The sequence below is a fragment of the Streptomyces sp. KLMMK genome (genome assembly GCF_036961605.1).
Classification (GTDB): Bacteria; Actinomycetota; Actinomycetes; order Streptomycetales; family Streptomycetaceae; genus Streptomyces; species Streptomyces telluris.
On the sequence record NZ_JBAMDC010000015.1, the window covers coordinates 1 to 55,493 of the forward strand.

Here is a 55,493-nt window from a genome sequence, read left to right on the forward strand (position 1 = left end):
GCACCCTGCAGACGGACGCCGGGCCCGACGACGTGCGCCGCAAGGCCCGCGTTCCCGCCCAGCCCACCGGCAAGCCGATGCCGGGCCCCTCCGACCCGGTCCTGCTGGCCAAGGCCCTCGCGGAGCTGGAGCGGATGGTCGGCCTGGAGCCCGTCAAACGGCAGGTGCGGGCGCTCTCCGCCCAGCTGCACATGGCCCGGCTGCGGGCCGGTCAGGGGCTGCCGGTGCAGCCCCCCAAGCGCCACTTCGTCTTCTCCGGCCCCTCGGGCACCGGCAAGACCACCGTCGCCCGGATCCTCGGCCGGGTCTTCTACGCCCTCGGGCTGCTCGGCGGCGACCACCTGGTCGAGGCCCAGCGCGCCGACCTGGTCGGCGAGTTCCTGGGCCAGACGGCCGTGAAGGCCAACGAGCTGATCGACTCCGCGCTCGGCGGGGTGCTCTTCGTGGACGAGGCGTACAGCCTCTCCAACTCCGGCTACTCCAAGGGCGACGCCTACGGGGACGAGGCCCTGCAGGTGCTGCTCAAGCGCGCGGAGGACAACCGCGACCGGCTCGTGGTGATCCTCGCCGGGTACCCCGAGGGCATGGACCGGCTGCTGGCCACCAACCCCGGCCTCGGCTCCCGCTTCACCACCCGCGTCGACTTCCCCAGCTACCGCCCCTCCGAACTCACCAGCATCGGCGAGGTGCTGGCCTCCGAGAACGGCGACGGCTGGGACGAGGAGGCCCTGGAGGAGCTGCGCAGCATCAGTGCGCACGTCGTCGCCCAGGGCTGGATCGACGAGCTGGGCAACGGGCGCTTCCTGCGTACCCTGTACGAGAAGAGCTGCGCGTACCGCGACCTGCGGCTGTCCGGCTACCCGGGCACCCCGACCCGCGACGACCTGGCCACGCTGCGCCTGCCGGACCTGATGCAGGCCTACGGGGAGGTGCTGTCGGGGCCCGGCTGGGGCGCCCGGCGCGACGGGTCCCGCGACCCTCAGGACCCGTCACCGTAACGGCTTCGGGCGCCCCGCCTTCCGCCGGACCCTCACCGCTGCGGCCTACCCCGCGTCCTTCTCCCCCGCGGCGGCGGACTCCGCCTGGGCGTCGTAGCTGCTCGTCCCCTCGTCCAGCAGGGGCTCCTGCGTCTTGAGGTGGGCCGGGGCCAGGGCGCGCAGGACGTGGTAGCCGGAGAGGACCACGATCGTGCCCAGGGCGATGCCGCTGAGCTCGAAGTTCTCGCTGATCTTCAGGCTGACGCCGCCGATGCCGATGATGACGCCCGCGGCGACGGGCACCAGGTTCAGCGGGTTGCGCAGGTCGACCTTGTTGTGGACCCAGATCTGCGCGCCGAGCAGGCCGATCATGCCGTAGAGGATGACGGTGATGCCGCCCAGCACGCCGCCGGGGATCGCGGCGACGACGGCACCGAACTTCGGGCAGATGCCGAAGAGGAGGGCGAAGCCGGCCGCGGCCCAGTAGGCGGCGGTGGAGTAGACGCGGGTGGCCGCCATCACGCCGATGTTCTCGGAGTACGTGGTGTTGGCGGGGCCGCCGACGGCGGTGGAGAGCATCGTCGCCACGCCGTCCGCGGAGATCGCGGTGCCCAGCTGGTCGTCCAGCCGGTCGCCGGTCATCTCGCCGACGGCCTTGACGTGGCCGGCGTTCTCGGCGATCAGCGCGATGACGACCGGCAGCGCCACCAGGGCGGCGGACCAGCCGAAGCTCGGGGCGTGCAGCGACGGCAGGCCGATCCAGTCGGCCTTGGAGACCCCGGACAGGTCCAGGCGCCAGTGGTCGACGGCCTCGGGGCCGCCGTTCACCGAGTGGATCCTGCCGAAGAGGCGGTCGAAGAGCCACGAGATCGCGTAGCCGAAGACCAGACCGAGGAAGATCGCGACGCGCGACCAGAAGCCGCGCAGGCACACCACGGCGAGGCCGGTGAAGAGCATCGTCAGCAGCGCCGTCCACTGGTCCTGCGGCCAGTACGTGCGGGCCGTGACCGGCGCCAGGTTGAAGCCGATCAGCATGACCACGGCGCCGGTGACCACCGGCGGCATCGCCGCATGGATGATCTTCGCGCCGAACTTCTGTACGACCAGGCCGCTCAGCAGGAGCGCCGCACCCACCACGAAGATCGCACCGGTGACGGCCGCGCTGCCGCCGCCCTGCGCGCGGATGATCGCGGCGACGCCGACGAAGGAGAGGCTGCATCCCAGGTAGCTGGGCACGCGGCCGCGCGTCGCGAGGAGGAACAGGATGGTGGCGACGCCCGACATCATGATCGCGAGGTTGGGGTCCAGGCCCATGAGGACCGGGGCCACGAATGTGGCTCAGAGCGTACATCATGGGCGATCTTGAGGGGCGTAGACACCCACTCACCTGCGGAAACGTCCCCAAGACGCTCCTGATCGTCGTCCGACAGGTCGTCGAGGAGCTGCACGGAGCGTTGCGAGCCGTCCTCAGCGAGTAGCCGGACGATGTGCTCGAACTCCTGGGGCGTCAGACGCACCGCCACCTCGTCCTGGGCGTCTTCCACGGCCTTCGAGGCCACTTCCGAAGCTCTCCATGAGGCGATGTTGGCCAAAGTGTTGTGCAGGAATGCCTCGGCTGGAGTCCTCTCCGGGATGTCTTGCCGGGGTATTTGCCTGTCACCGATGACTCTGCGCTGACCAAGATCCATGAACGGAACTCTAACCCTTGATGATCTTCAAAAGAAGGGGCCCTTCTAAGGGGCCTCTTCAGTTTGTATCAAGATTTGTATCAGAGTTAGTTCATTCATTCTGGCGCCAAGGTTCATGCCCCCGTGAAGGGGCTGGCGGGCACGTCTCAGTAACCGTTGCTCGATGGCGGAACCTCGGAGTAGGACGACGTTCGCTAGCTCTGGTTCCCGTCTAGGTGGGCTTGCGCGGCGGCCACGAAAGCTGAGCGCTTGTCCTGACAGATTGCTCGGTGAGATCTCAAATCGTTCGGATCCCCGTCGGGCGGTGGAGTCAGGTGCCGAACGGCCGTCCTGATCATTCTGGGGGAGAACAGCCCAGTCGCCTCAAGCATCGTCCGTAGTGTGATTCGGTCACGTTCGATACTTAGAGGTCCTTCCGGGGTGCTCGCTCTGGCGCCCAGCCACTGATAGACGGCCTCCACTTCAGGTGGGGCGGACCCGGTTTGCATGGCATCGGACAAAGCGTGTTGTACGTATTGCGAGCACGCGAACCCATGGCCATACATGCGGTAAGCATTCAGTTGCTGTCGCCATGCATGCGCCGCTGCCGTGACGGGTGGAGGCCCTTCTAGTTCTAGGACGGCAAATCGTGGGGCAACTTCTGTTGACAGAAGCGCTCCGACCTCGTCTATGTGACTAAGTACCTCAGAATCTGTAGGACGTGACCCCTGCAAGTAAGTGGTACGGCTCGTCATTTTCCCTATTGCTTTTTCAACATCGTCGACACAAGCCAGGAATGAGACCCATGCGTCCCGGCGAACCGTTCGCCGCCAGAGGGAATTCTGGTCACGACCCTGCGCGCGAACGGCTTCGATCGTTGCCTCGGCCTGCTGTTGCGCTGCTTGGATCGCAGCTTGAGCCTGCTGTACTGCTGCCCGCACCGCTGCATCGGCCTGTCGGGTCGCGGCGTCGGCTTGCTTCATAGCTGCCTTGTACTGCCACCGGGTTCCCACCAGCGCGATGATGACGCCAACCACGGCTATGCCGGCTGCCCAGAGGGCAGCTATCCCCTGATCCATGCGCTGATCCTGCCAGGCCCGCCTCGACTTCGGGCCTGGTTAGCTCATTCCTTCCAAAGTCATGGCTGATGCCCCGCCCTCCCTTCAAGGGGAGGGGTGGATCTCGGCCTAAAGACCTGACCCTGGCCAGACGTGAGGAGGTATATAACCCTCCTCACTAATAATGTCGGTGTCACCTGAAGGTCTGGGGGACAGAAACCCTTCAAAGAGTGGCCCGGATCACTTCTAAGGGGTGTCCAGGGTCAGCATCGCGAGAACGCCGTCAAGCTCGTACCGAGACCTTTCAGCATCGTCCTTGCTCTCGAAAGGACCCAAGACGGCAACCCTTGCGATGTTCTCTCGCTGAGAGGTCAATGCCTCCTTGGCCTTGTGCGGCGTGTGTTCTTGCTCGGTTTCCACCACATCGCAGCTCAGGTTTCCTTGGCGGCCGACAGAGGCCACAACCCAAAATCGACTCATGCCGCGGAATCTAGCACCGGGGCCGAGGCCGGCAGGCCGAAACGGCGGATCTTGAGGCCCGGAGGCCGGCAGGGGACCAAATCAACGAGACGGAGCGGTTCGTTCATACCCGTACATGATCGAAGGAAGGCACCCCTGGTGGGTCCTTTGAATGAATGCACAGGTATTACCCCCGTCTATGTATCAGGGTTTGTATTAGGGTTAGTTCATTCATGAATGTGTGCGTGAATGAACCCAGGAATCCGCATAGGCATTCTGGCTAGGGCTGAATACCTTCCCGGAATGAATGAACTAACCGTATTCCGGGGGTTATGAGACCCGAGCGTTGCGTTACGGCATACCTATTGCGGTGCGTGCATGGTCATGAGCGCTGGTCATCCCGGTTGGGATGTGACATCAGTCTCACATGGGGGAGGCTACGGGGTGAGTTAAGCGGCCCATAGGTGTGACATGGGGCACAAATAGGGGCTTAGAGGGGTGATGCGTGAGTGGTAAGCGCCACAGCATTCGTGCCCTACTGACCCTTGCCTAATGAGGGTGCTTGTGCATCAAGAGCCCATTTGGGCAGTTGGGATGTGATACATGCAACTCACATCGGTATTGACTGAGTGTGCGTGTTGTGTCATCGCGCGCAGTTCCTTTGAAATCAAAGGGTTGCGTGCTGAGTGGATACCGCTATTGACGTGTCCATGGAGTTGCGAACCAAGTTGGGATGTGACACCTTTAGGTCATCGCAAGGAACGCCCCACCGGGAAGCGCCCCTAGTACCACTCGCCAAGCGAGGATGCGGAACGGGAGATCAGCACACGGGGGATGCGGAAAGCGAGCGGAGCGGCCCTCTAAGGGCCAAACCCAAACCACCTAGGAACTAGTGCTAGGTCTCTGTGTAAGAGCCCATACAGGGCTTACAGGGATACCAGCTAGGGACATCACATAGGCCACACGGAGTGAAGCGAATAGCTCCGGAGTGAGTGCGAACCCGAGCGGGGTGATTCCTGCGATGACCGGCGCGCTACGTGAGCGGATAGCGGGAGATTGACCGGCCCGCAATGGATAGGTCAGACATTCGAGCTAGCGGGGAAGCTACCCCCGCAACCATCTGAGATTGACTCTCACACATCCAACCAACATGACGTGTCCAGCACGTAGCCACTAAGCCATGAGCGACGGGGCTAGGCGTGTCTCTAAGCGTCTGAGACTGGCTGTGTGGGGGTGAGTGTCAGAGAGGTTCTGATACCGCGAGAGAAAGGCGCAGAGATGAACTGTGCAGTCTGTGAGATGTGGGGAATCACCCGCAAAGCAAGGTACGTCGGAACGTGGTCCGACACGGGTAAAGAGCACGGCCGCTGTAAGGCGTGCCTGCCCCTTCTGAAGAGTGAGCGTGACGCGTTCCGGATGATCCCGGATGCGGTCCTGTCTCAGGATGAGGGCGCGAAGAATCAGTATTACGTGACGTTCTCGCACCCGAACAAGGATGAGCGGAACGTCCCCTCCCACGTGTGGGCGCATGACAGTCGTGGCGCACTGGAGTACGCACATGAGGTCATGTTCAAGGCCCCGGATGTGTGGGACGGCTGGGACGTAGAGGTAACGGGCGGAGTGCAGTACGGGGCGGCGTTCTGATGACGCGCGGCTCGTGGCTGCGGAAGGTGAACGCTGATGACCATTGGAGATTAGGGAGGTGGGCGACATGTACCGGCTTAAAAGATCCTGCCACGCGCATAGCTAAGCGGTAGCGCGCTTTACTCATACCCTCAAGTTGGGATGTGACCCTTGGGGGTATGGGTATGGCGCTCTAGCAACAGGCCAGAGTGACAAGGAAAGGCGCGATCATGACTGTGATCCTGGATGTGAAGTTCAACGACTTCGCGAAAGACTACGCGGAGCGTCAGCCGTACTACCGGCACAGCCTCGATGACTTCGCGGAAGAGGCGCGGGAAATGTGCTGGGCAGGCTTCGGCCTGGTGGATGACGGCACGGGCGAACCGCTCGAAACGTGGTCGTCGTACGGCTACTACAACTGCGACTGTCGAGAGAACGTGCTCAGGGTCAACTATGAGGCGACGCTAGAGGCGTTCAAGGCGGCCGGGGTCGAGACTCACGAGGTCAACGGCTGGATCGTGTGGGACGCATCCAATCAGGCCGGGCACGCGATAGCCGAGAGCATCGGTCGCAGCCTTGCGGATTACCCGGTGTTGGATGATGAGCGGCTGTCCGAACTGGAATGGGACAACGCGGTACGGATGATTGATGACCTGTACCGGCTCCCGGACGGCGTGAGTGCAGACGACGTGATCCGGGAAATGCCGGAAGTCCCGCACTGCTCCAACTGCTCATCCTGCGACGTTGAAGACGCGATGGCATCACTCCAGTACAGCCAATGCATGGACTGTGCCGAGTGGATCAAGACGGGCGAGTACCCGTCTGAGCGGGTCTGTTACGACTGCGCGGAGCGCGAGCAAGAGGGCGAGTGCGAGTGCATCCCGCTGTACGTGGACACCATGCGGCACATGTCGCTCTATCCCACGGTCGGCAACCTGCGGGAGATTCAGCGCGGTTGCGAGACCTGTTACCCGATTCGCTGGCCTCACGGTGGGGTCAAGCTCGGCATCTGATGCTCTTTAGGCAGGCTCACAAGTTGGGATGTGAGCTTGTCTATGGACTCTCAGATCAGGCGAGAGTACGAACGAAAGGAAACGCTATGTCGTCGCCACTGTGGGAGCGGACGTACGCGGAGCAGAACGAGGCACGCGCGGAGTGGGCCGCTAAGGCGTGCGAAGCGTTCGGAGAGCAGACCGGACAGCGCGACTACTTCGAGGGACCGGCGCAGATCGCGCCGGACTTGTTGGTGGAGATCGGCGGGGACCTGTTGGCCAACCTCTTCCACCTGGCCGCGCTCAACAACCTTGACCCGTGCGCACTCGTGCGCGCCGGGTTCCTGCACTTCTCGGAGGAGTACCAGGAAGCACAGGAGGAGCAGCGCGAGGAAGAGGCCGTAAGGGAGTTCCACGCTCGCGAGCTGCCCGCCCTTGAAGCCTTCCTGAAGGGTGACCAGTGATGCGGGTCAACGCTCGGGGAATGGTCGAGTGCTCCGACTGTCGGATGGACCTCGGGGCGTACCCGTCGGACTACGACGCGGGGCCGGATGACGACGTGTTCTGCGGTCACTGCGAGAACGAACGGCACGTGTGCCCGGAGCCGGTAGACGAGTCGGCAGCGTCCAAGACGCTCCGCGACGCAATCGCCCGGATCAAGATGCACGAGTGCGAGTGGCGCTTGAAAGGCACAGGCCCCGACTCGCGCGAGCTGCTGCGCTCGCTCCTGGGGGAGTTCCAGGCCCTGACTCAGGCCGGCCGGGGGTGTGACCGGCCGTACACGGTCGTCATGGACTGGGAATCGGACTGGTGGGAGGAAGGCGCGGACGACGTACGCGCAGACGGCCAAGACGAGCCCGTGACGTTCCACGTGTGGGCGCCTAATGCCTCCGATGCCTCCGACGAATCCGACCGCTTGGCGGTCGAGACGTTCGGGGAAGAGGTCGCTTCCTACCTCTCCCACATCGCAGTCATGCACGGACACGCACCCCTTGTACGAGACGGAGAGTAAGAGCGATGGCGGTAACAAACGAGATCACGAGGGTGATCGGTTCCGACGTGGTGAAGATGGGCGAGCGTGCGGCGACGCTCACCGGAGAGATTCACGAGCCGGTCTACGTCTGGACCCGTGAGGACATATCCAACGCAGTCAACAACGGCGTAGACCTGGTGGTCGATGAACTCACCGGAAGCGAACGGGACTCCGACCTGATGAACATGGTCGTAAACGCGGTCATGACCCTTCTGGAGAACCCGCACTACACCTTGGATGAGGTCATTACCGAGTGCTACGACGAGGACCCGGAAGAGGTCCGCTCGTGGTGGTCGGGATGGTGAGCCCGGCCGCAGTCGAGATCGGTATGCGCGTCGAGTACCGCTCGATGTACGGGCACAGGCTCTCGGGAACGATCCGGGGAGTCATCTACGGCGCTCCCAAGATGAAGCGCGACAACATCACGCACGCAGTCATTCAAGGCGCCTACTGCAACAAGGCAGTTGACCGCTCGCACGACATCAACGTGATCCCCCTGAAAGACGTTTGGAAGGTCCGCTAACCATGTCCCGCATCTATGTCGCCTGCCTGGCCTCGTACAACAACGGCATCCTTCACGGTGAGTGGCTGGACGCCACGCAGGACCCGGATGACATCTACGAGGGCATCACGCAGGTACTCAAAAGCTCCCCGATCAAAGGCGCGGAAGAGTTCGCGATTCACGACTATGACGACTTTGGCTCTATCCGGTTGGGCGAGTACGAGTCGATAGAGAACGTGCACGCCATCGCGGCGGCGCTGGACGAGTGGCCTAGCTCCGTGGTCGCGCACTACCACGCGGAAGGTGTGGATGCCGAAGACCTGGACGACCACATTCGGGACCGGTTCATCGGTACGGCGGAAGAGGAGTTGGACGAGGTTTCGGCGCTGGCCTCGTACATCCTCACGGAAGAGGACTGGTTCTGGGATGAACTCCCGGAGCGCTTCCGCACGCACAGCAGCGCCATCGCGCGCAGTGAGGCCAGGGACCGCCTGTTGAGCGGTTCGACGTTCGCCATCTACGCGGGCGCCGGTACCTGGCACTTCATGAGCAACGACTGACTAGCGGTTGGACATCAGGGGCTCAAGTTGGGATGTGAGCCTCTGGTGTCGAGCCTCTAGGACCCACCTAGGCCCGACTGAAAGGAACGCACGATGACCGGCCAGGAACACATCCGGTTCACGCTCGATGACGGATCACGCGAAAGCCTCTACAGCGCGGTTGCAGCCGCTCGCCGCGCCTGCACCTCGGAGCGGGCGGCGGACGGCCTCTGGGACGCATGGAAGGCACTGGAGACGGCCGACCCCGATGGTTCGTTCATTCTCACCGGCCGCGAACTGTATTGGGTCGGCAAGGCGAGCCGGGTCGAGTTCTGGCGCGACGCCGAGACCCTGACGCGGGTCATGGGCGAGATACAGGAGCAGTTCAACGCCTGGAGCATGGGGGCCGACAAGTGAGCCGGATCAAGGACTACATAGAGCTTGAGGACTCCGTGTTGGACGCGGCGGAGGATGCCGCGCACCACGACGACGTGAGGACCCGGATGCGGTCGATACACCACCTGTTCGCCTCGATCGGGGAGCACGTCAGCCGCTCACGCTTCCACGACAAGCCGCGCGTTACGGCTGTCCTCGTGAGGCGGGCCGCCGAGCGGTACGTCAGCACCAGGCGGGCACTCATCGCGGACGCTCGGGCGGTGGCGTGATGTTCGACCCGATGATGTGCGACCGCTGCTGTACGTCGCTCAACCCCACGATGCCGTTCGCCACGGGAGTCGTCACGTACGCGCACCCGGCATGGGTCGGGAAAGAGTGGGACCACGACCCCGAGCCGGTACCCGTGGACCCCGGCCGGCTCCGGGGAGTGTGCGACTTCTGCTCTGCGGACCACCCCTCAACCGCCTTCGAGACGGTCAAAGCGATCGTGATGCTGGACGGGCCTTTCACCCGCGTGTTCTCGGACCCGTGGGCCGCCTGCGAGCGCTGCGCGGTGCACGTACGGAACCGCTCGCCGCATCTGCTGATCGACCGCGCTGTCTCGGTGCTGCCCGGCACCTACAACCGGCCGGACAGGCGAGCAAGGCGCAAAGAGATCAAGGCACTTCACATGAAGTTCTTTGCAGCGCAGCCCTACGAACTGAAAGAGCAGTGATGGAAGGCATCGAGCGTTGGCGCGTCGAGTTCAGGCTCGAAGGGGAGCGCGGGCCGGTGTCCCGGCCGTGTCTCCTTGAGGACGGGCGGAACCCGTTGGAGGACTTCCCCCGGATGCTCGCGATTGCCTACCTGGGCACGGTCGAGCGGGCGGACGAGGTAGAGATCATCGCGATCCGCAAGGACTAACCCCGAACAGCTCTGGTGAGGCCCCGACTTCGGTCGGGGCCTTTGCCATGGCCGGTCGGTCACACCAACCCACCCACGCAGAAGGGCAGTTCAGTCATGGCTACCAAGGTTCTCGTTGTCAACGTTGACGACCTCGACGGCACGGAGAGCACCGAGCCCGGCATCATCCAGACGGTCACGTTCGGGATCGACGGTACCTCGTACGAGATCGACCTCACCGGGGACAACGAGGCGGAGTTGCGCGCGCTCCTGGCCCCGTACATCGAGGCCGGACGGAAGGCCCAGGGGCAGGCCGGCCGGAAGCCGGTCCGGTCAGGTGACCGCTTGGACAAGCACGCGGTGAGGGCCTGGGCACGGGAGAACGGCTACGACGTCAACGCCTATGGCCGCATCCCCGAACACATCCAGGTCGCCTACCGGCAAGCGGTCGGCGGAACCGTCACTCCCGTCACTCCCGCCACGATTTCGCATTCTTCCGTCATCGAGAGCGAGGAAGAGGCGGCCAAGCACTACCAGGCGCTTCCGGTCCCGGAGGGCCGCGAGTCGAACTGGCACAAGCGCGAAGGCTCGGGCTGCGAGCGAACCGCCCGCATCGAGGACATGACGCTCCTTGAGCGCGTGCACTGCCTGACCGGCTTCAACCTCAAGGTGCTGGGCCAGCTCACGGGCGATCTGCCCACGGGCAAGGACGGAAAGGTCAAGGGGCTCGGGACCTCTGGTGCCCGGCTTCGGAACTTCGAGTTCATCGACGACAACGACGAGGTCACTGCGTTCGGCCGCTACGCCTACGCGGTGCGCAGCTAGTACCGATCAGCTCTGTTGAGGGGCCGCTACGGCGGCCCCTTCTTCATGGCTCATCGGACGAAAGGGATCACGATGGCAAGGAAGATGATCGAGCTAATCACCTGTGACGCGTGTGCAGCCAAGGGCGAGAGCACTGAAGGAGTCACAGAGTTGACGGTCGGCCCGGACAGCTACGACCTGTGCCAGGAGCACGCCGACCGCTTCGCCGCGTACTTCGCGGACCTGTTCACCCCCACCTCTGCCGCTGTCGCGGCCTAGTCAGAAGGAGTCCACGCAGTCATGAGCGAGCAGTTCAAGGCGATGCAGTACGGCCCCCTGGGCAAGGCCGTTGCAGCGGCCATGCCGCACACCGAAGCCGACCCGATCGGGGTGTACGCGGCCACGCTGTCTCTGTGGTCGGCAGCTGTGAACGGTCAGGTCCTCCAGCCCAACGGGCGGCCCACCGTGTTCTGGTCGGCGCTGGTCGGCCGGTCCAAGATCGGACGGAAGGGCTTCGCGCTCGCCACCGCGCGAGCCATCGTTGACCCGTCCATCGGAGCGTTCCTGTCCACCAGGAGCCGGAAGGGCATCAGCTCGGGGCCGGCACTGGTGACGACCCTGTTCGAGGTCGAGCAGGAGTCGCTTACCTCCGAGGACGGCCGGGACGGTCGCGTGATGATCGCGGAGGACGAATGGGCGTCCATCCTCAAGCGGGCCAACCGGGATGCCACCTACCACGATCAGTTGATCAACGCCTGGGACGGTGTGGCCGTCGCCAACACCACCAAGGGCAAGGGCGGTAAGCGCGAGGAACAGAGGATCGAGCGCCCGCTGCTCGGGTACCACGCGCACATCCAGCCTGGCCGCTGGTCGCCTCTGGTGAAGCCGGAGGTTGCGCTTGGCGGTGCGTTCAACCGCATCCCGCACTTCATCGTGGAGAAGTCGAAGAACCTGCCCTCCGACGTGAAGCGTCCGCTCGACGCGGTGAAGGAGTCCCCGGCCCTGACCAAGGCGTACCGCTGGGCTCGGGAGAAGGTCAGGGAGATGGAGCTGTCCCCGGAGGCGGCGCAGATGCATGACGCGTACCGCCTGGAGTTCGATGACCGGTGCGCGGCCCTGCCGGAGAACGTGTCGTGCTTCATCGAGCGAGGAGACGAGAACCTGCTCCGCATCGCGTGCTTGCTGACGGCCGCGGAGCGCAAGACCGTGATTTCGCTGCGGGCCTGGAAGGCCGCGCACGCAATGATCGAGTACAGCATGGCGTGCACGGAGAAGCTGATCAACGAGGCCCAGTCCGGGACCGGTCGGCAGATGAAGCCGGTCGAGCAGATCATCCGTGAGTCGCTTCAGCGCTTCGGTGGGGAGGCGACTCGCACGCTCATCCTTCGGTCGCTCGGTACCCGAGGCAACGCCGACTCGCTGACGGCTGCGATCGAGAAGATGCCGGACGTGGTGATGGAGCGGAAGGGCTCGGGCGCGAAGGGCGGAGCGCCCTCGTTCATCATCCGACTCGTGGACCCGGAGAGCAGCAAGAAGCAGGACGAGCCGGAGATGGAGGAGGAGCGACCCAAGCTGTCCGTTGTGCCTGCCCAGGCGGAGAAGAAGCCGGTGCGCAAGAGGACACCGGCCAAGAAGGCAGTGAAGAAGGCCCCTGCGAAGAAGGCGCCGGCCACCAAGCCCGCAGTGGTCCGCGAGCGGCCGGCCAACCCGATGGCCGATCTCCTGTGACGCCGAACGCGATGCCGCAGCGTCGCCCCGCGCGCCTCGTTCGAGGCCGATACACCGAACTCGTCCGACGCTGGTCGGACGGCATCTGGAAGGAGTGACCACGCGTGAAACCCAAAAGTACGTGTAGCGCCCACTTTGTGACTTAAGGCCCCGCTGATGCGGGGCCTTTCGTCTGTCGAAGACGGGACTCCTGCCCGCCAGGAGTCCCTTCGGCATAAGGAAAGGTTAAGGATCATGAACGAGCCGAACCCGCAGCAGTGGACCAACAACAACGGGCAGTGGCAGTCCGAGGCACCTGCACCGCCCCCGCAGAAGAAGGGCAAGGGCGGCAAGATCGCCCTCGCCGCGCTCGGCGCCGTCGTACTGATCGGCATAGGCGCCGCCATCGGCGGAGCCGGGGAGAAGACGCCCAAGGTCGAGGCGAAGCCGTCTCCCACAGTGGACATCTCGAAGCAGGTGAAGCCCTCCAAGAGCGAGGACCCCTGCGACTCGACCGACAGCAAGAAGCTCGACGAGTGCATTGCGCAGGCCGGCGGCGAGACGCCGACCCCGATCGAGGACTTCAAGCAGTACGTGAAGAAGCACGGCACCACGCAGGAGAAGGCGGCCGTCGAGCACGTCACCAAGTTCCGCGGAGTCACCTGGGACCGCGTGAACGGGATGGTGGACATCGCCACCGACTTCACCGGCTCCGGCTACGCCAAGCACGACTCCGGGAAGCTGATCGGCGGCATGTTCGAGGACTGGATCTCCGAGAACTATGACGACGACGGGAACGTGTACTACCAGGTCAACAACGCTGACGGTCAGATCGTCGCGAACGGCAACACCAACGCATAGCCAGGGACGAAAGTCCTGATGACAAAGGACCTTCGCTAGCAAGATCACATCCCAACCGCTGACAGGATCTTTAGGCCCTCCACCCCGAAAGGAGCCTTGTGGACAAGCGCACCCTGCCCTGCCTGCAAAGGCTGGGCATGGTGGTTGCGGTCGCTGGACTCGCGTCTGCACCCTTCATGCCCACCGCGGCCTTCGCGGAGCCGACGAGCGAGCCCTCGACTGGGATCGAGGAGCCGATCACCGAACCGGGGGAGGAGACGGGCGAGCCGAGCCCCGACCCCGAAGGCAACGAGGCCAAGTTCGGCGCGCTGTGGCAGAAGCTGTTCAAGCAGGGTGCGGCCAAGGTGGACGTGTACCGGGGCCTGCCCGTCTTCGCCTACGCCCCCGAGGCCCTGTCGGGATTCACCATCACCAAGGGGCCCATGCCCGGATGGGGCTCGGTCACCTGGACGGACGGGTCCGTGGTCGGCTACATGCTGACTCCGCCGACGCCGCCTCCGCCCCGGCCGGACCCGGAAACGGCCAAGCCGGACCCCGGCAAGGAGACTCCGAAGCCCTCGCCCGATCCCGAGCCGTCGCAGGAACCCTCGAAGAAGTCCGAGGGCGACGACCAGGAGCCCGAGCGGCAGGGCCTCGTCCCGAAGCCGGACGACACCGACCCAGAGGACAAGGCCAGCGAGGCGTCCAAGGAAGAGGACCACAAGCGTGTGGTGGAGGAGCACTACCTCGCTGCCCTCCAACCAGTCGGCGGCGTGCGACCGCTGACCAAGGTGGACCCAGGGGAAGCGACCCACGCGGCTGTAGGGAAGCCGGAGTCACCTGTGGTGAAGATGGCCCAGCAAGGCGTCCATGCCCTCAACTCGACGGCCGGCATCGCCGCCGCGAGCGCCCTGGCCCTCGGGATAGCCGGGACCGTGATCGGATCTCGCCGCCGCACTGGAGCGGGCGGCCTGTACTGAAGCAGAAACACAAAAGGACCGGGCACCCCATGAAGGGGTGCCCGGTCCTTTTTTATTTGCCCAGATCGTACCAACCATTGTGCCACGGTTAGTTCATTCATTCGCGGGCGTTCTCATCTACTCCTCCAAGGTCCCCACCTTGGAAGCGTGCTCTGCCTCGGCAGCCGCAAGCCGTGCCTGCGCTACCTCGGCAGCAAGATCAGGGGAGGGCTCCATCAGGGCCTCCGCAGTCTTCTTGTCCTCCATGCGCTGAGCAGCCTCAGCGCCACCGAGGAGTGCGATGGACAAGGGGATCAGCGTCACCCAGTCCACCTGCGGGAAGCGGGCGACCAGGAGCGGCGTGAACGCCGCGAGGACACCCAGGAAGCGGACGATGTGGTTACGGAGCAAGGGCCACCTCCGAGGCGGGAAGGATCTGCTGAGGGACAACCGGGATGTCGGTCGGCTTGGACTGCTCGGGATGGACCGGCGCCGGAGGTGTCGGGTCCTTGGACGGAGGCTCGGGAGTCGGGTCCTGAGTCGGGGGCGGGGTCGGCTCCGGAGTCGGCTTCGGCTTCACCGCCTCCTTGATCTCCTCCAGCTCCTTCTTGATCCCGTCGAGCTGGCCGCAGCACTCGCAGTGCGTCTCGTGCTTCGACGGCTGCTCGACAACCGGCTTGGTCGGCTTGGGAGTTACCGGGGGAGGGGTCGGCCGCGGAGTGCTCGTCTGCTTGGCCGGCCCCTTCACCGAGACGACATCGCCCACCACGATGTAGTTCGGGTTCGCCTTGTACTTCGGGTTCCATGCGAGGAGCTGCGCGAGCGAGATGCCGTGCCGGTTCGCGATCGACCCAAGGGTGTCGCCCTTCTTCACCTTGTACGTGCCGCTCGAAGGCTTCGACGGCTTGGGCTTCGGCTTGGGCTTCGGCTTGTCGGTCGGAGGCTTCGGCTTCTCCACCTGCTTGGGGACGTTGATCTCCTGGCCGGGCTGGACCACGTTCGGGTTCTTGATCTGCGGATTGAGCGCCAGGAGCGTCGCGAGGCTCACGCCCAGGAGCGCGGCGATACCGGCGAGCGTCTGCCCCTTGCTGATCTTGTACTTGCCGCCCGTGGCAGTACCGCCACCACCGCCACCGCCTGAAGGCTGGTCGCTGGACTGGTACTTGGGCCGGCCGTAGCCGTGAATCTTCGAGCTGGACCGGCTGACCCACTTCTCGTAGACGCCGTTCCCGTTGTAGTACGCCCCATTGATCGAGCCGCCCGTGTTCCCGCCGATGGTCCGGATACGGCCCGGCTCGACGGCCGTCACCATCTCCACGTGCGTGCCACCGTTCGGGCCGTACATCACCATGTCCCCGACGTGCGGCGTGCTCGACCAGCGCCCGTTGCGCTTGAACCATGCGGTCGCGACGGCACAGCCGACCGTGTACGGGTAGTCGATGTCCTTGCGGCCACCGGCATGACGGTGGACGTACGACATGAACGACTGGCACCAGGGGTAGCCGTAGCCGCCCTCCGGATAGCCGGGAATGCGCCCGTACTCGCGATTGAAGATCGTGTCGTTCTCGCCCTTTTCCCGATAACCGAGATGCTTGCGGGCCTGCTTGATTGCTTCGGCCGGTGAATACGTCATGAGGGCTCCCTACTGGCATAAAAAAAAAGACCCACCGAAAGGCAGGCCCCTGCGAGTTGGACTTGTTTAGAGGTCGCGCCTCAGCGCGAGTAGCTTCTCGGGATCAATGATCGAGAGGATTTCCAGGAGACGATTGTTCTCCTTCTCGATCCGCCTCAACCGCTCCTTGATTTCCGTAAGGTCATCCTGGAGTCGGTCACCGCGAGCCTTCTGCGCTTCGGCCTCGGCCTTCCACACTTCCGCGGTCTTGGCTTCCTTCGCCGCCCGGACAACAACAAAGCCACCGATCACGGTGGCCAGGATTCCGACGATTCCGAAGATGTCCAATATGAGAGATGTAGTGCTCATTGCGGCCTCACAAACTGGTCGCGTCAGGGGCTATCAGGACTGCGGAGAAAACGGCAAGGGACTCATCCGGGTTGCTGGACTTCGGCTTCGTCCACGTACCGCCATAGCCCTGGATCGAGGCCCAAAGGGTCTGGCTGCCGTTCAGGTACATCAGGCCGGACGTGCGCGCGGCCTGGTAGCTGCCCTTCACCTTGGTCGAGGTGTAGCCCTTCAAGACGGTCGGGCTCGAAGAGCCCTGCGTGGTGCCGACCTGGAGCAGCAGCGTGCCCGTGTTCGTGGTGCCGTCCCAGTTCGCCGGAGTCGTCATCGACGCCATGCAGTTCACCCAGTAGATGCCGGGCACCGGAGGCTTGAAGTCGATCCGGTCCTTCGAGGTGAACCCGCCCCTGGTGTCGTACGACTTCCAGGTGATCGGTACCTGGCCCGTCACATTGTCGTTGGTGAGGCCGACCGCCCGGAAGGACGGGGGGTTGGCCAGCACTTGAATGGGTGCGTGGGACGCCCGGTTCAGGGTGGCCGCGTCGATCTTCTGCCGACTGCTCCACCTCTCATCCACCGCTGCCATAGGTCCCCCTTCCGAGGTAGGTGATCGCAAAGTTCCACCAGCGAGTTCCGTTCACCGTCCCACTGCCGTCACGGCCCGAGTCCCAGTTCGTTGCCGTGTTGACGCCCCAGAACCGGATGTTGAGCTTGGTGCCGGCCTGGAGGAACACCACGTCACTGATGACCTGACCGGACTCATGGTTCGTTCGCGCGTTACCGCCCTGCGTGAGCAGCATCGGCTTCGCGGTCGCGCCACCACTGCCGTAAAGGCCCAACTGGTAGATGTACTGGACGTTCGCGATGGGCTGCGCACTGTGCCGTGCGTTGCCGAAGGCGGACACCAGGTAGAGGCCGTCCCAGGGGATGTTCACGGCGGTCTTGGCGCCCCAGCCGGGCGCGGCCTCCGCCTCCTGGAACCAGCCGGACACCACACTGTTGCGGTACATGCCCGCCCAGGTGACGGCGTTCTTGTCCTCGCGCTGGCCCTTCCAGTTGAAGGTGACTCCGCGGCCGGTAACCCGAGCCCGGTTCTCCAGCGCGTTGAACTGGTCGGTGGTCTGCTCGTTCATGCGCTTCTCGTCGATGAACTCGTTGTCCGTCCACCGCTTCATGGCGGGTGCCGGCCCAGGGGTGGCGTAGTGCCAGCCCTCCGAACTCGGGGAGACCATGAACGCGTAGAAGGCCGTGTCCACCGCGCCGTCAGCGATGACCCAGTTACCTTCCGCGCCGCCGTCGAGGTACACCTTGGCCTTCAGCTTGGTGCCCTTGGTGAAGAACTCGGTCACCGCTACCGGGGTCGTGTGGTAGAAGTTCGTCGTCAGGTGCTGGTTGATGACGACACCGAGTTCCCCGACTGCACCGTTTCCGGGAGCGTTGTTCTCCGCCTCGATGTAGACGTTGATGTTGTTTCCCGTGATGCGGTTCTTGTTCCCGTAGGTCGAAGCCTGAAAGTGGACGTGATACACGCCGTCCTCGGGGATGATGAAGTATTTGCCGTCGCTGGAAGTCGTGAATCCGAACTTCTTCACCTTCGCTGCCGGCCACAGCACTTCCACGTGCTTCCCCTTGTAGAGGGCCATTCCGGTTCGAGGAGTGCTCGTGTTGCTGGCGCAGCCCTGCGCAGCGAAGTACGGCATCTTGCCGTAATACTTCTGCGGGGCGGTTATGCGATCTGTCATCGCCTTCGGGGTAACCACCTCCCGCTTACCCCACGTGGTCAGTGCGGGCTTGGGCATGTTTCACCTCACAGGAGATAGGTCGTATTGCCGAGAATGGATGCGGCCGGGTCACCGAGGACCCAGACGCCCTGGCCGTTCGGATCGCCGGGGATCTTGATGGTGATGACGGCCGCGGCCGGCACCGTGGTGTCGAAGAGGACGTTGCCGAACGCTTCGCTGCCCGTGCCAGGCATGTCGCCGGAGTGGAGAAGGAGCTGGAACTCCCCGAACTGGCCCTTCACGTCCTTGCGGGCGGTGACGCCCTCGGGGAAGCGGACGTTCGTGAGGTTCTTCGCCTCGGTCAGCGCCAGGTACAACGTGGTGTTCCCGGCAGGGGAGTTGAGGGGGACCTCGCTGACGTTCGCGTACTCCTTCACCTCGTAGAACGGGGTGATCGGGATGTTGCGGGTCTCGGCTCCCCGGTACACGTAGTTCGCGACCGTGGCACCGCCACCGCCCGGAACCTTCCAGCGCACCGAGTCACCGTTGCGGAGGTTCCATTCGCCGTCGTACCGGAACATCACGCAGGACACCCACGTGCCGGAGGCGAGCTGCTTGGTGCCGGTCAGATTCCCGGACGGGTTGAGGAGCTGCGGCATCGAGTTGCGGGACACGCAGACCGTGACCACGAAATCGCCCAGGCGCATCCCCTGGGGGAGCTTGAACGTGCGGTACTCGCCATCCTTGATGGCGCCGTTGGAGTCCACCCAGGCCGGGTAGTACACGGGGTCGGGCCACTTGGTCAGCCACTCCTGACCGTCCCAAATCTGGCCGCGAGGTACAGGCGCCCACTGTTTTCCATCCCAGACACCGCCTGGAAGGCCGTCCACCCACTTGGCCCCATCCCAGCACTGCCAGAGATTAGGCATTGAACTTCACCCACACATCCCCGACCTTGGGCGTGATCCCCATCTGCGTCGGATCGGTCGGGCCGGAGAAGACGCGGGCCGTGCCGATGTTGTCTGCGCGGACCGCTCCGTGTGCGGTGATGTTCCCCCAGGCGATCATGTTTCCGGCGTTGATGTCGCCGCCCGTGGTGACGTTGCCTTCCCAGTCGATCTTGTACGAGCCCTTGCCGTTGGCGAACTCGTTGCCGTTGATGACGAACGCGTTCGCGTTCACCTGGGCACCAGCTGACTTGGAGCCGGCCCGGATCTCCAGCGGGATGTGCTGGTTGGTGTGCTGGTAGAAGGTGGCGGACCCGTTCTGCCGCAGTGCGAAGTTGTACGTCGATCCGCCGTTGCTCTGGTAGATCGTGTCGCCGCCAGGCGTGCTGGTGGAGTTCATCAGCCCGAGCCACCGCTTGTTCGAGGGCAGGCTGACTTCAGCACCTTCCTTCGAGATGAAGTTGTCCAGGCGGCCGTCCGTGTACTGCTTCGAGCCGTGAGGGTCGTACGCATCGGCATGGGACTTCAGCCGGTTACCGACATCGTTCGGGATGAGCATGACGCGGCCGGCATTGAAGTCCACCCACAACTGCTCGACCCCATCCGGACCCTGGAACATCGGGATCATGCCTCGCTCGTCGGTGAGGAGACCGTCCTTCATTTCGTTGCCCGCCATGTCGAGGAGATCCTTCACCTCGTCCGGGGACTCCTCCGAGAGGTAGACGCGCCCCTTCAGGTTGGGGAGGCGGCCACCTGATTCGTTCTCGGCCGCGTCAGCAGCCGTACCACCAAATACGTTGCGTGCCATGAGCCCTCCAGCTACTTGAGGCCCTGCGTCTCGTAGACGCCGGAGAAGAGGATGTAAGACTTGCGGGGGAACACGCGGAGGTAATCAAGGCCCTCGTGCAGGTACTTCGCGTTCTGGTAGAGCATCCGGACGTAATCGCCCTTATGGCCACCCCACGTGTATCCGCGGAGGTCAACAAAGTTCGGCATTCCGGCGTCGTATCCGCCGTTCACCATGACCCCCGAAAACACCTGCCCGTTCGTGCCGTTGAGCTGAGCATCCTTCGGCAGCGTGAACGAGATGCAGTTGTCCTTCGCGTCATTCCAGTAGTCGGTGTTCGTCGGGTTGTTGATGTCGATGGAGTACCAGACGAGGTTCGGAGCGATACGGCGGTAACGGCCCCGAGCCACCAGGCCCTTCGGGGTGACGCGCGTGTACCGGATCTCCGGTGTGTACGTCCTCGTGGCGCCCAGGTCCCGAGTGATCGTGAAGCCGTCCGCGCCCGCGAACGCCTCGTACTGGCCGCCGCCCGCTGACGGGGCGAGGTTGCGGAGGAACGAGCCCTCCGCCTGGTGGGCGGCTACCGACTGTGCCGGGGCCACCGTGGAGATGTCCTCCGGGGCCTTGTACGGGTGCACGGGAGAGATGACCGGCTGGCCCTGCTTCTTCGGCACACGGATCACGTACAGCGGCAGCTCCCAGCGGCCACCGCGCTCCTTGAGAACCTTCGGCACCTGCGGGTTGGCAGTCGCCGCACCCTGGGAGACCTCCAGCTTGGCGTAGCCCTTCGAGAGGTCAGCCCGGATCACCAAGAGGTCCTGGCGGTCGTACTTCTGGTCGAGGTTGTGTTCCACGCGGACGGTCGTCGCCGCGTCGAGCTTGTAGTAGAAGCCGCCGACCATCGCTTCGCCGCGCTGCACCTTGATGGTGTTCACGTCGTACACCTCGGCGTAGAACGGCATCGACTCAGCGACCATGTTTCCGCTGTTCAAGATGTGGTCGATCCGGTCATCAGCGAACTGCGTGGCCATGTTTTGCCAGTCGTTCTGCGTGACGGCCTGCCGGCCTCCGCCCTCTTCGGGCTTGCCGATGTTGGTGTCCTTGTCGAACGGGTAACTGATCTCAGCCATTTACATCCTCGCTTCCAACTTGCGCAGCTTCTCTCGCATTTCAAAGACCTGCTTGTAGAGGTTCAAAGGCTGACCAGTTCCCTGATCGCCAATCTTCGGAGAAACCGTTTCGACTTGGCCTCCGTCATCCACGGTGATGGTTACTTCATTCACCTTGTCCGTGATCATCTGGCCGTCGGCTTCCACGGTCACGATGTCGCCCACGACGTAATCCCGGCCGTACATGCACTGCGGAGTGTCGATGGGATAGACCTGGAAGTGGCCGGACTTTTCGCCCTCTTTGAGGGCGTTCTTCGCGGCCTCTTGGACAGCTTCCGTGTAGTGCTTGAGGGCCGCGGCCTTCTGCTCGGCCGGCGTCTTGCCGGGCCACGGTTTTCCGTCCGGGCCGGTGCCGATGTCCTCGGACCCGTCGTCGTTCTTCCGTACGACCAGTTCGGCCTTGCCGTCCTTGCTGGTCTTCAGCGGGATGTCGCGGCGGTCGATGAACTGCTCGACCACCGAGCCCCATACCTTCTCGGCGTCGGCGTCGGTGGCCTGGTAGATGTACCGGTCCTTGCCTTCGCCCTGGCAGGCGACGATGGCGCGGGTGACCGTGGGGGCCTTCAGCTGCCAGGTGTACTGCTTGATGTTCCCCAGCTCGGGGGAGAAGCGGATGGTCTTGCCCAGGTCCCGGCAGTTGGCGATCTTCAGCTCGATCTTCTGCGAGGTCGGGTTGTAGAGGAAGCGGTAGCCCGTCTTCTTGTCCTTGAGCCAGTCACCGAACTTGGTCCCAAGGTTGTCGTAGCGGAGCGTGTCCTTGATCGCGTCGCCCACGTTCGGGTTGGCGCCGACGACCACACCGGGCAGTGCACGGTCCGGCAGAGCGCGAGCACCGAAGGCGAGGTCGCACTCCACCCACATCGCCTGGCCCACCGAGCCTCCGGCCGGCCTGCGGTCGATGCCCTCCCACTGGTTCGTGATGGGGCGGAGCTTCATCGCGTCCGTGCCCTCACCGACCACCGAGGGAAAGGCCAGGTAGTTGAACGGAATCTGGTTGTCGCACTTCCCGCCCACGAACACCGAGCCCTGGCCCGTGTGCTGCTCGACCGTCCAATACTTCTCGAACGCCTCGATGCCGCCGCTGAAGATGGGGTCCGGTACACCGTCCTGGTAGATGACGATTCCGCGGCCCTGCTTCAGCAGCCGCTCGTGGGGAGTGCCGACCCGGACGAGCATCTGCCAGGCTCCGGGCTGGTTGAACCGGACTGTGAAGTCCAGCTTGATCCAGGTGTCTATCTCGCCCAGGAGCGGCATCCTGCCGTCCGAGCCAGGAGAGTCACGGACGAAAATCCTGTAACCCATGTCCCCTCCTAGTAGCTCTCGTAGCGAGGGGAGATCTTCAAGCGGAGAGCCGCATCTGAAGCACCCGGATTCATCTGGACGTTGACCTTCGACTCACCGGCCGGCAGCTCGAACATCGCGGGGTTCGGGTCGAGCTTCGGCCAGAAGTTCTCGCCGTTGCTGCGGGTGATCGTCTTGCGCCCAGGGCGGGTGTCGATCGTCAGCGTCTCGCCGGAGCCGATCAGATCGACCTGCGTGTTCGACGGGTTGATGCCGAAGGAGCGTCCGTCCGGGCTGGAGATCGTGAATGAACGAACCGGCCCCTGGATCTCCCACACCGGCCACGCTTCTACGTCGCCAGGGTTGAAGATCGTGACCCCGCGCGAGGAGATAGTTCCTTCACTGATGTCGAGAGGGAGGAACGGCTTTCCCGGCCCCTTCAGGAAGACCTTGCCGACGCCGGTCTTCCACTCCGCGATCACGTCGCGGTCCCCGTAGAACCAGGGGTCGAAGGCGGTGAGTTGGATGCCGTACCGGCACCAGGTGAACCCGGCGTTGTCCGAGCCCTCGTTGCCCTCCATGCCGCCCTTGTAGTAGGCGGTGATGTACCTCGATGTGCTGTCGCCTTCGGTGAACCGCAGCACGCAGGAGCCGTTCCGCGGATTCAGGGTGCGAGCGAGCTTCCGCTTCAGGTCCCGGATCGTCCTGCGGTCGATGCCGTACAGGTAGAGGGGGAGCAGGATCTCGCGCTCGGCTGCCCTCGTGGAGCGGAACCAGCCCCCGTCGAGGTTCGGGGACGTGTCGGAGTGGACCTCCATCGGAGGCATGTCCAGACCGGTCGCACCGTCCTGGAGGAAGATGGCGGGCCAGGCCCGGCCGGAAAAGTCGGTGAGGGGTATCTCCTCGCCGGCCCCACCACTTCCAGTGATCGTGACCTTGGTGTGTCCCCAGCGATCCGGCTGCGGCGGGACGCCGATGATCGGTGCGTTGTCCTCCCAACTGGGGAGCCGGTAACCCGGAATTGGCATTGAACACCTCGCTATCCGGGCAACACAAAGGGCCCCGACCGAAGCCGGGGCCCTTCATGCCACCTGTTACATGCCGTACATGGTCTCCACGTACTTGAGGCCGCGAATCACGGCCTGAGTCGTGTCTTCGCTCTTCGCCTCATGGATGTGGATCTCGTAGCGGTTACCGAGAAGGTCACGGGTTTCCCCGTTGTTGAAGACCCGCTCACCACCACGGAAATTGACCAGCTCGGGGCCACGCTCACCCACCAGAGCCAGGCCAGGACTCGCAGAACGAGTCCCTGTCCAGTAGCCCTTCGGGGGCTTGCTGGGGTCGGCCTGCTGGACATTCGAGATGTCCTTGTACCGGGCCTTGATGTAGTTGATCGCAGCCGCGATATTCGCCACCGGATCGAAGATGTCCCACGAGGTACCGGCCTGGTGATAGGCACGGAACGTCGGCGGAATCACCTGCATCAGACCGCGAGAAGCGTTGCCTGCCGCAGCGTTCGAGTCCCAGTTGTTGATGGCCCGAGGATTGCCTCCGGACTCGCGGCGGATGATCGTCGCAATGCCGTCTGCCCACTTCGAACCGGAGACTCCGGTCAGGGACATGGCCTTGGCGATGGCCTTGGCGATCTCCCCGTCCACACCTCCACCGAGCGTTCCCGAGAACTTCGGGATGCTGCCCGGCCACGGGTTCAGGACCGGACCGTCCGACGAGGACGCGCCGCCCGAGGGGCGGAGAGCGGCCGTGGCCGAACGCCAGTAACCGCGGCTTCGCTTCAGCGAGTTGGACTCGTTGCCGCCAACCGTCTCGTCTGGACCGGTCTTGATGTTGATGTGGCCGTTGCCCCGGTAGGTCAGAAGGTCACCGGGCTGTGACTGCGAGACCGGAACATGGCGCATGGCCGCGTTCCAGGTCGCCACTGCCGGCCAGCGGTTCTGCGGAGCACCCTTCGGGGAGTTGCCGTACGCCTGATTCGCTCCGGCCTTGTCCACCACGTAGGAGACAAAGTCGGCACACCAGGCTTCGCCGTTCCCGAGGTTGTACTTCGAGCCGCCCACCATCGGGGCTTCCTTCTGGAACTCCTCGATGGCCTTCCGGACCACGGCATTGCTGCCGCCCGAGGTGTGCTTGTCCACCCACGATGTCCACTTCTCGGCCCAGGGCTGAGCCTTCGCGAACATGGCCTGGTTGACGTTGCCGGCCTCGCCGTAGGCCCGCTTGATGGTGCCCAGCATCGGAGCGATGACCGACTTCCAGCCCGCCTTGAAGGCGGACGTGTAGCCGTCGTAGTCGTCGTCCTTGTGCTTGTTCACCCAGTCCGAGCCGGACTTGCCCGACCAGGACTGCTGACCGACGACTCCACCGTTGGCGAAGACGTTGCCGGTCTTGCGGGCCTGGTCGTTCCAGGCGTGGATGGTCTCGGCACCGAGCGCACGGACAACCTCCGGACGGAGGATGCCTTCGCCCTTCGAGAGCATCGCGGGAACCGTGTCCACCCCCGGCTGGTAGCCGGGCACGATGCCGCCCGTGGAGAAGCGCAGAGTCGAAAGCGGAGCCTTCGTCCCGGCGAGCTTCGCCATCGAGGACATCATCGAGACGGCGCCCCGGTTGTACGGGCCGCTGATCGTGCTCCTGGTCGAGGAGTCCACGTAGGACATGGCGGAGCGCCAGACTTCCTTGATGCGGGTCGAGCTGGACTCGAAGAACCGCTTCAGGCCGTCCAGGTTCGAGCGCAGGCGCGTGAACGAGCTGGACACGTTCGACACCGACGAGGAGACCTGCGAAGCCACGTTGGTCCAGGTGGACCGGTTGGCGTTCTGGAAGTTCCTCTCGGCCTGCGTGAGCGGGCCCTGAAGGTGCTGAATCCAGCGCTGTTGCGCGGGCTTGATGCCGCTGTCCACCGCCGTGCGGACGGCGTTGCTGACGTTGGTCCAGTCAGCCCGAGACGACGTGCTGTGAGCCCGTACCGCCTTGGTCAGGGAGTCCAGGGACGCCTTGATCTTGGCTACGGCCTCCTCGTACGCCTTCGCATCCGGGAGAGCTGTCACATCCCCACTTGAAGAGCCGGAAGAAGAACCCGGGAGGGTGCCGGCCTTCGCCTGGGCGTTGAGCTTCTGCACCATCGCGTAACCGAGATGGCGAGCAGCCTCCGGACGGAGAACCGCTTCGCCCGGCGACAGCATCGCCGGAACGGTATCGTTGCCGGGGGAGTATCCGGGAACGACTCCACCGTCCGCGAACTTGAACAAGCCCTTGGTATTGGGCATGAGTTCACGGACTCGATCAATGAAGTTGTCGAAAACTTCCTTCGCGTACTCGGACGGATTCGACCAGATCTCCTGGAGCAGGGCGACCATTTCGCGGACCTGATCGACCATGCCTTGGAACATTTCCTTCACTGACGAAATCGCGTCGTTGAAGAAGCCCTTCGGGTCGGTGATCGCGTCCTTGATCGCGCCGAGGATTTCCTTTCCGGAGTCCCAGATATTGGTGACCAGGTCCTTCATGATCGACGGGATGGACTTGACCATGTCCGTCATGAAGCGACCGCCACGCTGGACGATATTGCCGTCGCCCTTCCAGACGTCATCCCAGAAGAGCTGTCCGGCAGTTGGCGCTAGAGCGCCCGCCGCGATGCCGATCAGGTTGCCGATTCCGGTAGGGGCCTTGGTCAGGAATGAAGGCACCCGGTTGAGGATGAAGTCCTTCATGTTTCCGAACCGGTTGTTCACCAGCCGGCCTGCCGAGTCACCACCGGCCTGGGCACCCCAACTGCGGACGTTGGAACCCGTCGAGCCACCGATGCCGCGTCCTGCCGCAGCCATGTCGATGCCACCCGTGAACGCCCCGATACCGGGGCGGATGTTCACGATGTCGTACAGCTCCTCAAGGATCGACATGGGCCAGCGGCCCTTCCCCGATCCCTTGCCGGCCTTGCCCTTGGCGTGCTTGGCGATGTGACCCCGAGCAGCCTGAGCGTTCCAGTGGTTGATCAGCGGAGCGCCGAGAGCGTTCGCCACCTCGGGCCGCAGGACCGCTTCACCGGGAGACAACAGCGCCGGGTAGTTGTCCACGCCCGGCGCATAGCCGGGGATGACACCACCGAGAGCGTGCTTGTTGGGCTTGCGGTGCTTGCCCGATCCGCCGCCCCCGAGACCGGTGAGGGTGTTGACCTCGCCAATCTTGGTGCCCAGTCGTCCGGCCTTGTCTCCGGCCTTGTCGAGCGCATCCTTGAGGGTGCGGACCTTGCCCGTGATCGAGCCCAGGCCCCGGCCGTTGACATCCTTGATCTTGCTGTTGAGGTCCTTGGCCTGCGAGTACGAGCCCTTGATCGCCGGAGTCAGCGTCGAGGAGAACTTCCCTCGGATCGAGGACAGGGAACGGCCGTTGAGTTCCTTCACCTCTCGGGACACGGAGGCGACGTGCCGCTTCGCGGTGTCGGCCTTGTCCTTCAGGTACTCGAACTGCTGCCGGACCATCCCCAGCTTGCCGTCGTTCAGACCGTTTACGGCCTGGCGGACCTGCTTGATGTGCCGCTCCGCGGACTCCGCCTTCTCCTTGAGCTGCACGAGACGCTGCCCCAGCTCGTTGACCTTGCCCTGGTTCAGCTCCCGCACCGAAAGGCGGGCCTGGTCGATCTCACGGTCCGCGCTGTTCGCGCGGCCACGCACCGACGTGCCGCCCTCGCCACCCAGCTCGGAGGCGATCTGGTTCAGCCGCTCCCGGTTGAGGTTGTGGATGCGGTTCTGAATGTCCTGGATCTTGCGATCCACTTCCTTCAGCGCACGCTCGGCTTCCTCGGTCTGCACGGTGAGGCGAGTCGAGCGGGAGTCCCGGCCCGTCACACGGTCCCGGCCCCGCTGGAAGAGGTTGCGGTCGTCACCGTCGTGGTAGTCGGCCCGTCGCTGCCGGTACGTCTCACGGAAGTTGCCCCGGCCGGCACGGACACCGGAGAGGAACTGGTTCGCCGTACGGAAGCCTCCGCGCAGGCCCTTCAGCAGTCCGCCTCCCAGCTTGACCAGCGGGGAGAACGACTTGGCGAGCTTGCCGAAGACCTTGGTGGCCAGACCGATCGCGATGGACAGCGGTCCGAGGACGGCCGCCACCTTGATGATCTTGCCGACGACTTCCTTCAGCGCGGGGTGCTCGTTGAGGAACGTCGAGACCTTCTGAATACCGGTGATGATCAGCTCGACAGCGCGGGCGAAGTTGCCCATCAGACCGCCTGCAAGCTCCTGAAGTCCCTTGTCCTCCAAGAGCTTTCCGAGCTTGTCTGCCAGACCCTTGACCCTCTTGCCAAGAGCCGTCCACTCGAACTTGCCGGTGTCCTCGTTGAACGTGCCGAACATCTTGCCCAAGTTCAACTGGGCCTGTTCCTTCACGGCGCTGAACGCACCGCCGATGGAACCGGTACCGAGGACTTCAGCCGACCCCTTGACGCCGCTTTGGGTCTCGTAGGACTTGATGAACTTGTCGAAGAACTCCTTTGAGCTGACACCGCCCTTGGGGTCCTGGACATCCTTCAGGAAGTCGGCACTGCCCTTGTATCCGGCGATCTTGCCGAGTTCATTCATCGGGATACCGGTACCGCGAACGAACTGACGGAGATAACGAGTGGACAGCTTGCCCTGGTCCATCATCATGTCCGCGGCCATCATGCCGCCCTTGACCTTGTTCGGGTCGAGGACACCGAACGAGGCGGCGTAGTCCGCGATACCGCGAATCAGGGACTCGGACTTCTTCAGAGAGTCCGAAGTCGAGTTGCCGTAAGACTCGAAGTTGCGGGCAACCTGCGAGAACTTGTCGGTCATGTCCTCCAGCGAGAACGGCGTCTTCACCGCGAAGTCCTGGATGGACTGAATGCCCTTGGCGACTTCCTTCGGGTTGAAGCCGGCCCGGTCCAGACCCTCAGACGCATAGAACTGCATGTCCGCGCTCTGGGAGCCGATCTTGGTCATGAGACCAGCGGCCACCGCGAGCGGCGTCACGAGGTTCTGCGTGATGCTCCGGCCGACCTGCTCAAGGTTCGTGCCGAACGTCTCCGTGGCCTGCCCCAGCGTCGCCCACCGCTGCGAGGCGGTCTTCATCACCGAGCCGTGCTCACGGTCGAAGGCGCTGATCTGCCGACGGTTCTGGCGGATCGTTTCTGCGAACTCCGAGCGCGTCTGCTGAAGGCCCCGAAGCTCGTCCCGCAGGTACCCGAGACGGGTCATGTGCGCGGCACGCTCCTCGGCCGCACGCTGACGTACGGCCTGGGCCATGAGCCTCTGGGCCTGGCGCTCCTCGGCAGCAGCCTGACGGGCCTCCTGCGCCATCTGGCGCTTGATCTGCCGCACCTCTGCGGCCAGGGCCCGCTCCTCAAACTTCTCGGCCTGGATGCGACGGCGCGTCTCCGCCATCGCCTCACGCTGGAGACGGGCCTTCTCCTGGGCCTTCTGCCGCTCCTCGCGGATCGACTCCTGGACGGCCTGACGGTTCGCTCGAACCGTGTCCTGGATCGCCCGGCGTGTCGCCTTGGACGTGCCCTCCTCAAGCTGCTCGCGCTGCTTGGCCAGGTTCCGGTAGGTGCGGAACTGCTTGCCGGCCTCCTCGCCGTGGAAGCGAGTCAGCGACCGCTCGACCTGACGGAGCTTGTTGGAGGTGTCTACGGCCTCCTTCTCCGTCGCCTTACCGGCCTGCTTGGCCGCCTTCGAGGCGGAGGTGGCTATGCCCTTGAAGCCCTGGCCCATAGCCGTCGAGAACGAACGGGCGGCCTGTGCGCCCATCCGTTCCATCTGTCGCGTCAGCTCTGTGCGCATCTTGCCCAGAGCTGTCTTGTTCAACTGGGGGAAGATGTCGAGATAGCCGGAGCCGACCTTTACAGGCGCCCTTCCTCGTGTGGCCATACAACCTCCTAGACCTGACCGAATGTGTTGAAGAAGGAAGCCACCTCATCGCCAGAGGCGAACTCCGTTTCAACGCGTTTCGGCTCCTCGGCTTGCTGCCCAGGTCGGGGAAGTGGCTTCGGAGGCTCAAGGTCATCGCCGTCTTCACCGGCATTGGCCTTGATGAACAGATAGTTGGACAGCTCAAGGCCGTCCGAGATTCGAGCCAGAATGTGATTCGTCTCCGACCAGGAAGCGCCCTCGTCCATGGAGGCCAGAAGCGAGGACTGGCCCAACTTCCGGTAGAGCGACTGGAGAAGAACGTTCACACGACGGAGCGATAGCCGCCCGCGCCAGAGGTCCAGGAGATCTACACCGAAGTGCTCAAGCAGATCGGCTTCAAGCTCATCGCTGTACTCCTCGATGACGCGGACGGTTCGGATTAGTTTCCCGGCTCACCGAACCCCGCGGCCTCGGTCACGAGGTCGAGGAACGCGTTGAAGTCGCGGATGGTGCACTTCAGGCCCTTGTACGCGGCCCACTGCTCCTGGCCGACGATGGCCCGGACGATCGCGCGCTCGCCGGCCCCCTCCTCGATCGCGTCAAGAACCTCGTCGGAGAGGTCGAGCGGAGCCGGAATCGTGAACTCGACGCCCTTGAACTCGAACGTGGTCGGGGCGTCCTCGGCCTCCGCCTTCTTGGCGGTAGCGGTCTTCTTCGCAGCGGTAGCAGCCATGTCGAACTCCAAAGGGGAAAAGGGGGAAGAGAGATGAGAGGGCGGGGATTTCTCCCTCCCCGCCACGGGGATAGATTCAGTTAGGCGTCGTGCGTTTCGGGCTCGGGAGCGAGAGTCCGCGTAGCCACCTCAGCCGCAGGGGAGTCCTCGTAACCATCGGCCTTCGCCACGACCTTGAAGGTGTAGTCGGTGTCCGCGGTGAGGGCCTGGATGACGGCGGAAGCCTGCTTCCTGGTCGTCTTCTCCTGGCCGTACGAGATCTCGTACTCGGTAGCCCCGGTCACGGCAGACCACTCCAGCGAAACCGAAGTCTCAGCCGGGGTGGCCTTCAGGCCGGCCGGGGCTTCTAGAAAGAACCCTGCTTGGCCTCGACCGTGAGCTTGTCCACGGAGGTGACCGTCTCGGCGGCGCCGGCCTTCGCGGAAACCTCGTACTCCGAGCCAACCGGAGCGTCCGCAGCGACGGTGACGGGGATGGTGAAGGTGCCGTCCTCGCCCACGGGCTTCGAGGTCGCGGTGAACTTCTCGCTGTTCGGGGAGACGGTCACGGCGACGGTCTCGCCCTTCGGGAAGCCCTTGCCCACCACGTCGAAGTGGCCGTCCTGAGCAACGGTGTTCGGGGCGAGAGTGACCACGGCGGGAATCGAGATCGGGTCGTCCTTCACCTTGTCGTCGGTGAGGACGTAGCCCAGCGAACCGGAGTGGTCGAGCGCGTCAATGGTCAGCTCGAACTTCCCATTTTCGGCACGCTGGAGCTGAATGGCACCACGGTCGGAGATCATCGCGCGACCGATGACGCAGCGGTACCGGACGGGCAGGCCGTCAACGGTCTGCGACCAGTCCACGACGATGGCCAGCTCGGTGAGGTCCGGGGTGGACTTCAGGTCGAGACGCCACACGCCCTCGATGGCGGAACCGTCCTGCTCGGTGGCCTGGACCCACTTGGCGCCGAAGAAGAGCTGAGTCGTCAGCTCGTTGGTCTCCATGAGCGTGGCCTTGATCTGGAACGAGGCCGACTTCACGTTGTAGAGAACCGGCACCGCGGACTGCCACACATTCACGGGGTCCGTCTCGATGGAGGGCGTGATCGTGACGCCGCCCTCATCGACATATCCGAGGGCCTTGAAAACGTCGGTGACGCCGATCGGCTCACAGTCGCGAGGCAGCTCCTTCACCGCATTCGCGTCAGCCACGTAAATCTCGCCCTGCGGGGCGAAGCGAATCTTCTTCGCGTTACCGGAGTTGCCGGTCTGATCAGCCATAGGGGCCTCCTGAATCTGGGCATGAAAAAAGCCCCCATGGCAGGGGGCTGAAAAAGGGGATGCCTCACATCCCAACTTCAAGGCGAGAAAGAGTCCGGCCGGCTCACGCTTCGGTGATGAAGGCCGTCACCTCGCCCTGGTACGTGTGCTCGCGCGAGGTCGTGTCCGGGAAGTAGCGGGGGCTGATCGCCTCGGCCACATCGAGGACCAGGGCCTCACCCACGGCCTTGCCGGGCAGCTCCTCAAGCAGGGCCTCGCGCACGACGTACGCCAGCTCGGCCGCCACCGAGCGATCCTCCGCGTACACCTGGTAGGTGATGTCCGCACGATCCATGCAGGCCCGGATGGCTCGGAAGCCTCCGGCGTGCTCCAGGTAGATCGTGGTCTCGTCGGGCTCGCGGCCCACCAGGTCACCGGTCACGTAGTCGGCCAGCTCCTTGCGGGCCGACAGGAACTCGAAGACGACGGCGACGGGATCAATCCTCACTGCTCCCTCACCTTCATCAGCGCGTTCTTCAAGGTGTGGTTGCCGGGATGGCGCCTGCCGCCCTTGTCCCTCCACCCGTACTCGATGAGCAGGGCGTGACGGTCGGCCTGTACCGCAGAGTGCACGACCCCGTTTTCCTCCCAGGCCGTGATGGACACCGAGCGGGCGTACATGTTCCACGAGCCCTTCTTGTTCTTCGGGGCGTCGTGTCGAGCAGTGGCAGCGATCTCGGAAGCCTTCTTGGACAGGAGCTTCGCCGTCTCGGCGGAGGACATCGCGCGCTCAAGCGCGTACTCGTTCAGATCGAGGCGGAAGTTCGCGGCCATCAGTGCTCCACCCTCCAAGCTCGAATGCGGACGTGCCGAAGGGTGAGGTGCCGCCACTCCAGTGGATCGCCGTCCACCTCGTAGGTCAGCCCGTGGTACTCGATGCGGTCCGCGGAGTCCACGTCCGTCCCGGCCGGCAGGTATACGAGAAGCCGTTCCTGCGCCGTCTCACGTTCAGGGGAGCGGACCTCGAAGGCCCGGTCAGGCTGAACGCAGGCAAGGCCCTCGAAGACGGTCCTGGCGTTCTTCCAGTCGCGCTTCTTGGTGTACGGCCCGTCCTTGGTGATGTCGGCCCGCAGGATGCGCACCGGATCGGTGAGGAGGTTCTTCATCACCCCTCCGCCCGCATCGGGCGAACCGGCAGCGTCGAGCCCCACACCTCGATCCCGTCCCAGGCCGGGGTATCGACCTGAAGGGGAGTGGAGGTCAGCTTGCGCCGGTAGCGTTTGAGCGAAGTCCTCGCAGCAGGGGAGAGGGACTGCGTGGTCGCGGAGGTGCCGAACTCGACCTGAATGTCCCCAACCTTCTCGGAGACGATCCCAGGGGAGACGGCCAGCCACCGAATCACCTCGGCGCAGATGACGGCCCGGATACCGGGCGCGTCCTCGCGGTAGCCGGAGCCGCAGTAGTCCGCCACGAGGGCGGAGGCATCCGTGATGAACGCCTCCACCCTCGGCTTCTCGTCGTCCTCGATCTTGCGCCCGAGCCGGACCTCAATGTCCGGAACAGTGATGTTCATTTGTCACATCCCAACTTCGGGGCAAAAAGAGAGAGTTACTTCGTCGGCGTAGCGTCCTTGACCGCGACAGTGCGGTTCTTCTCGACAGCCACCTCGTTGTGCTTGCGGATCTCCTCCTCGACGCCCGTCGAGACGAGAAGCTGCTCCGGCCGAATGACCTTGGCGTCGTAGATGACGCGGGACTTGATCGCGTCCGTGAAGGAGCGCTCCGGCTTGTACGCCTCCATCTGCGCGAACGGGATCACGAGGGAGGTCGCGGAGGTCGAGCCCATGAACATGTCGATGCCCGCGAACTCGTCGTGGCGACGGCCCTTGACGAGCTTGCCGGCCTGCGCACGAGCAGCACCCAGCGTGTTCGAGACGCGGACCGGGATGCCCAGGATGGTGCCGATGACACCGGACGGCATGACCGCGCCGCCACCGAAGTGCGAGGCGTCGATGAACTTCGGGTCGCGCAGGAGCAGCGAGCGCAGACGCGGGGAGATGAAGAGGTACCGGGAGTCCGGGGCGTTCTTCAGGTCCAGGTTCTCAAGCATCGCAACCACATAGTCGTAGACACCGATGACCTCGGTCTCCAGAGCGTTGTGCTTGACGGTGTCGATCTTGCCGTGCAGGGCCGGCAGGGTGTTCACGTCGGACGGCATCTTCTCGGCGCCGTTCAGGTCCTTACCGGCGACGGCCGCGGTGAGGGTCTGGGCCAGCATCTTGTCGATCGACACGGCGGCCTGGCGGCCACGCTGACGAACCAGCTCGGACATGAGGTCGATGCCGCTCTTGGTCTGGAGCTGGTGAAGGGCGTCGATCTCGATGTGGAAGCTCGAACCCTTGCCGACGGTCATCGGGATGTACTCAAGGGCCGCGTGGTCCTTGTCACCGATCTCGCCGTACGCCTTGATCAGACCCTTGTCCTCAACGGTGTCGATGAAGTGCGGGATGCGGATGCGGTCGCCCTCGCGACGGAACTCGCCCTCGTAGTTGCGGTTCGTGATCTCCGCCGAACCCAGGATCAGGTTGTCCTCAAGGTCCTGGAGAAGCTGAGCGGTCCACAGCTCGGGAACGAAAACGCCCTTGTCCTTCAGAACCGGGTCGCCGCCAGCGGGGCCACCCGTCAGAAGACCGGAAGCTGCCTGGGAAGTGAAGTCATTACCAGCCATAGTGATACGTCCTTTGGTTTAGATTTCGCCTCGCATGAGGGCGTCACACTTGCCCGCCTTACGGGCCTCGTTGATCTCCCTCGGAGACATGCGGGAAAGGTCCTCACGAGTGAGCTGGCCGGCAGCCGGGCTCCCCTGACGACCCAGGCCGATGTTCTGCGCGTAGGCCGCGCCAGAATTCGACTTAGGAAGAGACGAAACGAACGCCTCGATACGGGCGGAGTCCGGGTTACCGTCCTCGCCCAGGAACGAGCTGAGATTCAGATACTCGGCACCAGGAAGAGTCACCCCAGCCGCAGAGGAAGCGGCACGCAGCTCGGCATTCACGAGCTTGGTTCCAACCTCGGAGAGGGCCGCATTCCGCGCCTCCACCTTGGCGGCCTCGATGGCCTTCTCGGTGTCTGTCATCTGGGACTGCCGGAAACCCTCAAGCTCCGAGGAAGCCTGCTTGAAGCGGTCCTCGTTCTTGCGGGAAAGGGCCTTCCACTTGTCGATCTCCGCCTGAAGTGCAGCCGCATCCGGCTGGCCCTCACCGGCAGAGCCGGCCTCGGTGGAAACCTGTTCGTTCTTGGTCTCGTCCATGTGGATCATCCATTTCGGATCAGCGCGAAGTGTCACATTCCAACTTCGCGGGCAAATAAAAAGCCCCCGTTTCGGGAGCCCGAGAGGGAAACGTTCTGCTACTTCTCGAACCGCTGACGGTTCGCGTTGCCCGAGTTGCCCTGCGGGGGCTTCTGGGCGTCGTTCTTCAGCTTGGCCTCCGAGGCGGCCGACTTGTCGTCTGCCGTCTGCTGGGCTATCGCCATCTGTTGCTTCTGCTGCTCCGTCTGGTACTTGTCGGCGCGCTCCATTTCGGTGCGGGCCTCCTCCTCAAGGAGCTGATCGAAGCGTGCGATCTGCGAGGGCGTGTAGCCCGCGTCCTGCCAGAGCTGCTGCTTCGGAACGTTGAGCTGCTGGAGCTTCAACAGGGCGTCGATGTGCTGGGCCTCGGTGCGGTTCTCCGGGTCACGCCAGATGATCTCGGCGGCCTCGTACTCCTCCTGCGGGCCGCCCTTCTCCACCTCGATCGCGAGACGGATCACGGCCTCCCAGGCTTCCCCGAAGTGCAGCATCCGTTCCTTGGTCTTCGAGACCAGGCCGGCTTCCGCAGAGGTGATCGCGTCACCGGACGGGGGCTGGCCGCCCTTCAGCATGTAATGGAACGGCACCCTCGCCACGCTGGCCATGTGCATGGTCAGCATGTCCACCAGGTCCACGTAGTTGCTGAGGTCAGCAGCGGCGAACTGCCCGAACGATGCCTGCGGGTCCTCGGCCTGGAGGAGCTTGTCCACCGCGACCTTGAACGGCTCGATCGGGTTGCCGTGCTCGTCCTCTTGGATTTCCAACCCGGTGACATATCGCTGAGGCCAGGCGGCGTACTCCGACGCCACCAGCGAGTCAGCGACCGTCTTGTTGATCGCGTCCTGGATGGGGATGACCGTCGCCAGGTCCGACATCGGCTCGCCCACCAGGCGGGCCCGGTTCTGGATCGGCACCACCGGAGGCCGGCCCAGCGGGTTCGGCTCCGTGCGGTCGATCGAGTAGCCGCCGATCTTCCAGTCCCCGGTGTAGACCTTGTCGCCCCACCACAGAGTGCAGAACTGCCGTCCCCAGTCGTCCACGTAGAACTTGGCCGCAGCCTCGATCTCGTGGCGCGAGCCCGGCTTGTACTGGACGACCATGTGTTCCGCGGACTCGATGGAGATGACGGCCTTGAGGCCGTTCCCCTTGTCCTCGCCCCACACCACCGCGTAGGCCGCGCCCTGGATCATCGCGTCCAGGTGCGCCGAGTTGGACTCCGAGTCCAGCCGGTTCCGCTGCCAGATCTCGCGAGCGATCTTGTCCTCGGTCGGCTCCTCCGAGAGGCGGAAGCCGTCGATGAACATCCGCTCGTTCACCGAGTCGATGATCAGCCCGCAGAAGTTGTCGTTCCAGCGCTCAAAGATGTGAGCGAACTCGGTCCGATACTTGGACTGAGCGAACAACATCTTCTGGTGCTTGCCGTCGTAATACTCGCCAAAGCGCTTGTAGTTGCCCGATCGGGAAGCGAGCTTCGAAGCAAGGAAGTCCATCCACATCTGCGGAGTGGACGGAGGAGAGAAGACACCCTCGTTGCCTGGAGTGTCGAGCGCGGCAGTAGCCATCTGGGCCCCTTTCGAGCGGGGCTCAGAAACCGACTACTCGCCTCCGTTTGATCTGGAGGCGTCCATCCGCAATCGCGTCAGCGCGTGCTTCAAGTGCAAGTACGGCAGCCACCGCGAGGTCAATCTTTCGTTTGGATCGTGGTGAGTCTTTGGTGATCAAGTCACCCTGGGGAACTTCACGGACAACGGCCTGAAGGACATGGCGAGTTAGCTCTGTCTCCCCGCAATGCGAGAGGTCACCGACCATCACGGCCGTCCGGAAACGCTCGACGGCCTGAACCATCCGGGTCGGTTTGTTGGTCCAGAACTCGAATACGTAGTCGTCGCCCCACTCGACTGCCCAGCGGCCGATGTTCTCCTGCCACCAGGGCGGGTCGGCGTACATCCACTCAACCCGGTAGGTCTCGAAGGCCCGCTTCACCGCGGCCTCCACCGAGAGCACGTCAACTTCCCAGTCGTCCTTGGCGTGGTCCGGCCTGAGCCACTGCCCGAGCGTGAATAGCTTCGCGTCGTGCAGGCGGATGCCGACCAGCGCTGTGCCGTCTCCTCGGACACTTCCGTCGAAGCCGATGGCTATCTGCTCGCCGGGCTTGATGTCGTTGACGGACTCGCAGGCGTCCCACTCGGCCTTCGACATCCATCCGTCGCTGGACTCAGCGATCTGGTTGAAGAAGAACCGGCAGTACGTTGAATCGGGCGTCGTGCGGTCGTAGAGGATGGTCTTCGTCAGGCCGTCGATGTCCGCCCAGTGGGCGTCGCCGTACGCCTCGATGAGCGCGGCCCTGACCTTCTCCTCATCCCGGATGTCCTCGACCTCGATCGAGCCTTCCAGGCAGTCATAGAGCCAGAAGCCCTGCGCCACCATGTCGGACTCGTAGATCTGCTGCGCTACCGAGTCCTCGTTGGGGTTGAACGCGTTGGTCGTCGTCACCCAGCGGGAGCCGGCCTTCGTCGTCTTCTCGACGTTGCGCTTGAGCACCTGGTAGAAGTCGGGGCCACCGTTCGAGCCCACCCAGTGATGAACCTCGTCCATCACGATGAAGGTGGGCCTGTTGCCCTCGTTCGTACGGCCGCTCGTCGCCTTCGGGGAGATCGAGCCCGGCTTGCCGGACTTGAACTGCACCATGGACTTGCTGATCTCCAGGCCGTATTCCTTCTCGGCCGGAGACTCCGAGAGCATTCCTCGGATCATGTCGAGCGTCTGCTGAGTCTGATCGAGCGCGGTAGCACCGAGCTGAACCACCGGAAGCGGAACCCTCTTCGCTACCGGCATCCCGGACTTGTCGAAGTGGGAGAACCGAGCAGGCCCGATGAACTCCACGATGGCGAGAGCCGCGAGAAGCGGCGTCTTCCCCCACCCCTTAGCCCGGCGAAGGGTGCCGGCCGCGTACTTCCAGGTCCCATCCGGATTGATCGCGTAGTACCAGAGAACGAACTTCAACTGCTCGGGCGTGAACTTCCACGGCTCGCCAGCCGAATCACCATCGGGCTGCACGATGTAGCGCTGAGCCCACCTGATGATCTGGTAGCCAAGGGTCTCGTTTGGTGCCGGGACTCCCTTGGGCAGGTTGCCCGTCTGAGCCACGGCACATCACCTCTAACCCTCTGAAAGCAGCTTGAACAGCTCCTTGTCCATGTCTGAATCCGAGATCGGCTGGGGCCCCTCCTGGGCCTTCTCCAGCTCAACCGACTTGTCGAAAGACATCCGAAGTCGAGCCCTGTCCTCGGTCGTTGCGCCCCACTTACCGACCCGCTGACGGATCTCACCGGCGTACTTCATGTCGCCCAGATAGAAGGCGTCCACGAGCTTGGTGACGATCTCCAACTCGGCCCAGTCCGTCTCCATCCAGTCCTCGGTCTGGGGAGCGGAGGCCCACGTCTTCCAGAAGCGCTTGGCCCCGGCTGTCGAAATGCCCAGGGCCTTCGGCAACTCCCTGCCCTCACCGGCCTGGCCGGAGAGCTTCTTCTCGCCCAGGGCGTGATCCTTGTTGCGTCGGATCGCGTTCGGGTTGGGTGCCGGCCCGCGTCGCGTCGCCATCAGATGACCCCCTTCAGGAGCGCGGGGGAGACGCCGTACAGCTCGCCAAGCTCCTCCAGCTCGACCACCGCGGACCTGTGCCACTCACGCTTCACCGCGGCCTTCGAGGGCCGCTGTGCTCGGAGTCGGGCTTGCTCCTGGTCGTACTCGTCGGCCCAGGAGTCCCAAGGGTCGGGGGTGGTCATCGCATCATCACTCCATGAATGAATTAACCGGGCCCCGTCAGGGGGCCCGGTCCTCGTAGTAGGTCTTCAGGGCGTGGCACTTGCCGCACAGCACCCACAGGTTGTCCAGCTCCCAGGAGCCGCCTCGGCTCACGGGGACGATGTGATCGACCTGGAGGTTTTCCCTGGTGCCGCACTTCTGGCAGGTGAACCGGTCGTGGGCGAGGACCCTGGCCCTGCGTGAGGACCAGTCACCAGGCCGCGCCTTGTTCCGTGCGGACTTCCTGTCCCAGCCCCTACGGGCCGGGGGAGCGTGCTCCTCGCACCGTCCGGAGCGGACCGTGACCTTGGTGCAGCCGCTGACGTAGCAGACGCTCTTGGCACGCGGCATGAGCCCACCCCCTATGAAGTTGGAATCCCGATGAGTCCGGACCATCCGGCTTTGATGTCTGTGTGTGATGCGCTGCTGCATCGGGATCGGTGAATCGACAGGGAGTCGAACCCTGACCTGCCTCCCGGAAAGGGAGGAGTGCGCCCCTACACCGCGATTCCAGCCGGGAGCTACCCGACCTTGTCCAGCTCAAGGTGATCAGCCTTGGCCGGTTGAATGTGTGGCCCCGGCTGGTTTCTGATCTGGCAGCCGGGGCCAATGCCTTCCTGGACCTCTACCGGAAGAACTCAACGGGAGGTCTGACAGGAAGGAACCTTTTTAAGAAGTAGGTCTGGCCTAGCCTGGCCTACTCTTTAAGAACTAACTAACTTCTTCTTCTCTCTTTTCTTCTTCTCACTATAAATGTCGGTGTCTCTGGTCTGGCCAGGGGACAAGTTCAGGTAGAGATGTGACACAGGTCTCGCGTACCTAGTACCTTCGGCTACACTGTGTGTGAGGTACGTCTCACTTTGGGATGTGAGCTGAACCTTTTGATGGGTCCTTAACAAGATCAAGTGATAAAGTCGGCGTCAGGCAGCGTTACTTGAGTCAAGCAAGCAGTGAGGAGTGGGTGTCAGGTGGAGAAGGTTCTTCCAGACCTGAACACGCTGATCCGTCTGAAGGAGCAAGGGCTGACAGACGACCAGATCGGCGCCCGGTACGGCGGCGTCACGGGCCAGGCCGTGAACAAGGCGCTCACGCTCGGCGGCTACTACCGGCAGGCCGTGTCCCGTCAGGTGATCAACGAGGCGATCCCGTGGACGGTCAAGCGCACGGAGGCGGCCGGCAGCCACCACAACTCCTACCTGGGCAAGTCCGTGATGGCGTACCTGCGGGTCGCCCTCGGGGATGACACGGCCAAGGACAGTCACCGCCTGGCCGCGAAGCGCCTGCAAGCCCGTCTCCTACGCGACAGCAAGGTCATCGACTACGACCCCCAGTCCAAGGACGGCTTCGTGCTGGTGGACCGCGAGGACCGCGACGGGGACCTGATCTTCCGCTGGCCTGCGGATAAGGAACTGCCGGAGGAGAAGGTTCTGCGTGCGATCACCCTTTCGGCCGAGTGAAAACTCCTACCTGAGTCTGACAACCAAAAACGAGAGTGATCAACTAGGGACTTTGGTCCCTAACCCATAGGCCCTTGGTTGAACCAAGGGCCTTTTTCCTTATGCCAGGCTTACGCCCATCCCTCCCACCTGCCCCTCCGGCGTGTCGGATTCGTACGACAAATCGAACACGTGCTTGAATCTGGCTGTCGCGGGGGTGCGGGCGTCCCGCTTCGGCGGGCAGTGTGGCGAGCACCACTGTTGGGATGTGACATTAAGGCTTCGGGTCGCGTAGACTCGATCAGGTCAGGCGGAGATCACTCCGGATCGAAAGGTCAACAAGTGATTCAGACTCTCAAGAACCTCAAGATCAGTAGTCGGGCTGCTGAGCTTTTGAAGGCGATTGGGAAGGCAGATCAGGTATGTGAGAGCCGCGAATACACCGATGCCTCCGGCATCGTCCACCTCACAGCCAAGGGAGTTGGACGAGTCACCTGTGTGACCGTCGCAGACAACATGGGAGAGGCCGAATGTTCAGCACTCAAGAACCTTGAAGATCGCATCGGATGCGGTTTCGAGAACTGCACCGTCCTCATTCACGAGACTTGCGACTGGCCCCATCCGCGCATGAAAGGGTCGGCATGGTTCATCCAGTTCGAGATATTTCAGGAGTGCCTGTGACCATCGAGGCGAACTACCAGCGCTGGGTCGAGATGCCCCGCTCCGTCTCCCAGATCACCGAGTTCGAAGAGTGCCCGTATAAGAGCTGGCTCAAGCGAGTTGAGCGGGTCGAGCCCCGGCCGGCTGCATGGAGCACCCACGGCACGGCCTTCCACAGCGCCGCTGAGGCGTTCGAGAAGTCGGGCCGGGAGCTGAGCGCCGAGCAGGCCGTCAACGTCTTCCAGGACGAGTACAGCAAGGGCATCAACCGCGACCTGGGCAAGGTCAACGACATCGACCAGTGGATGCGGGCGAATCGCGGCACGGCCGCTGAGGACCTGGAGGACCGCTTCGCCAAGGGCACCGAGCAGACCCGCCGTTACGTCGAGTACGTACAGGACCAGGCCCCCGTGCTCTGGCGCCCGGACGGCGAGACCCCGGCCGTCGAGATGTACTTCAAGGCCGACTTCGACGGCGTGAAGGTCCGCGGCTACATCGACCAGGTTGTCTTGAACAAGGACGAGACCCTGCGGGTACGGGACCTCAAGACCGGCTCCACCAAGTCCAAGTTCCAGCTCTGGGTCTACGGCATGGCGCTCAACCAGCTCCACCCCGACGAGCAGGTGACCAACGGGGACTGGTACCTCGCCAAGGACCACAAGCTCTCGCGGCCCGTGAAGATGTCCGACGCCAACCAGGACGAGATCACCGAGCGCATCGTCACCATGGACCAGGGCGTGAAGTCGGGCGACTTCCCGGCGAAGCCGGGCTTCGGCTGCCGGTTCTGTGATGTCTCGCACGCGTGCTCTTTTTTTAACTCTCGAAGTTGAGATGTGACACACCTTTAGGAAGGAGAGACCTTGTTCAGCCTCAATCAGTCCGTCCTCGTCCGGGGTGCGGCCGGCGAGCCCATACCGTCCCCGTACCGCGGACTCCAGAAGCTCGAAGTCGAGTTCAGGCGCGGAGACTTCAGCGTCGTGTGCGCCGGAGGCGGCACCGGCAAGAGCCTCGCGGCCCTGTTCCTGGCCACCTGGTCCAACGTCCCCACCCTGTACTTCTCGGCGGACTCCACCGCCGCCACGCAGCTGTCCAGGGCCACGGCCATGATCACCGGCGACAACGCCCGCGAGGTCAAGAAGGCCCTCGTCGCGGACGACGGCTCGTTCGCCAAGTACGAGGAGGCCCTGAGCCGCCGATGGTGGCTGCGCTTCAACTACAGCGCCCGGCCTACGCCGAAGGACATCGAGCTGCACCTTGAGTGCTATCGCGAGGTGTTCGGCTGCTACCCCCACCTCGTCGTCATCGACAACATCACCAACGTGGACGGCGGAGGCTCCTCGAACGCGGAGGAGTACACCTTCGGCCTCGAAGGGCTCTGCGACTACTTCAACGAGATGGCCCGTGAGACCAGGGCTCACGTCATGGCCATGCATCACGTCGTGGGCGAGTACAGCTCCGGCATCAAGCCCATCCCGCTCGACGGCGTGAAGGGCAAGATCGGGCGCGTGCCCTCCGTTGTGCTCACCATCCACGCTGAGGTGGACGGAATGCAGGGCAGGACCCTGCATATCAGCCCCGTGAAGAACCGCGAGGGCTTCACTGATCCTTCCGGGGGAACGTTCGCCTCTTTCGAGGTCAATACGTCGAACCTTCAGATCACCGACCTCGATGAAGAAGTGTTCTGACTCACAGCCTTTCAATTTGCTCCGCAAGTTGGGATGTGACAGACTGGAATCAGTAAGGACGAGGGCATGAAAAAGCCCAAGCGCGGATACCGACCCTGCATGCGATGCCAGAAGAACCGAGCGGAAAGGTTCTTCACCTCCACCAGGGCAAGGATCTGCACCACATGCCACAAGAAGACGCGAAGCGCCGCCTCCCATGAGGCCCGAGTCCAGACTGTCTACGGCCTGGAGGCCGGCGAGTACGCCAAGCTCCTGGACGCCCAAGGCGGCGTCTGTGCCATCTGCAAGCAGTCCAGGTCCAAGCGGCTCGACGTGGACCACGACCACTCCACGGGACTCGTACGCGGCCTGTGCTGCGCCAGGTGTAACCGGCAGCTCCTCGCCCGAGGGCTTCGCGACAACCCTCAGATCGCCCGCAACGCGGCCGACTACCTAGAAGACCCGCCTGCGATCCACATCATCGGCAAGCGGTACCACCGAGAGGACGGCAAGAAGTGATCTCGTACGACGGCGGCCAGCTCCACGTCACCCTGACCCGCAAGACCGGCCTGACCAAGCTCGCGCGACTCCTGGAGGCGGAGGCCGCCCTCGGAATCCACGAGCAGGCCACCGTCACCTACAAGTGCCGCAACGGGGCGCTGCGTCAGGTCATGCCCATCGAGACCCTTTCCGAGATGGTCAAGCGCGAGGTTGAGGCCATCAAGCAGCTCCGCCTTGAGCGCGCCCTCAAGGTTGGGATGTGACATGTGGAAGCCGGATATCGCTGATGTCTTCCGGCACTACTACCCCGAGGTTGACGTAAAGGACCGGGACGGCTGGCAGAAGATCCACTGTCCCGAGCACCCCGAAGAGAATCCGTCAGCGTCGGTTAGTTCATTCAAGAACCGCTGGCACTGCTTTGCCTGCGACATCAGCGAAGACAGCTACGACGTGATCATGCGAAAGGAAGGCATCGGGTTCCGTGCTGCTCAAGACTTCGCCGCAAGCCGCTTCCATGGTGGAGATAGCCCAGAGCTACAGCAAGAGCTACCAGGGAAGCCCAGCCGAGCAGTACATCAACCACCGCGGTTTGGGCAGTCTCGCCACTCCTCTGGGCTTCGGGTACGTCGCAGCCCCCGCTACGGGGCATGAAAAGCACCTGGGCCGCCTCGCCATCCCGTACATCAGGCCGGCCGGGGGAGAGCACGCCGTAGCGACCATCCGGTTCCGCTGCATCAACGAGACGTGCCTCAAGCACCCCGACGGCTCCTGGCGGGACGAGGAGCTGCACGAGGGCCACGGGAAGTACCAGAGCCTTCCCGGTTCCAAGCCACTGCTCTACAACACGCGGGCCCTCATCAAACCGTCCCGGTACCTCGGGCTCAGCGAGGGCGAGTTCGACGCCGCGAGCGCCGAGCTGGCCGACATCCCCACCGTAGGCGTCCCCGGCGTCAGCGGATGGCGAGACCACTTCGACCCCGCCTTCCTCGGATACGAGGTGGTCTTCGCCTTCACCGACGGCGACGAGCCCGGCGAGAAGTTCGTACACATGCTGGCCGAACGCCTCCCCAACGTCGTCCCCATCGAGTTCGGCAAGAAGTCGGACGTGAACAAGTTCGTGAACCAGCACGGGCCCAAGGCCCTCCGAGAGAAGTGCGGATTGGAATGAAGTACCAGATCGGCCAAACCGTCTACGTGCAACAGCACAAGGCAACCGTCGAGGCCGGCTACCCGGCACACACCAACGAAATCGACTTCTACGACCTGAAGTTCAGCGACGGACGCACGGTCGCGTTCCCGGACTACGAAATCACCCCGGAGCCACGAGTGGGATACGAGAAGCCCGACAACATCAACTCCCCGGCGCACTACACGCAGGGCAAGTACGAGGTCATCGACATCATCCAGGCGTCCATGAGCCACGAGGGCTTTCAGGGATACCTCCTCGGAAACATGACCAAGTACCTGCTCCGCTGCCAGTACAAGCACCAGGACGGCGGCTCCGAGGATCTGAAGAAGCTCATCTGGTACGCCGAGAAGTACATCGCCAACATCCGAGTGGAGACCGCATGAAGATTCTGACCATCGACCTTGAGACCTCCCCGAACCTCGCGCACGTCTGGGGTCTTTGGAATCAGAACGTGGGTATGAATCAGCTCCTCGAATCTGGTGAGGTCATCTGCTTCGCGGCGAAGTGGTACGACGCCAAGGACGTGAAGTTCTACAGCGCCCACGAGCACGGCAAAGCCGGGATGATCAATGCGGCTCACGAACTGCTCGAAGAAGCGGACACGGTGGTCCACTACAACGGCCAGCGATTCGACATACCCCACCTGAACCGGGAGTTCCTTGAGGCCGGCCTCGCGCCGCCGGCCCCGTTCGCTCAGGTCGATCTCCTCAAGGTCGTCAAGAAGCAGTTCAGGTTCCCGAGCAACAAGCTCGATTACGTCGTGCAGAAGCTCGGGATCGGCAAGAAGACCGCGCACACCGGCCACCAGCTCTGGGTGGACTGCCTCTCCGGAGACGAGAAGGCATGGCGGCTGATGCGGAAGTACAACTGCCAGGACGTGAAGGTCACCGAGTCCCTTTACGACTACCTGTTGCCGTGGATTCCGACCCACCCGAACCACAAGCTCTACGACGGCCAGGGCGACGAGCACCAGTGCCCGAACTGCGGGTCGGAGGACCTGAAGAAGGAAGGCCGGGCGTACACGGCCGTGAGCGTCTTCCAGCGCTACCGCTGCGAGGGGTGCGGGAAGTGGAGCCGAGGCAACAAGCGGCTCGACGCGTCCGAGATCACCACCATCAAGTAGGGGAACCATGCAGGACAACCAGATCGACTGGGAGCACCTTGCCGACCTGGCGGGCAAAGTCGCGTACGTCATTGCCGAGCGCTGGCACATCGTTGAAGCCGACGACGTGAAGCAGGCCATGTTGGAGCACGCTCTACGGGAGCGGAAGAACATCGCCCCCGTGGCCGACAACGAGCGCATGATGCGCAAGATTTTCTACACGGCCGGCCAGCGGTACGCGGCCCGAGAGCGCGTCTACCGAGACCTCATGGACGGCGAATACTTCTACACCGCGGACGAGGCCAGGAACGCTCTCAAGCTCCTGATCTACACCACGGATGAGTTCGCCAACATGATCGGCAAGAAGGACACGCTGAATCACTGCGAGATCACCGACAACCTTCACACGGCCCGGATGGAAGCCGAGGCCGGCCTGAAGAAGCTCAACGACCGGTATCAGAAGCTCCTCATGTCCCACTACGTCTTCGGACTGCCGATCGGGAGCGAGGCCGACAAGAAGGCGTGCCAGCGAGGCGTCATAGCCCTCTCGTACGAGATGAACCGCAGCATCCGCAGGAAGGCCGTGCACGCATGATGGAGACCACTCTCAAGTACCAGCGCGGTGACGTAGACGTGCAGGTCATCTTCGATGACGGGACTCTGAGCCCGATCTACCTCGGGGTTCACACTCCAGACGAATCCTTCGAGGTGAACATCGACCGGCAGGACATCGGCGCCATTCACCGAATGCTCCTCGCCGCAACGCAGTCCAACATCAACTTCTAAGGAGAGCCCTTGTTCAAGACCGAGACCGCAGAGACCGTCTTCAAGCGCACCTACTCTCGCAAGAAGCCGGACGGCTCCATGGAGAGCTGGCCCGAGACCGTACAGCGAGTCGTGGACGGCAACCTCGCCCTCGTACCCGAGCGCTACATCGAGGAAGGCGAGCGCCAGGCCCTCATTGATCTGATCCAGAACTTCCGGTTCCTGCCCGCAGGCCGCCACCTCAAGTCGAGCGGCGTCAACGACTTCGCACTGAACAACTGCTGGGCGTCCGGCTGGGACTCGACGGACCCCGCCGAGCACTTCCGCTTCACGCTCCTTCGCCTGGCCGAAGGCGGAGGCGTCGGCGCCAACTACAGCAGCCGGTACTTCCACCAGTTCCCGTCCATCGAGAACCGCGTCACCGTGCACATCGTGTGCGACCCCGCGCACCCCGATTACCTGGATCTGGCCGAGGCCGGAGTCATCAGCACCGAGTACGACTACGAGTGGGCCGGGGCCTACAGCGTGGAGGACAGCCGGGAAGGCTGGGCAGACGCCCTGGCCGACCTGATCAACACCGCGCACAACCCCGAGACCCGGCACGAGAACCGCGTCTACGACGTGAGCCGTGTCCGTCCCTCCGGAGCACCGCTGCGGAACTTCGGCGGCACCGCCTCGGGTCCGGTGCCCTTCGCCAAGATGATGGTGGAGGTCGGCAAGATCCTCACCGACGCGGCTGGCTGGCCGATGAACGGCATGGACGCCATGGCGATCGACCACCAGATTGCAATGGCCATCGTGGCAGGCGGAGTTCGGCGTTCTGCTCGCATGAGCATCATGGCCTGGGATGACCCGTTCATCTGGGAGTTCCTGAAGTGCAAGGGCGATCAGCTCGCCATGTGGACGACCAACATCAGCGTCGAGATCACCGACGAGTTCATGAAGGCCGTTGAGGGCGGCCAGGAGCACGCGGTGAAGGTCATGGAGGCCCTTGCCGAAGGCGCGCTGAAGAACGGCGAGCCGGGCTTCTGGAACAGCTCGCTGACAGCTGTCGGTGAGGTCGATGGGGTCTACACCACGAACCCCTGCGGGGAGGCGACGATCACCCCGTGGGAGCCGTGCAACCTGGGCTCGGTGAACCTCGGAGCGTTCGTCACGGACGGCAAGACGGACACGGCCGGCCTCTACGACGCTCACCGGCTCGCGACGCGCTACCTGATCCGTGCGACGTTCGCGACCGTGGCGGACTCCAAGTCCCAGGAGGCCATCACCAAGTACCGCAGGATCGGCGTCGGCCACTTGGGCTTCGCGGACTTCCTGTTCAAGCAGGGCATCAAGTACAGCCAGGCTCCCTACAATCCGCGGGTTCGCTCGGACCTGAAGTTCTTCGCACAGACGGTGGACCAGGCCGCGGCCGAGTACGCCAACGAGCTGCGCATCCCCGTTCCGATCAAGAAGCGGGTGATCGCACCCACCGGCACGACGAGCAAGCTCGCGTCCGTTTCGGGTGAGGGCATCCACGCTCCGTTCGCCGGTCACTTCCTGCGGCGCATCAGGTTCTCGGACCTGGAGCCCTCGGAGAAGGCTCAGGTCGAGGAGTACCGGAAGAAGGGGTACAAGGTGGAGCCGTGCGTGTACGGCGCCAACACGTCGGTGGTGGAGATCCCCACCGTTGACCCGCTCCTGGTGGAGCACCCCGAGCTGGCCGACGCGTTCGAGCACGCGGGGGAGTTGGACCTGGTGCAGATGCTCGCGGTGCAGGCGCTCTACCAGGAGGAGTGGGCAGACCAGGCCGTCTCCTACACGGCCTCCGTCGATCCGGAGAAGTACAGCCTGGACGATGTGAGCCGAGTCCTGCTCGGGTACATGCCGGAGCTGAAGGGGACCACCATCTTCCCGGAGATGAGCCGACCTCAGACGCCCTACGAGCGGATCTCGAAGGATCGCTATCTCGATGAAATCGCCATTGTTGGTGAAGCAGCATCGGATACCGGTTACGACGAGGTTTGCGCCTCCGGAGCCTGCCCCATTTGAGATTCTGTTCACATCACTTCAAGTTGAGATGTGACACTCAATCTGAGAGGATTCATTCATGAGCGAAAACCCCTTCGGAAACTCCCCCTGGGACGAGCCGAACACCGAGAACCAGAACAGCACCGAAACCCCCAAGGAGTCGCCGATGACCGCCACGACCACCGCCACCACTCAGGAAGGCGTCACGCTGAGCTTCAAGGGCGGCGAGGGCTATGACGCTTCGCTCCTGGTCCTCCGCGCCGCGACCATCGCGGACATGGACGCCATGCTCGACGAGGAGGCCGGCGCGCTCGCCTCGCTCATGAAGCGCATGGCCAAGATTCAGTCCTTCAACACGGAGTTGAACTTCAAGGACAAGGGCGCCAAGGCCAAGCCCGCAGGCAAGAACACCTTCTCGGGTGGCAAGGTCCAGAACTCCGCGGGCTCCGGTGAGCACCAGGGCGTACTCGACTGCGAGCACGGCCGCACGCACGTCGCCAAGAACGGCTGGGAGGCGTACTTCTGCAACGCCGACGAGCGCAAGGGCGAGGACAAGTGCCCGCCGAGCTTCCTCAACAAGAAGTCCGGCAAGTTCGAGCTGAAGAACTAACTCGTTCGCCCGCTCTGCAAGTTGGAATGTGACACGGGGGTCGGGTTCACCGGCCCGGCCCCCCGTCCCAAGGAGAACCACACGTGATCGTCAAGCCCATCGCGAGCACCCTGCTCGATGACTACGCGCTTCGGCAGATCGTTCCGGACTACGAGGTCCGGTCTGATCAGTTCGTGGCCGACGTGGACGCGCTGTCCGAGTTCGCCGGACGCAACTGCTACAAGGCGTGGGGCAAGAAGAACCCCAAGACAGCACAGAACCACGGCTACCTGGGGCAGATCCTCGACCACAAGCACTACAGCGTGCAGGAGCACGGGTCGGTGTCCTTCTACATCGACGGCGTGAGCCGGGCCCTCATGGCGGAGCTGACCCGGCACCGCCACCTCTCCTTCTCGATCAACAGCCAGCGCTACATCGACTACGCGAACACCGCGCCGGTAGTCCACCCGGCCTTCGAGGGCGACGAGATCGCCGTCGCTGACCTTCAAGAGCACTACAAGCAGTGCATCGCCAAGTACGAGGCCAAGGTCGCAGAGCTGAAGGACAAGGGCCTCAAGAACAAGCAGGCCCGCGAAGCGGCCCGGCAGTACCTCCCCGAGTGCGCTCCTGTCGGCATGGTCGTCACCGGCAACCTGCGGGCCTGGCGAGAGGTCATCGCCAAGAGGTTCCACGAGGCGGCCGATGCCGAAATCTGCCGACTGGCCTCCCTCCTTCTCTCCCACCTCAAGGTGATCGCCCCGGCCACCTTCCAGGACTTCTCCGACGAGCCCCTGACCTACGAACGGGGCGACGGCGAGAAGAAGCCCTGACCTGATGGCCGCACTGGTTGACGTACTGGCCTACTACCAATGCGACTGCGGATTCGCATTTGTTGACCAGTACCCCCGAGGCGAAGAAATCCAAATCCAGGCCGAATGCCCGGCCTGTGAAACCCCTGGAGCAAACGAATGAGCATGTGGTACACCACCAACGCCTATGAGCGCGAGAACTCCCTGATGGACCTGACGAACGTGCCTATTGAGAAGGTCACCGTTGAGGTCAAGGAAACGAACCAGGCCCTCATTCAGTCGCTCCGAGACCAGCTCGCCACCGAGTCCAAGAAGGCCCGTGAGGCGGAGGAGTCCAAGCGGTACTGGCTCAAGCGCTACGAGGCCGAGCGTGCCGGCCGTCTGGAGCTGGCGAAGAAGCAGCAGCAGGCAGGCAGCGGCCACCGGTACCTGCGCCTGGTCGAGCACCTTGCCCAGCGCAAGCGCGAGCTGAAGAACATCACCGAGGCCGCAGCCCAGGAGCGGGCCTGGGAAGAGGGCCTGGGTGCCGAGGTCCGCCTGAACGAGATCGAGACTGCCCTTGGGGTTGCTGGTGTTCGATAGCTGGGACGAAATCCCCCTCTGGGTCTACGACCACAACAACATGACCGTCGAGCGCCGCATCGGGCCCGACACCGCCGAGCCCGAGTTCCCCTCGATCCTCGAAGGGACCTACTGATGTTCGGAAACAAGTCAGAGCAGATCCGTCTTCTCCGCCTGGAGGTCGAGTTGGCCAATCAGCGATCAGGCCACTGGCAGAAGGTCAACGGCCGGCTCAACGAGTACATCGACGGCCTAGAAGCCGAACTGGACATCGCAGTCCAGGAGTACACGGAGCTGGAAGCCAAGTACAACGCGCTCATCACGGAGCGTGAGGCCACGCAGCCCGCGGAGCCCCCTTTTTTGAGCCCACAAAGTTGGGATGTGACACACGGAGGATTTGAATGAAGGTCATCAACTACGCCATCAACGGCTCCGAAGTCCGCATCAACGTAGTTGAGACTGAAGACGACCTCCCCGAGTTCCGCCGCTTTGTGGTGAACAACCGTCGAGCCCTGGGCTTCGACACCGAGACCGACGGCCTCTCCTGGTGGGAGGACGGGTTCCGTATCCGCCTTGCTCAGTTCGGCAACGCACACGAGAGCTTCGTCCTCCCCACGGAGAGGGGCGGCCTCTTCCAGGAAGACGCCATCAAGGCCGTTGGCTGGGTTGAGAAGTTGGCCATGCAGAACGGGACCTACGACATCCTCTGCATGGATCGAGTCTGGGGGGTGCCGGCCGAGACCGTCTTCCCCCGGCTCATCGACTCCCGCATCGTCGCCCACCTCGTAGACAGCCGAGGCCGGAAAGACGGCGGCATAGGTCACTCGCTCGAAGAACTCACCCGCCACTACGTCTCCGCCACGGTGGCCGATGAGGTGAAGGCGAGCATGACCGTCATCGCCAAGGAGCTGAAGGTCAAGAAGGCCGAGGTCTGGCCCGTCATCCCCCTGGACCACGAGGGCTACAACCTCTACGCCGGGATGGACCCGATCCTCGCCTTCCGCCTGGTGAAGCTCCTCAAGCCCAAGATTCCGACCACGGCCCGCAAGCTCATCCGCTACGAACACGAACTGGCAGCCGCCTGCGCCTACATGGTGCGGCGCGGCATCAAGGCCGACGTGCCGTACATCGAGGAGCGAGCAGCCGAGCTGGCCTCCACGGAGCACCACTTCAAGGACATCGCGGCGAAGCTCGGGCTGGAGAACATCAACAGCCCCATGCAGGTCGGGGCAGCCGTCATCAGCCGGGGCATCATCCCCACCGAGCGGACCCCCACCGGCCAGCCCAAGGTGGACGACCACCTTCTGAAAGCCCACATCGAGGACCCGCTCTGCGAGGCCATCTACCAGGGCAAGAAGGCGGCCAAGGCCAAGAGCACGTGGTTCGACAACGCGCTGAACAACCGGGACTCGCAAGATCGGCTGCACGCCTCGATCAACTCAACCGGCGCCAGGACAGCACGGATGTCCATATCCGGGGCGATCCCGGCCCAGACGTTTCCCTCCGGGGACTCGTTGGTCAGGCGAGGGTTCATAGCCGATCCAGGTATGACCATCTGCGCCGTGGACTACAAGGCCCAGGAGCTTCGAGTCCTGGCCGCCCTGTCGGGAGACAAGGCGATGAAGAAGGCGTTCCGCGAGGAAGCCGACCTTCACCAGATCACCGCGGATGCCGCCGAAGTCGATCGCAAGACCGGGAAGATGACCAACTTCCTCACGGTCTACGGAGGCGGGCCGGCCGCACTGATGAGCCAGGCCGGCGTCACTCGGGAAGTCGCTGAACGAGCCATCAAGGGATTCTTCAAGGTCTTCCCTGGCGTCGAGCAGTATTCCGAGGAACTTCAGCGCGAAGCGCGCCGCAAGGGCTACATCACCACGAACACGGGCCGACGCCTGTACGTGGACAAGAAGCGCCCGTACGCCGCCCTGAACTACGCCGTACAAAGCGCATCCAGGGACGTGACCGGCAGGGCAATCCTCCGACTCATGGAAGCAGGATTCGGCCCCTTCATGCTCTTGCCGGTTCACGATGAAGTGATCTTCCAATTCCCGGAAGAAGACGCACTCAGGGCCACACAAAAGGCCGCTCAGATCATGAAGGAAGTCATGAGCGGCGTACTCATCGACACCGACGTGTCGGTCTACGGAAAGAGCTGGGGTTGCGGATACATGGCCGAAGGCCAGTTCTGCGATCTCTGCAACACGATTCACCAGGAGGCAGCATGAGCGAGATGGACGGCTTCGAGGAGCTGATAGGCGACTTCGCCAAGGAGATGGAGAACAAGGCCCTGGAGCACGTTGCGACCACCGCGTTCAAGGCCGCCCGGCTCTGCGGGCTGGTCATGAAGGAAGCCAAGGAATGGGGCGTCCCCAAGGACCTCGCAGAGGGCATGGCCGCGGACGTGTGGCAGATCATCATGATCCCGGCCGGCACTCAGGTTGTGGAGGCCAGCGAATGAGCTACGCGGACTACTACGTCGAGGGCGACGAGTACGGCCACACCGCCCTCATCCACGACGAGAGCGGAGAAACCGTGGCCGAAGGAGGCTGCACCTGCTGTGCGGGCAACGAGGTCACGCTGCAAATGCTGATCGACTCCGCCGACTACGACCAGAGGAAGCGCGAGGCCGCGAAGTGACCCGATACCTGCTTTTCACGTCCCCCCTCTGCGTCCCCTGCAAGCGCATGAAACCCCTGATCGCCCAGGAAGCCATCGTGGCCGATGTCGTCATTGACGGCGTGAACGTGATGGATGACCCGGACGCCAAGCGACTTCTCTTCGAGATTTCCTCCGTACCGACCCTTCTCGCGTACAACGAGGAAGGAGAGCTGGAAAGGCTCGTCGGAATGAAGTCGCAGGCCGATCTCGTGAAGTTCTTCCAGGACACCAAGTGAAGGATCTCGATGCACGCCCAGACTGGGACACATACTTCCTCGGAATCGCTACGGCTGTCGCTGCACGAGGCGATTGTTGCCGGTGCCGTGTCGGAGCTGTGGTGGTCGGCCCTGACCGGCGAATCGTATCTACGGGATACAACGGATCGTATCCAGGCGGCCCGTCGTGCAGTGCTGGAGAATGCCCGCGCTGCCTCTCGGAAATCCCCTCCGGCACCTCATACGAGGACTGTGTTGAAACACATGCCGAGGCGAACGCACTCCTCTATGCCGACTGGTCATCCTGCCAAGGCTCCACAATCTACATAACCCGCTCAGCATGTAAGGACTGCTCGAAGCTCATCAAGTCCGCTGGGGTTCATCGGATCGTGTACCAGGATCAGGGAAAGGTTGTCGAGCTTCGGCTCCGGTAGGTAGGCTAGGTCGTAGTTGGGTTGTGACACTTCAGCTACGGCCCGCCTCATTACTTGGAGCACTCGTGGAAATCGTGCAGGTCGTCAGGCTCACAGTCGAGGGTGACACCTACGAGGGCGAGGTCGATGACCTCGAAAAGGTCAAGAACCTCACCAAGCTCGAAGAGGACTACAACCAGGCCCGACAGGCTCTCCTCGATGCCCTGGGCGAGTACGGGATCAGCACCAGCTCGACGGGCCCGTCCTTCACCGCCCGGCCGGCCTCCGGCAAGAAGGCCGCCTCCGGCCCCGACGCCGCAGACGTGAGGGCCTGGGCCGCGACGCTCACCAAGCCGTCCCTGCCTCTCTCCGCACAGGGCCGCATCCCGGCCTGGGTGAACGAGGCATTCGAGCGGAAGCTCAAGGGCGATGCGCTCGACAAGCACGCCCGCGAGAACGCCTCCTCGGACTTCCTGAAGAAGTACGAGGACGCCAACAAGAAGAAGTGACCACAGCAGTGTGAAGGGCCCCCTCTCCGGAGGGGGCCCTTCTCGTGCATGGCCGGTTCCAACTGTCCGGAACCCGATGCAGTCTTGACTCAGCTCACGCTCCACGGTGATGTTCGTGCAACAAAGCGCAACTGACTCGACGCGGGAGAGGTAGCCATGTCTCTACTGTTCTTCGGCAAGGACCCCAACTCAGACGGTGACGAGTGCCCTTCGGTGTTCGTGGACGACCAGAACGCCAACCTCGTCTTCCAGGGCTGGAAGGGCGATGCGGAGACCCGTGCCCAGGCCAGGGTGCACGGTTCGATCCCGGACACGGAAGACGTGATTCGTGTACCGGCCAGCATGGTTGATCAGATCAGGAAGGCGTGCGATGAAGCAGAGCGGCGGGCAACAGCCGAGCTTCGCTGAGATGCTGGCGGACTGCCACAAGTCCGCGGTGCACCTGGAGATGCGCGACTCGTATGGCATCGCCTCGGAGTCCACCGACTTCCAGGCGTGGCTCGCCGGAGACGACAGCAGTCGGCACGACCGCACCGGACGCCGAAAGGCATGGCTCGACCTCGTGAGAGAAGCCACCGGCCGTGGCGTCGTGATGCGCCGCGCCCGCGTCGTCTCCATGCCGGCCTCGCCGTACATCAAGTTCTCCTACGCAGGCACCTACCTCAACATCGAGGCAGGAGAACAGGTGCGCTGGCTCTCGCGACGACAGGCGTCGGACCTCGCCCTGCCGGGCAACGATTTCTGGCTCTTCGATGAGCGAGTGGTCAGGTTCAACCACTTCACCGGAGAAGGAGGCTCGGGCGGCCCCGAGGTGACGGATGACCCCGCCATCGCCGCCCTGTGCTCGTCCGCATTCGAGTCCGTGTGGGAACGGGCCACCGCGCACGAGGAGTTCGAGGTCAACTAAATCACGCAGACATCAGCCAGCCCATGCAATCTTCACCGCTGTCCAGCGTCGAGAGCGCCCGCAAGTCCGTTGCCAATCGGCTCCGAGACCTGCGCTTGGACGCAGGTCTGACGATGCAAGGGCTGGCTGATGCGTGTCGTTGGAGCAACAAGTCCAAGGTCTCTCGGATCGAGTCCGTCAAGCAGACACCCACGGACTCAGACATCCGCGCCTGGTGCGCCGCGTGCGAGGTACCGGAACAGGCCCCAGACCTGATCGCCGCCACCCGTGATGCAGGGACCATGTATGTCGAGTGGCGCCGGTTGGAGCGCACCGGACTCCGCCGTCTTCAGGAGTCCGGCGTCCCGCTCTACGAGCGCACCAGACGCTTTCGCACCTACGCCACCCGCTTGATTCCAGGCACTCTCCAGACGGAGAACTACGCCCGCGCCCTCCTGTCCACCATCGCCGCCTTCCGTGGAATCCCTGACGACTCAGCGGAGGCCGCTCGGGCGCGCGTTGAGCGAGCGCAAGTCGTCTACAAGGCGGGTCGGCACTTCGCCTTCGTCATCGAAGAGGACGTGCTGTACTTCCGGCACGGCAGCCGAGCCGACATGGCTGCCCAACTCCAAGCGCTCCTTGATGTGATGCCGCGACAGAACGTTTCCTTGGGCGTGATCCCGCGAGGCGCCGAGCGGGCCGACGTGTGGGGCCAGGAGACGTTCACGATGTTCGATGACGATCGCGTGCACGTCGAGCTGCTGACCGCCAAGGTGACCGTCACGCAGCCTTCCGAGATCAACCTGTACGCCAGGGCCTTCGAGCGGCTGTCAGACATGGCCGCCTATGGAGCCGAGGCCAGGGCCATGATCAATGCCGCGATTAGCTCTCTCGGGTAAGTCGCTCGCAACAAATCGCAACATCGTGGACCGGCACCTTCCACGCTTCCTACCTTCAAGTCACCGCTCACGAACAAGCGTTGAAGGTGGCGAAGTGATGACTACCTCTAGCCCTGTGGCTGCGGCTCAGCCGTTGGGGAGAAGCCGGAAAGACACCGCGAAGATCATCGCGGACAACGCTGTGCCCGAGGTGCAGCAGGCCCTCAAGCTCATGGGGCTCTCCGGGGCTGCTGCGTACGCGGCCGGCCTGAGCGAGAAGGACGGCAAGCCCGAGGGGCTGGTCCACATCTCCATGGGGGCCGCGGACGCCTA

The 55,493-nt window shown here is 63.6% G+C and carries 69 protein-coding genes and 2 pseudogenes (1 of these 71 running past the window's edge); 44 read left to right on the forward strand and 27 right to left on the reverse strand.

The annotated features are described in order from the left end of the window. Positions 1–998 (forward strand): AAA family ATPase (locus tag V7793_RS04795; protein WP_335581635.1); only part of this gene is annotated, 998 nt, incomplete at its 5' end. A 45-nt stretch (positions 999–1,043) separates the two neighbouring features. Here V7793_RS04795 and V7793_RS04800 read toward each other — a convergent pair. Beyond that, a pseudogene (locus V7793_RS04800) lies at positions 1,044–2,315 on the reverse strand (uracil-xanthine permease family protein); the annotation flags it as partial. Positions 2,316–5,388: 3,073 nt separating this feature from the next. Between V7793_RS04800 and V7793_RS04805 the strand changes: the two are divergent. The 15 genes from V7793_RS04805 to V7793_RS04875 all read left to right on the forward strand — a co-directional run bounded on the left by V7793_RS04805 (position 5,389) and on the right by V7793_RS04875 (position 14,459). Then, the gene (locus tag V7793_RS04805) at positions 5,389–5,805 is read left to right on the forward strand and encodes a hypothetical protein (RefSeq protein WP_335581636.1); all 417 of its coding nucleotides are present in this window, start codon (positions 5,389–5,391) and stop codon (positions 5,803–5,805) included. 209 nt (positions 5,806–6,014) lie between these two features. Next, positions 6,015–6,797, forward strand: coding sequence for a hypothetical protein (locus V7793_RS04810; protein ID WP_335581637.1), 783 nt, complete (start codon positions 6,015–6,017; stop codon positions 6,795–6,797). Positions 6,798–6,883: 86 nt separating this feature from the next. Then, the gene (locus V7793_RS04815; protein ID WP_335581638.1) at positions 6,884–7,240 is read left to right on the forward strand and encodes a hypothetical protein; all 357 of its coding nucleotides are present in this window, start codon (positions 6,884–6,886) and stop codon (positions 7,238–7,240) included. 20 nt (positions 7,241–7,260) lie between these two features. After that, a complete protein-coding gene (locus V7793_RS04820; protein ID WP_335581639.1) occupies positions 7,261–7,788 on the forward strand; it encodes a hypothetical protein in 528 nt (175 codons plus the stop codon). Positions 7,789–7,793: 5 nt separating this feature from the next. Next, positions 7,794–8,114 carry a hypothetical protein gene (locus V7793_RS04825; protein ID WP_335581640.1) on the forward strand — a complete coding sequence of 107 codons (321 nt, stop codon included), beginning with the start codon at positions 7,794–7,796 and terminating at the stop codon, positions 8,112–8,114. Then, positions 8,096–8,332, forward strand: coding sequence for a hypothetical protein (locus tag V7793_RS04830; protein ID WP_335581641.1), 237 nt, complete (start codon positions 8,096–8,098; stop codon positions 8,330–8,332). The genes V7793_RS04825 and V7793_RS04830 overlap by 19 nt, the downstream gene beginning before the upstream one ends. 2 nt (positions 8,333–8,334) lie before the next feature. Next, the gene (locus tag V7793_RS04835) at positions 8,335–8,871 is read left to right on the forward strand and encodes an antirestriction protein ArdA (RefSeq protein WP_335581642.1); all 537 of its coding nucleotides are present in this window, start codon (positions 8,335–8,337) and stop codon (positions 8,869–8,871) included. Between the two features lie 93 nt (positions 8,872–8,964). Further along, entirely contained in the window at positions 8,965–9,267 is a 303-nt protein-coding gene (locus tag V7793_RS04840) for a hypothetical protein (protein ID WP_335581643.1), read from the forward strand. Next, a complete protein-coding gene (locus tag V7793_RS04845; protein ID WP_335581644.1) occupies positions 9,264–9,515 on the forward strand; it encodes a hypothetical protein in 252 nt (83 codons plus the stop codon). Before V7793_RS04840 ends, V7793_RS04845 begins: the two co-directional genes overlap by 4 nt. Beyond that, the gene (locus tag V7793_RS04850; protein ID WP_335581645.1) at positions 9,515–9,961 is read left to right on the forward strand and encodes a hypothetical protein; all 447 of its coding nucleotides are present in this window, start codon (positions 9,515–9,517) and stop codon (positions 9,959–9,961) included. Before V7793_RS04845 ends, V7793_RS04850 begins: the two co-directional genes overlap by 1 nt. Beyond that, positions 9,961–10,149: a hypothetical protein gene (locus V7793_RS04855; protein WP_335581646.1), complete on the forward strand. Its 189-nt coding sequence runs from the start codon at positions 9,961–9,963 to the stop codon at positions 10,147–10,149. Before V7793_RS04850 ends, V7793_RS04855 begins: the two co-directional genes overlap by 1 nt. A 96-nt stretch (positions 10,150–10,245) precedes the next feature. After that, a complete protein-coding gene (locus V7793_RS38095; RefSeq protein WP_443057840.1) occupies positions 10,246–10,953 on the forward strand; it encodes a histone-like nucleoid-structuring protein Lsr2 in 708 nt (235 codons plus the stop codon). Between the two features lie 279 nt (positions 10,954–11,232). Further along, a complete protein-coding gene (locus tag V7793_RS04865) occupies positions 11,233–12,660 on the forward strand; it encodes a DUF3987 domain-containing protein (protein WP_335581647.1) in 1,428 nt (475 codons plus the stop codon). A gap of 234 nt (positions 12,661–12,894) precedes the next feature. Then, the gene (locus tag V7793_RS04870) at positions 12,895–13,500 is read left to right on the forward strand and encodes a hypothetical protein (protein ID WP_335581648.1); all 606 of its coding nucleotides are present in this window, start codon (positions 12,895–12,897) and stop codon (positions 13,498–13,500) included. Between the two features lie 98 nt (positions 13,501–13,598). Further along, positions 13,599–14,459 (forward strand): hypothetical protein, encoded by an 861-nt coding sequence (locus V7793_RS04875; protein ID WP_335581649.1) that lies wholly within the window; start codon positions 13,599–13,601, stop codon positions 14,457–14,459. Positions 14,460–14,576: 117 nt separating this feature from the next. On the opposite strand, the gene V7793_RS04880 is transcribed toward V7793_RS04875, so the two are convergent. From V7793_RS04880 to V7793_RS05005, 26 genes are all read right to left on the reverse strand, one after another. Next, positions 14,577–14,849, reverse strand: a complete 273-nt coding sequence (locus tag V7793_RS04880; RefSeq protein ID WP_335581650.1) for a hypothetical protein — start codon at positions 14,847–14,849, stop codon at positions 14,577–14,579. Beyond that, the gene (locus tag V7793_RS04885) at positions 14,839–16,071 is read right to left on the reverse strand and encodes a LysM peptidoglycan-binding domain-containing protein (protein ID WP_335581651.1); all 1,233 of its coding nucleotides are present in this window, start codon (positions 16,069–16,071) and stop codon (positions 14,839–14,841) included. The genes V7793_RS04880 and V7793_RS04885 overlap by 11 nt, the downstream gene beginning before the upstream one ends. A gap of 66 nt (positions 16,072–16,137) precedes the next feature. Further along, positions 16,138–16,398 (reverse strand): hypothetical protein, encoded by a 261-nt coding sequence (locus V7793_RS04890; protein ID WP_335581652.1) that lies wholly within the window; start codon positions 16,396–16,398, stop codon positions 16,138–16,140. Between the two features lie 28 nt (positions 16,399–16,426). Continuing rightward, complete coding sequence (locus V7793_RS04895; protein WP_335581653.1) at positions 16,427–16,984, reverse strand: hypothetical protein; 558 nt, start codon at positions 16,982–16,984, stop codon at positions 16,427–16,429. After that, entirely contained in the window at positions 16,968–18,197 is a 1,230-nt protein-coding gene (locus V7793_RS04900) for a hypothetical protein (protein ID WP_335581654.1), read from the reverse strand. The genes V7793_RS04895 and V7793_RS04900 overlap by 17 nt, the downstream gene beginning before the upstream one ends. Positions 18,198–18,205: 8 nt before the next feature. Beyond that, positions 18,206–18,886 carry a hypothetical protein gene (locus V7793_RS04905; RefSeq protein WP_335581655.1) on the reverse strand — a complete coding sequence of 227 codons (681 nt, stop codon included), beginning with the start codon at positions 18,884–18,886 and terminating at the stop codon, positions 18,206–18,208. A 154-nt stretch (positions 18,887–19,040) separates the two neighbouring features. Then, complete coding sequence (locus V7793_RS04910; RefSeq protein ID WP_335581656.1) at positions 19,041–19,874, reverse strand: hypothetical protein; 834 nt, start codon at positions 19,872–19,874, stop codon at positions 19,041–19,043. An 11-nt stretch (positions 19,875–19,885) separates the two neighbouring features. Then, entirely contained in the window at positions 19,886–20,983 is a 1,098-nt protein-coding gene (locus V7793_RS04915; RefSeq protein WP_335581657.1) for a hypothetical protein, read from the reverse strand. After that, positions 20,984–22,324 (reverse strand): siphovirus ReqiPepy6 Gp37-like family protein, encoded by a 1,341-nt coding sequence (locus V7793_RS04920; protein WP_335581658.1) that lies wholly within the window; start codon positions 22,322–22,324, stop codon positions 20,984–20,986. It lies immediately after the preceding gene. Between the two features lie 8 nt (positions 22,325–22,332). Beyond that, positions 22,333–23,331, reverse strand: a complete 999-nt coding sequence (locus tag V7793_RS04925; protein WP_335581659.1) for a phage tail domain-containing protein — start codon at positions 23,329–23,331, stop codon at positions 22,333–22,335. A 66-nt stretch (positions 23,332–23,397) separates the two neighbouring features. After that, positions 23,398–29,205, reverse strand: coding sequence for a transglycosylase SLT domain-containing protein (locus tag V7793_RS04930; RefSeq protein ID WP_335581660.1), 5,808 nt, complete (start codon positions 29,203–29,205; stop codon positions 23,398–23,400). Positions 29,206–29,213: 8 nt separating this feature from the next. Then, complete coding sequence (locus tag V7793_RS04935; protein WP_335581661.1) at positions 29,214–29,513, reverse strand: hypothetical protein; 300 nt, start codon at positions 29,511–29,513, stop codon at positions 29,214–29,216. Positions 29,514–29,626: 113 nt separating this feature from the next. After that, positions 29,627–29,920 (reverse strand): hypothetical protein, encoded by a 294-nt coding sequence (locus tag V7793_RS04940; RefSeq protein ID WP_335581662.1) that lies wholly within the window; start codon positions 29,918–29,920, stop codon positions 29,627–29,629. Between the two features lie 80 nt (positions 29,921–30,000). After that, complete coding sequence (locus V7793_RS04945) at positions 30,001–30,252, reverse strand: fibronectin type III domain-containing protein (RefSeq protein ID WP_443057842.1); 252 nt, start codon at positions 30,250–30,252, stop codon at positions 30,001–30,003. A gap of 14 nt (positions 30,253–30,266) precedes the next feature. After that, the gene (locus V7793_RS04950; protein WP_335581664.1) at positions 30,267–31,181 is read right to left on the reverse strand and encodes a phage tail tube protein; all 915 of its coding nucleotides are present in this window, start codon (positions 31,179–31,181) and stop codon (positions 30,267–30,269) included. A gap of 103 nt (positions 31,182–31,284) precedes the next feature. After that, on the reverse strand, positions 31,285–31,668 hold the full coding sequence (locus tag V7793_RS04955) for a hypothetical protein (RefSeq protein WP_335581665.1): 384 nt from the start codon (positions 31,666–31,668) through the stop codon (positions 31,285–31,287). Further along, positions 31,665–31,994, reverse strand: a complete 330-nt coding sequence (locus tag V7793_RS04960) for a hypothetical protein (protein WP_335581666.1) — start codon at positions 31,992–31,994, stop codon at positions 31,665–31,667. Before V7793_RS04960 ends, V7793_RS04955 begins: the two co-directional genes overlap by 4 nt. Continuing rightward, complete coding sequence (locus V7793_RS04965) at positions 31,994–32,326, reverse strand: hypothetical protein (RefSeq protein ID WP_335581667.1); 333 nt, start codon at positions 32,324–32,326, stop codon at positions 31,994–31,996. The genes V7793_RS04960 and V7793_RS04965 overlap by 1 nt, the downstream gene beginning before the upstream one ends. After that, complete coding sequence (locus tag V7793_RS04970) at positions 32,326–32,733, reverse strand: hypothetical protein (protein ID WP_335581668.1); 408 nt, start codon at positions 32,731–32,733, stop codon at positions 32,326–32,328. The genes V7793_RS04965 and V7793_RS04970 overlap by 1 nt, the downstream gene beginning before the upstream one ends. A 35-nt stretch (positions 32,734–32,768) precedes the next feature. Beyond that, positions 32,769–33,887: a phage major capsid protein gene (locus tag V7793_RS04975; protein ID WP_335581669.1), complete on the reverse strand. Its 1,119-nt coding sequence runs from the start codon at positions 33,885–33,887 to the stop codon at positions 32,769–32,771. A gap of 18 nt (positions 33,888–33,905) precedes the next feature. After that, entirely contained in the window at positions 33,906–34,469 is a 564-nt protein-coding gene (locus V7793_RS04980) for a hypothetical protein (protein ID WP_335581670.1), read from the reverse strand. 98 nt (positions 34,470–34,567) lie between these two features. Beyond that, positions 34,568–36,070, reverse strand: coding sequence for a phage portal protein (locus V7793_RS04985; protein ID WP_335581671.1), 1,503 nt, complete (start codon positions 36,068–36,070; stop codon positions 34,568–34,570). Between the two features lie 22 nt (positions 36,071–36,092). After that, complete coding sequence (locus tag V7793_RS04990) at positions 36,093–37,655, reverse strand: hypothetical protein (RefSeq protein WP_335581672.1); 1,563 nt, start codon at positions 37,653–37,655, stop codon at positions 36,093–36,095. A 12-nt stretch (positions 37,656–37,667) separates the two neighbouring features. Further along, a complete protein-coding gene (locus V7793_RS04995; protein ID WP_335581673.1) occupies positions 37,668–38,108 on the reverse strand; it encodes a phage terminase small subunit in 441 nt (146 codons plus the stop codon). Next, on the reverse strand, positions 38,108–38,293 hold the full coding sequence (locus V7793_RS05000; protein WP_335581674.1) for a hypothetical protein: 186 nt from the start codon (positions 38,291–38,293) through the stop codon (positions 38,108–38,110). The genes V7793_RS04995 and V7793_RS05000 overlap by 1 nt, the downstream gene beginning before the upstream one ends. 37 nt (positions 38,294–38,330) lie before the next feature. Beyond that, on the reverse strand, positions 38,331–38,663 hold the full coding sequence (locus V7793_RS05005; protein ID WP_335581675.1) for an HNH endonuclease: 333 nt from the start codon (positions 38,661–38,663) through the stop codon (positions 38,331–38,333). 617 nt (positions 38,664–39,280) lie between these two features. Here V7793_RS05005 and V7793_RS05010 point away from each other — a divergent pair. The 28 genes and pseudogenes from V7793_RS05010 to V7793_RS05135 all read left to right on the forward strand — a co-directional run. Next, complete coding sequence (locus V7793_RS05010; RefSeq protein WP_335581676.1) at positions 39,281–39,769, forward strand: hypothetical protein; 489 nt, start codon at positions 39,281–39,283, stop codon at positions 39,767–39,769. Positions 39,770–40,090: 321 nt separating this feature from the next. Beyond that, positions 40,091–40,429 carry a hypothetical protein gene (locus tag V7793_RS05015; RefSeq protein ID WP_335581677.1) on the forward strand — a complete coding sequence of 113 codons (339 nt, stop codon included), beginning with the start codon at positions 40,091–40,093 and terminating at the stop codon, positions 40,427–40,429. Further along, positions 40,426–41,238, forward strand: a complete 813-nt coding sequence (locus V7793_RS05020; RefSeq protein ID WP_335581678.1) for a RecB family exonuclease — start codon at positions 40,426–40,428, stop codon at positions 41,236–41,238. Before V7793_RS05015 ends, V7793_RS05020 begins: the two co-directional genes overlap by 4 nt. A 30-nt stretch (positions 41,239–41,268) precedes the next feature. Then, the gene (locus V7793_RS05025; RefSeq protein WP_335581679.1) at positions 41,269–42,093 is read left to right on the forward strand and encodes an AAA family ATPase; all 825 of its coding nucleotides are present in this window, start codon (positions 41,269–41,271) and stop codon (positions 42,091–42,093) included. A 99-nt stretch (positions 42,094–42,192) separates the two neighbouring features. Next, the gene (locus tag V7793_RS05030; protein ID WP_335581680.1) at positions 42,193–42,591 is read left to right on the forward strand and encodes an endonuclease VII domain-containing protein; all 399 of its coding nucleotides are present in this window, start codon (positions 42,193–42,195) and stop codon (positions 42,589–42,591) included. Next, the gene (locus tag V7793_RS05035) at positions 42,588–42,836 is read left to right on the forward strand and encodes a hypothetical protein (protein ID WP_335581681.1); all 249 of its coding nucleotides are present in this window, start codon (positions 42,588–42,590) and stop codon (positions 42,834–42,836) included. The genes V7793_RS05030 and V7793_RS05035 overlap by 4 nt, the downstream gene beginning before the upstream one ends. A 1-nt stretch (position 42,837) precedes the next feature. Then, positions 42,838–43,026, forward strand: a pseudogene (locus tag V7793_RS38100) (CHC2 zinc finger domain-containing protein); the annotation flags it as partial. 28 nt (positions 43,027–43,054) lie between these two features. Then, on the forward strand, positions 43,055–43,741 hold the full coding sequence (locus V7793_RS05040) for a toprim domain-containing protein (protein WP_335581682.1): 687 nt from the start codon (positions 43,055–43,057) through the stop codon (positions 43,739–43,741). Continuing rightward, positions 43,738–44,145 carry a DUF3310 domain-containing protein gene (locus tag V7793_RS05045; protein ID WP_335581683.1) on the forward strand — a complete coding sequence of 136 codons (408 nt, stop codon included), beginning with the start codon at positions 43,738–43,740 and terminating at the stop codon, positions 44,143–44,145. The genes V7793_RS05040 and V7793_RS05045 overlap by 4 nt, the downstream gene beginning before the upstream one ends. Beyond that, the gene (locus V7793_RS05050) at positions 44,142–44,885 is read left to right on the forward strand and encodes a ribonuclease H-like domain-containing protein (protein ID WP_335581684.1); all 744 of its coding nucleotides are present in this window, start codon (positions 44,142–44,144) and stop codon (positions 44,883–44,885) included. Before V7793_RS05045 ends, V7793_RS05050 begins: the two co-directional genes overlap by 4 nt. Positions 44,886–44,892: 7 nt before the next feature. After that, positions 44,893–45,459 carry a hypothetical protein gene (locus tag V7793_RS05055; protein ID WP_335581685.1) on the forward strand — a complete coding sequence of 189 codons (567 nt, stop codon included), beginning with the start codon at positions 44,893–44,895 and terminating at the stop codon, positions 45,457–45,459. After that, on the forward strand, positions 45,456–45,650 hold the full coding sequence (locus V7793_RS05060; protein WP_335581686.1) for a hypothetical protein: 195 nt from the start codon (positions 45,456–45,458) through the stop codon (positions 45,648–45,650). Before V7793_RS05055 ends, V7793_RS05060 begins: the two co-directional genes overlap by 4 nt. Before the next feature lie 9 nt (positions 45,651–45,659). After that, on the forward strand, positions 45,660–47,663 hold the full coding sequence (nrdJ, locus tag V7793_RS05065; RefSeq protein ID WP_335581687.1) for a ribonucleoside-triphosphate reductase, adenosylcobalamin-dependent: 2,004 nt from the start codon (positions 45,660–45,662) through the stop codon (positions 47,661–47,663). A gap of 58 nt (positions 47,664–47,721) precedes the next feature. Next, entirely contained in the window at positions 47,722–48,252 is a 531-nt protein-coding gene (locus V7793_RS05070) for a hypothetical protein (RefSeq protein ID WP_335581688.1), read from the forward strand. Positions 48,253–48,335: 83 nt separating this feature from the next. Further along, positions 48,336–49,061: an FAD-dependent thymidylate synthase gene (thyX, locus tag V7793_RS05075; protein ID WP_335581689.1), complete on the forward strand. Its 726-nt coding sequence runs from the start codon at positions 48,336–48,338 to the stop codon at positions 49,059–49,061. 138 nt (positions 49,062–49,199) lie between these two features. Beyond that, positions 49,200–49,622 (forward strand): hypothetical protein, encoded by a 423-nt coding sequence (locus V7793_RS05080; RefSeq protein WP_335581690.1) that lies wholly within the window; start codon positions 49,200–49,202, stop codon positions 49,620–49,622. Then, positions 49,612–49,737 carry a hypothetical protein gene (locus tag V7793_RS05085; protein ID WP_335581691.1) on the forward strand — a complete coding sequence of 42 codons (126 nt, stop codon included), beginning with the start codon at positions 49,612–49,614 and terminating at the stop codon, positions 49,735–49,737. The genes V7793_RS05080 and V7793_RS05085 overlap by 11 nt, the downstream gene beginning before the upstream one ends. Next, complete coding sequence (locus V7793_RS05090) at positions 49,737–50,006, forward strand: hypothetical protein (protein ID WP_335581692.1); 270 nt, start codon at positions 49,737–49,739, stop codon at positions 50,004–50,006. The genes V7793_RS05085 and V7793_RS05090 overlap by 1 nt, the downstream gene beginning before the upstream one ends. Beyond that, positions 50,003–51,826: a DNA polymerase gene (locus V7793_RS05095; RefSeq protein WP_335581693.1), complete on the forward strand. Its 1,824-nt coding sequence runs from the start codon at positions 50,003–50,005 to the stop codon at positions 51,824–51,826. The genes V7793_RS05090 and V7793_RS05095 overlap by 4 nt, the downstream gene beginning before the upstream one ends. Beyond that, positions 51,823–52,059, forward strand: coding sequence for a hypothetical protein (locus tag V7793_RS05100; protein ID WP_335581694.1), 237 nt, complete (start codon positions 51,823–51,825; stop codon positions 52,057–52,059). Before V7793_RS05095 ends, V7793_RS05100 begins: the two co-directional genes overlap by 4 nt. Continuing rightward, entirely contained in the window at positions 52,056–52,238 is a 183-nt protein-coding gene (locus V7793_RS05105; RefSeq protein ID WP_335581695.1) for a hypothetical protein, read from the forward strand. Before V7793_RS05100 ends, V7793_RS05105 begins: the two co-directional genes overlap by 4 nt. Beyond that, on the forward strand, positions 52,235–52,495 hold the full coding sequence (locus V7793_RS05110) for a thioredoxin family protein (RefSeq protein WP_335581696.1): 261 nt from the start codon (positions 52,235–52,237) through the stop codon (positions 52,493–52,495). Before V7793_RS05105 ends, V7793_RS05110 begins: the two co-directional genes overlap by 4 nt. After that, positions 52,492–52,908, forward strand: a complete 417-nt coding sequence (locus tag V7793_RS38105; protein ID WP_443057841.1) for a deoxycytidylate deaminase — start codon at positions 52,492–52,494, stop codon at positions 52,906–52,908. The genes V7793_RS05110 and V7793_RS38105 overlap by 4 nt, the downstream gene beginning before the upstream one ends. 65 nt (positions 52,909–52,973) lie before the next feature. After that, positions 52,974–53,396 (forward strand): hypothetical protein, encoded by a 423-nt coding sequence (locus V7793_RS05115; RefSeq protein ID WP_335581697.1) that lies wholly within the window; start codon positions 52,974–52,976, stop codon positions 53,394–53,396. A gap of 156 nt (positions 53,397–53,552) precedes the next feature. Continuing rightward, the gene (locus V7793_RS05120) at positions 53,553–53,804 is read left to right on the forward strand and encodes a hypothetical protein (RefSeq protein WP_335581698.1); all 252 of its coding nucleotides are present in this window, start codon (positions 53,553–53,555) and stop codon (positions 53,802–53,804) included. Further along, the gene (locus V7793_RS05125; protein WP_335581699.1) at positions 53,767–54,303 is read left to right on the forward strand and encodes a DUF6879 family protein; all 537 of its coding nucleotides are present in this window, start codon (positions 53,767–53,769) and stop codon (positions 54,301–54,303) included. Before V7793_RS05120 ends, V7793_RS05125 begins: the two co-directional genes overlap by 38 nt. Positions 54,304–54,326: 23 nt before the next feature. Continuing rightward, on the forward strand, positions 54,327–55,181 hold the full coding sequence (locus V7793_RS05130) for a helix-turn-helix domain-containing protein (protein ID WP_335581700.1): 855 nt from the start codon (positions 54,327–54,329) through the stop codon (positions 55,179–55,181). 181 nt (positions 55,182–55,362) lie between these two features. Then, positions 55,363–55,493, forward strand: partial view of a hypothetical protein gene (locus V7793_RS05135; RefSeq protein ID WP_335581701.1) — the 5' portion only. It continues 82 nt past the right edge of the window; 131 of the gene's 213 nt are visible here — the first part of the coding sequence; its start codon is at positions 55,363–55,365; its stop codon lies beyond the right edge, outside the window.

Coding starts and splice junctions, on each gene's coding strand:
- V7793_RS04985 (WP_335581671.1), bottom strand. CDS start 36,070: ATGGCTACTGCCGCGCTCGACACTCCAGGCAACGAGGGTGTCTTCTCT.
- V7793_RS05050 (WP_335581684.1), top strand. CDS start 44,142: ATGAAGATTCTGACCATCGACCTTGAGACCTCCCCGAACCTCGCGCAC.
- V7793_RS04950 (WP_335581664.1), bottom strand. CDS start 31,181: ATGGCTGATCAGACCGGCAACTCCGGTAACGCGAAGAAGATTCGCTTC.
- V7793_RS04900 (WP_335581654.1), bottom strand. CDS start 18,197: ATGCCCAAGCCCGCACTGACCACGTGGGGTAAGCGGGAGGTGGTTACC.
- V7793_RS04970 (WP_335581668.1), bottom strand. CDS start 32,733: ATGAACATCACTGTTCCGGACATTGAGGTCCGGCTCGGGCGCAAGATC.
- V7793_RS04865 (WP_335581647.1), top strand. CDS start 11,233: ATGAGCGAGCAGTTCAAGGCGATGCAGTACGGCCCCCTGGGCAAGGCC.
- V7793_RS05120 (WP_335581698.1), top strand. CDS start 53,553: ATGTCTCTACTGTTCTTCGGCAAGGACCCCAACTCAGACGGTGACGAG.
- V7793_RS04975 (WP_335581669.1), bottom strand. CDS start 33,887: ATGGCTGGTAATGACTTCACTTCCCAGGCAGCTTCCGGTCTTCTGACG.
- V7793_RS05055 (WP_335581685.1), top strand. CDS start 44,893: ATGCAGGACAACCAGATCGACTGGGAGCACCTTGCCGACCTGGCGGGC.
- V7793_RS05125 (WP_335581699.1), top strand. CDS start 53,767: ATGAAGCAGAGCGGCGGGCAACAGCCGAGCTTCGCTGAGATGCTGGCG.
- V7793_RS04850 (WP_335581645.1), top strand. CDS start 9,515: ATGTTCGACCCGATGATGTGCGACCGCTGCTGTACGTCGCTCAACCCC.
- V7793_RS04810 (WP_335581637.1), top strand. CDS start 6,015: ATGACTGTGATCCTGGATGTGAAGTTCAACGACTTCGCGAAAGACTAC.
- V7793_RS04965 (WP_335581667.1), bottom strand. CDS start 32,326: ATGAAGAACCTCCTCACCGATCCGGTGCGCATCCTGCGGGCCGACATC.
- V7793_RS04980 (WP_335581670.1), bottom strand. CDS start 34,469: ATGGACGAGACCAAGAACGAACAGGTTTCCACCGAGGCCGGCTCTGCC.
- V7793_RS04915 (WP_335581657.1), bottom strand. CDS start 20,983: ATGGCTGAGATCAGTTACCCGTTCGACAAGGACACCAACATCGGCAAG.
- V7793_RS05000 (WP_335581674.1), bottom strand. CDS start 38,293: ATGACCACCCCCGACCCTTGGGACTCCTGGGCCGACGAGTACGACCAG.
- V7793_RS05130 (WP_335581700.1), top strand. CDS start 54,327: ATGCAATCTTCACCGCTGTCCAGCGTCGAGAGCGCCCGCAAGTCCGTT.
- V7793_RS04925 (WP_335581659.1), bottom strand. CDS start 23,331: ATGCCAATTCCGGGTTACCGGCTCCCCAGTTGGGAGGACAACGCACCG.
- V7793_RS04870 (WP_335581648.1), top strand. CDS start 12,895: ATGAACGAGCCGAACCCGCAGCAGTGGACCAACAACAACGGGCAGTGG.
- V7793_RS04895 (WP_335581653.1), bottom strand. CDS start 16,984: ATGGCAGCGGTGGATGAGAGGTGGAGCAGTCGGCAGAAGATCGACGCG.
- V7793_RS04960 (WP_335581666.1), bottom strand. CDS start 31,994: ATGGCCGCGAACTTCCGCCTCGATCTGAACGAGTACGCGCTTGAGCGC.
- V7793_RS05045 (WP_335581683.1), top strand. CDS start 43,738: ATGAAGTACCAGATCGGCCAAACCGTCTACGTGCAACAGCACAAGGCA.
- V7793_RS04910 (WP_335581656.1), bottom strand. CDS start 19,874: ATGGCACGCAACGTATTTGGTGGTACGGCTGCTGACGCGGCCGAGAAC.
- V7793_RS05080 (WP_335581690.1), top strand. CDS start 49,200: ATGAGCATGTGGTACACCACCAACGCCTATGAGCGCGAGAACTCCCTG.
- V7793_RS04835 (WP_335581642.1), top strand. CDS start 8,335: ATGTCCCGCATCTATGTCGCCTGCCTGGCCTCGTACAACAACGGCATC.
- V7793_RS05005 (WP_335581675.1), bottom strand. CDS start 38,663: ATGCCGCGTGCCAAGAGCGTCTGCTACGTCAGCGGCTGCACCAAGGTC.
- V7793_RS05030 (WP_335581680.1), top strand. CDS start 42,193: ATGCGATGCCAGAAGAACCGAGCGGAAAGGTTCTTCACCTCCACCAGG.
- V7793_RS04885 (WP_335581651.1), bottom strand. CDS start 16,071: ATGACGTATTCACCGGCCGAAGCAATCAAGCAGGCCCGCAAGCATCTC.
- V7793_RS04820 (WP_335581639.1), top strand. CDS start 7,261: ATGGTCGAGTGCTCCGACTGTCGGATGGACCTCGGGGCGTACCCGTCG.
- V7793_RS04855 (WP_335581646.1), top strand. CDS start 9,961: ATGGAAGGCATCGAGCGTTGGCGCGTCGAGTTCAGGCTCGAAGGGGAG.
- V7793_RS04815 (WP_335581638.1), top strand. CDS start 6,884: ATGTCGTCGCCACTGTGGGAGCGGACGTACGCGGAGCAGAACGAGGCA.
- V7793_RS38095 (WP_443057840.1), top strand. CDS start 10,246: ATGGCTACCAAGGTTCTCGTTGTCAACGTTGACGACCTCGACGGCACG.
- V7793_RS04840 (WP_335581643.1), top strand. CDS start 8,965: ATGACCGGCCAGGAACACATCCGGTTCACGCTCGATGACGGATCACGC.
- V7793_RS05105 (WP_335581695.1), top strand. CDS start 52,056: ATGAGCTACGCGGACTACTACGTCGAGGGCGACGAGTACGGCCACACC.
- V7793_RS05090 (WP_335581692.1), top strand. CDS start 49,737: ATGTTCGGAAACAAGTCAGAGCAGATCCGTCTTCTCCGCCTGGAGGTC.
- V7793_RS05060 (WP_335581686.1), top strand. CDS start 45,456: ATGATGGAGACCACTCTCAAGTACCAGCGCGGTGACGTAGACGTGCAG.
- V7793_RS04995 (WP_335581673.1), bottom strand. CDS start 38,108: ATGGCGACGCGACGCGGGCCGGCACCCAACCCGAACGCGATCCGACGC.
- V7793_RS05095 (WP_335581693.1), top strand. CDS start 50,003: ATGAAGGTCATCAACTACGCCATCAACGGCTCCGAAGTCCGCATCAAC.
- V7793_RS04920 (WP_335581658.1), bottom strand. CDS start 22,324: ATGGGTTACAGGATTTTCGTCCGTGACTCTCCTGGCTCGGACGGCAGG.
- V7793_RS04930 (WP_335581660.1), bottom strand. CDS start 29,205: ATGGCCACACGAGGAAGGGCGCCTGTAAAGGTCGGCTCCGGCTATCTC.
- V7793_RS04825 (WP_335581640.1), top strand. CDS start 7,794: ATGGCGGTAACAAACGAGATCACGAGGGTGATCGGTTCCGACGTGGTG.
- V7793_RS05100 (WP_335581694.1), top strand. CDS start 51,823: ATGAGCGAGATGGACGGCTTCGAGGAGCTGATAGGCGACTTCGCCAAG.
- V7793_RS05070 (WP_335581688.1), top strand. CDS start 47,722: ATGAGCGAAAACCCCTTCGGAAACTCCCCCTGGGACGAGCCGAACACC.
- V7793_RS04940 (WP_335581662.1), bottom strand. CDS start 29,920: ATGGCTGCTACCGCTGCGAAGAAGACCGCTACCGCCAAGAAGGCGGAG.